Annotated in this window: 50 protein-coding genes and 1 pseudogene (1 of these 51 running past the window's edge); 33 read left to right on the top strand and 18 right to left on the bottom strand. The window is 69.7% G+C overall.

Translation table 11 applies throughout. From position 1 onward, the window contains the following. From ABE957_RS14980 to ABE957_RS14970, 3 genes are all read left to right on the top strand, one after another. Positions 1-401: the 3' portion of a slipin family protein gene (locus ABE957_RS14980; protein WP_349759467.1), read on the top strand. It extends 397 nt beyond the left edge of the window; only the last 401 of its 798 coding nucleotides appear in the window; its start codon lies off the left edge, out of view; the stop codon is at positions 399-401. Positions 402-811: 410 nt separating this feature from the next. Continuing rightward, entirely contained in the window at positions 812-2,299 is a 1,488-nt protein-coding gene (locus ABE957_RS14975) for a SulP family inorganic anion transporter (RefSeq protein ID WP_349759466.1), read from the top strand. A gap of 65 nt (positions 2,300-2,364) precedes the next feature. Beyond that, on the top strand, positions 2,365-3,219 hold the full coding sequence (locus tag ABE957_RS14970) for a universal stress protein (RefSeq protein ID WP_349759465.1): 855 nt from the start codon (positions 2,365-2,367) through the stop codon (positions 3,217-3,219). A gap of 137 nt (positions 3,220-3,356) precedes the next feature. Here ABE957_RS14970 and ABE957_RS14965 read toward each other — a convergent pair whose 3' ends face one another. Then, on the bottom strand, positions 3,357-4,565 hold the full coding sequence (locus ABE957_RS14965; RefSeq protein WP_349759464.1) for an MFS transporter: 1,209 nt from the start codon (positions 4,563-4,565) through the stop codon (positions 3,357-3,359). A 474-nt stretch (positions 4,566-5,039) separates the two neighbouring features. On the opposite strand from ABE957_RS14965, the gene ABE957_RS14960 reads away from it, so the two are divergent. Continuing rightward, a complete protein-coding gene (locus ABE957_RS14960) occupies positions 5,040-5,381 on the top strand; it encodes a TraR/DksA family transcriptional regulator (protein ID WP_349759463.1) in 342 nt (113 codons plus the stop codon). 66 nt (positions 5,382-5,447) lie between these two features. After that, on the top strand, positions 5,448-5,810 hold the full coding sequence (locus ABE957_RS14955) for a RidA family protein (RefSeq protein WP_349759462.1): 363 nt from the start codon (positions 5,448-5,450) through the stop codon (positions 5,808-5,810). 48 nt (positions 5,811-5,858) lie between these two features. On the opposite strand, the gene ABE957_RS14950 is transcribed toward ABE957_RS14955, so the two are convergent. From ABE957_RS14950 to ABE957_RS14935, 4 genes are all read right to left on the bottom strand, one after another. Further along, positions 5,859-7,382 carry a PhnE/PtxC family ABC transporter permease gene (locus ABE957_RS14950; RefSeq protein ID WP_349759461.1) on the bottom strand — a complete coding sequence of 508 codons (1,524 nt, stop codon included), beginning with the start codon at positions 7,380-7,382 and terminating at the stop codon, positions 5,859-5,861. Beyond that, entirely contained in the window at positions 7,379-8,083 is a 705-nt protein-coding gene (locus ABE957_RS14945; RefSeq protein WP_349759460.1) for an ATP-binding cassette domain-containing protein, read from the bottom strand. The genes ABE957_RS14950 and ABE957_RS14945 overlap by 4 nt, the downstream gene beginning before the upstream one ends. Next, on the bottom strand, positions 8,083-8,937 hold the full coding sequence (locus tag ABE957_RS14940; RefSeq protein ID WP_349759459.1) for a putative selenate ABC transporter substrate-binding protein: 855 nt from the start codon (positions 8,935-8,937) through the stop codon (positions 8,083-8,085). Before ABE957_RS14940 ends, ABE957_RS14945 begins: the two co-directional genes overlap by 1 nt. 436 nt (positions 8,938-9,373) lie before the next feature. Next, the gene (locus tag ABE957_RS14935) at positions 9,374-10,246 is read right to left on the bottom strand and encodes a MurR/RpiR family transcriptional regulator (protein ID WP_349759458.1); all 873 of its coding nucleotides are present in this window, start codon (positions 10,244-10,246) and stop codon (positions 9,374-9,376) included. A 219-nt stretch (positions 10,247-10,465) separates the two neighbouring features. On the opposite strand from ABE957_RS14935, the gene zwf reads away from it, so the two are divergent. The 3 genes from zwf to ABE957_RS14920 are packed head-to-tail and all read left to right on the top strand — an operon-like array spanning position 10,466 to position 13,390. Further along, positions 10,466-11,962 carry a glucose-6-phosphate dehydrogenase gene (gene zwf / locus ABE957_RS14930; protein WP_349759457.1) on the top strand — a complete coding sequence of 499 codons (1,497 nt, stop codon included), beginning with the start codon at positions 10,466-10,468 and terminating at the stop codon, positions 11,960-11,962. Between the two features lie 53 nt (positions 11,963-12,015). Further along, the gene (gene pgl, locus ABE957_RS14925; protein WP_349759456.1) at positions 12,016-12,693 is read left to right on the top strand and encodes a 6-phosphogluconolactonase; all 678 of its coding nucleotides are present in this window, start codon (positions 12,016-12,018) and stop codon (positions 12,691-12,693) included. Positions 12,694-12,727: 34 nt separating this feature from the next. Continuing rightward, positions 12,728-13,390, top strand: coding sequence for a bifunctional 4-hydroxy-2-oxoglutarate aldolase/2-dehydro-3-deoxy-phosphogluconate aldolase (locus ABE957_RS14920; RefSeq protein ID WP_349759455.1), 663 nt, complete (start codon positions 12,728-12,730; stop codon positions 13,388-13,390). A gap of 134 nt (positions 13,391-13,524) precedes the next feature. Here the strand turns inward: ABE957_RS14920 and ABE957_RS14915 are convergent, their stop codons facing one another. The 5 genes from ABE957_RS14915 to ABE957_RS14895 all read right to left on the bottom strand — a co-directional run bounded on the left by ABE957_RS14915 (position 13,525) and on the right by ABE957_RS14895 (position 20,112). Beyond that, positions 13,525-14,514 carry a carbohydrate kinase family protein gene (locus tag ABE957_RS14915; RefSeq protein WP_349759454.1) on the bottom strand — a complete coding sequence of 330 codons (990 nt, stop codon included), beginning with the start codon at positions 14,512-14,514 and terminating at the stop codon, positions 13,525-13,527. Between the two features lie 33 nt (positions 14,515-14,547). Then, complete coding sequence (locus ABE957_RS14910; RefSeq protein WP_349759453.1) at positions 14,548-15,519, bottom strand: aldose epimerase family protein; 972 nt, start codon at positions 15,517-15,519, stop codon at positions 14,548-14,550. Between the two features lie 16 nt (positions 15,520-15,535). Then, complete coding sequence (gene glk, locus ABE957_RS14905; RefSeq protein ID WP_349759452.1) at positions 15,536-16,519, bottom strand: glucokinase; 984 nt, start codon at positions 16,517-16,519, stop codon at positions 15,536-15,538. 210 nt (positions 16,520-16,729) lie between these two features. After that, a complete protein-coding gene (gene edd / locus ABE957_RS14900) occupies positions 16,730-18,616 on the bottom strand; it encodes a phosphogluconate dehydratase (protein ID WP_349759451.1) in 1,887 nt (628 codons plus the stop codon). Positions 18,617-18,717: 101 nt separating this feature from the next. Continuing rightward, positions 18,718-20,112, bottom strand: a complete 1,395-nt coding sequence (locus tag ABE957_RS14895; protein WP_349759450.1) for a coniferyl aldehyde dehydrogenase — start codon at positions 20,110-20,112, stop codon at positions 18,718-18,720. A gap of 118 nt (positions 20,113-20,230) precedes the next feature. On the opposite strand from ABE957_RS14895, the gene ABE957_RS14890 reads away from it, so the two are divergent. The 13 genes from ABE957_RS14890 to ABE957_RS14830 all read left to right on the top strand — a co-directional run bounded on the left by ABE957_RS14890 (position 20,231) and on the right by ABE957_RS14830 (position 31,702). Beyond that, a complete protein-coding gene (locus tag ABE957_RS14890; protein WP_349759449.1) occupies positions 20,231-21,367 on the top strand; it encodes a GNAT family N-acetyltransferase in 1,137 nt (378 codons plus the stop codon). 88 nt (positions 21,368-21,455) lie between these two features. Continuing rightward, positions 21,456-21,806, top strand: a complete 351-nt coding sequence (gene ftsB / locus ABE957_RS14885) for a cell division protein FtsB (protein ID WP_349759448.1) — start codon at positions 21,456-21,458, stop codon at positions 21,804-21,806. Continuing rightward, positions 21,803-22,555, top strand: coding sequence for a 2-C-methyl-D-erythritol 4-phosphate cytidylyltransferase (gene ispD / locus ABE957_RS14880; protein ID WP_349759447.1), 753 nt, complete (start codon positions 21,803-21,805; stop codon positions 22,553-22,555). Before ftsB ends, ispD begins: the two co-directional genes overlap by 4 nt. Further along, a complete protein-coding gene (ispF, locus tag ABE957_RS14875) occupies positions 22,555-23,049 on the top strand; it encodes a 2-C-methyl-D-erythritol 2,4-cyclodiphosphate synthase (RefSeq protein WP_349759515.1) in 495 nt (164 codons plus the stop codon). The genes ispD and ispF overlap by 1 nt, the downstream gene beginning before the upstream one ends. Next, entirely contained in the window at positions 23,042-24,157 is a 1,116-nt protein-coding gene (gene truD / locus ABE957_RS14870) for a tRNA pseudouridine(13) synthase TruD (protein WP_349759446.1), read from the top strand. Before ispF ends, truD begins: the two co-directional genes overlap by 8 nt. After that, positions 24,157-24,903, top strand: coding sequence for a 5'/3'-nucleotidase SurE (gene surE, locus ABE957_RS14865; protein ID WP_349759445.1), 747 nt, complete (start codon positions 24,157-24,159; stop codon positions 24,901-24,903). Before truD ends, surE begins: the two co-directional genes overlap by 1 nt. Beyond that, positions 24,890-25,558, top strand: coding sequence for a protein-L-isoaspartate(D-aspartate) O-methyltransferase (locus tag ABE957_RS14860; protein WP_349759444.1), 669 nt, complete (start codon positions 24,890-24,892; stop codon positions 25,556-25,558). The genes surE and ABE957_RS14860 overlap by 14 nt, the downstream gene beginning before the upstream one ends. 31 nt (positions 25,559-25,589) lie before the next feature. After that, on the top strand, positions 25,590-26,600 hold the full coding sequence (locus ABE957_RS14855; protein WP_349759443.1) for a DUF368 domain-containing protein: 1,011 nt from the start codon (positions 25,590-25,592) through the stop codon (positions 26,598-26,600). After that, positions 26,593-27,753, top strand: coding sequence for a peptidoglycan DD-metalloendopeptidase family protein (locus ABE957_RS14850; RefSeq protein WP_349759442.1), 1,161 nt, complete (start codon positions 26,593-26,595; stop codon positions 27,751-27,753). Before ABE957_RS14855 ends, ABE957_RS14850 begins: the two co-directional genes overlap by 8 nt. A 126-nt stretch (positions 27,754-27,879) precedes the next feature. Then, on the top strand, positions 27,880-28,893 hold the full coding sequence (rpoS, locus tag ABE957_RS14845; protein WP_349759441.1) for an RNA polymerase sigma factor RpoS: 1,014 nt from the start codon (positions 27,880-27,882) through the stop codon (positions 28,891-28,893). A gap of 227 nt (positions 28,894-29,120) precedes the next feature. Then, positions 29,121-30,224, top strand: a complete 1,104-nt coding sequence (gene alr, locus ABE957_RS14840) for an alanine racemase (RefSeq protein WP_349759440.1) — start codon at positions 29,121-29,123, stop codon at positions 30,222-30,224. Between the two features lie 22 nt (positions 30,225-30,246). Continuing rightward, positions 30,247-31,164 carry an LpxL/LpxP family Kdo(2)-lipid IV(A) lauroyl/palmitoleoyl acyltransferase gene (lpxL, locus tag ABE957_RS14835; RefSeq protein ID WP_349759438.1) on the top strand — a complete coding sequence of 306 codons (918 nt, stop codon included), beginning with the start codon at positions 30,247-30,249 and terminating at the stop codon, positions 31,162-31,164. Between the two features lie 268 nt (positions 31,165-31,432). Continuing rightward, positions 31,433-31,702, top strand: coding sequence for a hypothetical protein (locus tag ABE957_RS14830; protein ID WP_349759437.1), 270 nt, complete (start codon positions 31,433-31,435; stop codon positions 31,700-31,702). Between the two features lie 105 nt (positions 31,703-31,807). Here ABE957_RS14830 and ABE957_RS14825 read toward each other — a convergent pair whose 3' ends face one another. From ABE957_RS14825 to ABE957_RS14800, 6 genes are all read right to left on the bottom strand, one after another. Further along, on the bottom strand, positions 31,808-33,145 hold the full coding sequence (locus ABE957_RS14825; RefSeq protein ID WP_349759436.1) for a DUF2254 domain-containing protein: 1,338 nt from the start codon (positions 33,143-33,145) through the stop codon (positions 31,808-31,810). Between the two features lie 132 nt (positions 33,146-33,277). Further along, a complete protein-coding gene (gene ettA, locus ABE957_RS14820) occupies positions 33,278-34,939 on the bottom strand; it encodes an energy-dependent translational throttle protein EttA (protein WP_349759435.1) in 1,662 nt (553 codons plus the stop codon). Between the two features lie 361 nt (positions 34,940-35,300). Further along, positions 35,301-35,504 (bottom strand): PA3496 family putative envelope integrity protein, encoded by a 204-nt coding sequence (locus ABE957_RS14815; protein ID WP_349759434.1) that lies wholly within the window; start codon positions 35,502-35,504, stop codon positions 35,301-35,303. 218 nt (positions 35,505-35,722) lie between these two features. Next, a complete protein-coding gene (locus ABE957_RS14810; RefSeq protein WP_349759433.1) occupies positions 35,723-36,157 on the bottom strand; it encodes a PAS domain-containing protein in 435 nt (144 codons plus the stop codon). A gap of 117 nt (positions 36,158-36,274) precedes the next feature. Continuing rightward, entirely contained in the window at positions 36,275-37,588 is a 1,314-nt protein-coding gene (locus ABE957_RS14805; protein WP_349759432.1) for an MFS transporter, read from the bottom strand. 66 nt (positions 37,589-37,654) lie between these two features. Continuing rightward, positions 37,655-38,731 (bottom strand): YkvI family membrane protein, encoded by a 1,077-nt coding sequence (locus tag ABE957_RS14800; RefSeq protein ID WP_349759431.1) that lies wholly within the window; start codon positions 38,729-38,731, stop codon positions 37,655-37,657. A gap of 291 nt (positions 38,732-39,022) precedes the next feature. Between ABE957_RS14800 and ABE957_RS14795 the strand changes: the two genes are divergently transcribed. Continuing rightward, the gene (locus tag ABE957_RS14795) at positions 39,023-39,292 is read left to right on the top strand and encodes an Rdx family protein (RefSeq protein ID WP_349759430.1); all 270 of its coding nucleotides are present in this window, start codon (positions 39,023-39,025) and stop codon (positions 39,290-39,292) included. Positions 39,293-39,303: 11 nt separating this feature from the next. Continuing rightward, complete coding sequence (locus tag ABE957_RS14790; protein WP_349759429.1) at positions 39,304-40,194, top strand: DMT family transporter; 891 nt, start codon at positions 39,304-39,306, stop codon at positions 40,192-40,194. On the opposite strand, the gene ABE957_RS14785 is transcribed toward ABE957_RS14790, so the two are convergent. Next, on the bottom strand, positions 40,185-40,874 hold the full coding sequence (locus ABE957_RS14785; RefSeq protein WP_432765424.1) for an arylesterase: 690 nt from the start codon (positions 40,872-40,874) through the stop codon (positions 40,185-40,187). The genes ABE957_RS14790 and ABE957_RS14785 overlap by 10 nt on opposite strands. Between ABE957_RS14785 and ABE957_RS14780 the strand changes: the two genes are divergently transcribed. From ABE957_RS14780 to ABE957_RS14745, 8 genes are all read left to right on the top strand, one after another. Then, complete coding sequence (locus ABE957_RS14780; protein ID WP_349759428.1) at positions 40,873-41,589, top strand: ABC transporter ATP-binding protein; 717 nt, start codon at positions 40,873-40,875, stop codon at positions 41,587-41,589. The genes ABE957_RS14785 and ABE957_RS14780 overlap by 2 nt on opposite strands. Next, complete coding sequence (locus ABE957_RS14775; protein ID WP_349759427.1) at positions 41,586-44,192, top strand: ABC transporter permease; 2,607 nt, start codon at positions 41,586-41,588, stop codon at positions 44,190-44,192. The genes ABE957_RS14780 and ABE957_RS14775 overlap by 4 nt, the downstream gene beginning before the upstream one ends. Before the next feature lie 7 nt (positions 44,193-44,199). Next, positions 44,200-45,627: a polyphosphate kinase gene (locus tag ABE957_RS14770; protein ID WP_349759426.1), complete on the top strand. Its 1,428-nt coding sequence runs from the start codon at positions 44,200-44,202 to the stop codon at positions 45,625-45,627. Between the two features lie 117 nt (positions 45,628-45,744). After that, a complete protein-coding gene (locus tag ABE957_RS14765) occupies positions 45,745-47,157 on the top strand; it encodes a hypothetical protein (protein WP_349759425.1) in 1,413 nt (470 codons plus the stop codon). Between the two features lie 123 nt (positions 47,158-47,280). After that, positions 47,281-48,549: a serine hydroxymethyltransferase gene (glyA, locus tag ABE957_RS14760; RefSeq protein ID WP_349759424.1), complete on the top strand. Its 1,269-nt coding sequence runs from the start codon at positions 47,281-47,283 to the stop codon at positions 48,547-48,549. Positions 48,550-48,767: 218 nt separating this feature from the next. Next, positions 48,768-49,688: an HAD-IIB family hydrolase gene (locus ABE957_RS14755; protein ID WP_349759422.1), complete on the top strand. Its 921-nt coding sequence runs from the start codon at positions 48,768-48,770 to the stop codon at positions 49,686-49,688. Continuing rightward, a complete protein-coding gene (locus ABE957_RS14750) occupies positions 49,685-50,905 on the top strand; it encodes a glycosyltransferase family protein (protein ID WP_349759421.1) in 1,221 nt (406 codons plus the stop codon). The genes ABE957_RS14755 and ABE957_RS14750 overlap by 4 nt, the downstream gene beginning before the upstream one ends. Positions 50,906-51,009: 104 nt before the next feature. Then, on the top strand, positions 51,010-52,419 hold the full coding sequence (locus ABE957_RS14745; protein WP_349759420.1) for an MBL fold metallo-hydrolase RNA specificity domain-containing protein: 1,410 nt from the start codon (positions 51,010-51,012) through the stop codon (positions 52,417-52,419). 165 nt (positions 52,420-52,584) lie between these two features. Here ABE957_RS14745 and ABE957_RS14740 read toward each other — a convergent pair whose 3' ends face one another. Continuing rightward, complete coding sequence (locus ABE957_RS14740) at positions 52,585-53,328, bottom strand: Crp/Fnr family transcriptional regulator (protein WP_349759419.1); 744 nt, start codon at positions 53,326-53,328, stop codon at positions 52,585-52,587. Between the two features lie 1,593 nt (positions 53,329-54,921). On the opposite strand from ABE957_RS14740, the gene ABE957_RS14735 reads away from it, so the two are divergent. Both ABE957_RS14735 and ABE957_RS14730 read left to right on the top strand, forming a co-directional pair. Continuing rightward, a complete protein-coding gene (locus tag ABE957_RS14735; RefSeq protein ID WP_349759418.1) occupies positions 54,922-55,212 on the top strand; it encodes a hypothetical protein in 291 nt (96 codons plus the stop codon). A gap of 407 nt (positions 55,213-55,619) precedes the next feature. Further along, positions 55,620-56,132 (top strand): annotated as a pseudogene (locus tag ABE957_RS14730) (recombinase family protein); the annotation flags it as partial. Between the last annotated feature and the right edge of the window lie 78 nt (positions 56,133-56,210).

Raw genomic sequence — 56,210 nt, 5'->3', positions numbered from 1 at the left:
AGCTCAACGACGACATCCAGGAAATCATCGACACCTCCGCCGAGGGCTGGGGCATCAAGGTGGCCAACGTGGAGATCAAGCATGTCGACCTCGACGAGAGCATGATCCGCGCCATCGCCCGCCAGGCCGAGGCGGAGCGCGAGCGTCGCGCCAAGGTGATCCATGCCGAGGGCGAGCTGCAGGCCTCCAGGAAGCTGGTCGAGGCGGCCAACGTCATGGCCGAGAACTCCGCTGCGCTGCAGCTGCGCTACCTGCAGACCATGAGCGATATGAGCAACAAGAACGCCTCCACCATCGTCTTCCCGCTACCCATGGACATCATGGAGGCCTTCAAGCACATGAAGGCTTCCCCCGCCGCCCAGGCGCGCACCGGCGGTGCCGCGCCAGACGACGCTTCCTGAGACCCTGCCGGCGCCCCCGCGATGAGCCGCGGGGCGCGCCGATACGCCCCGCTGCTCGGATGCACCCCCGCCCCATCTCTGCTAGACTCCCGCGCTCTCATCGGGTGCCGTCAGCCAGGTTTGCTGCACGCCGCCCCGTTGATGCAGAGCAAGGGAGTCGGCAGACCGTGATGACACCCCCGGCAGGGCCGGCCACGCCGCCCTAGCGCCTCTCTCCCCTCTATCGGCGCTGCCCGTCGTCATCGACGCGGGCCGCGCGCGGCGCCACGCCGATGCCCGTGCGCCTCTTCTTGCGACACTCGTCCTGCTCCGCCCACGGCGCATCGCCGCCCGAGGGGCGGGAGAGGACTATTGCACCCGACACGCCGACTGCCATACGGCCCTTCCACCACCCCTGACTGGATCGCAGCATGTACGAGACACTGAAACTGAGTTGGTTCTCCAACCTCAAGGGCGACACCCTGGCGGGGATCGTCGTGGCCCTGGCCCTGATTCCCGAGGCCATCGCCTTCTCCATCATCGCCGGCGTCGATCCCAAGGTGGGGCTCTACGCCTCCTTCTCGATGGCGGTGATCATCGCCTTCGCCGGCGGCCGGGCGGGCATGATCTCGGCGGCCACCGGCGCCATGGCGCTGCTGATGGTCACCCTGGTCAAGGAGCACGGCCTGCAGTACCTGCTGGCCGCCACCCTGCTCACCGGGGTCTTCCAGATCGTCGCCGGCTACCTGCGCCTCGCCGATCTGATGCGCTTCGTCTCGCGCTCGGTGGTCACCGGCTTCGTCAACGCCCTGGCGATCCTGATCTTCATGGCTCAGCTGCCCGAGCTCACCGGAGTGACCTGGCACGTCTACGCCATGACCGCGGCGGGCCTGGCGATCATCTACGGCTTCCCCTACGTGCCGATGGTGGGCAAGCTGCTGCCTTCGCCGCTGGTCTGCATCCTGGTGCTGACCGCGGTCTACCTGCTCACCGGCATGGAGATCCGAAGCGTCGGCGACATGGGCGAGCTGCCCGACACCCTGCCGGTGTTCCTGTGGCCCGAGGTGCCGCTCACCCTCGAGACGCTGATGATCATCCTGCCCTACTCGGTGATGCTCACCGTGGTGGGCCTGCTGGAATCGATGATGACCGCCACCATCGTCGACGACCTGACCGACACGCCCAGCGACAAGAACCGCGAGTGCAAGGGCCAGGGCCTGGCCAACCTCGGCACCGGTCTGATCGGCGGCATGGCGGGCTGCGCGATGATTGGTCAGTCGGTGATCAACATCAAGTCCGGTGGCCGGACGCGCCTCTCCACCTTGATCGCCGGCGTGGTGCTGCTGCTGATGGTGGTCTTCCTGGCCGACTGGGTGTCGCAGATTCCCATGGCCGCCCTGGTGGCGGTGATGATCATGGTCTCCATCGGCACCTTCAGCTGGAGCTCCATCAAGGACCTCAAGAAGCACCCGATGAGCACCAACATGGTGATGCTCGCCACCGTGGCGGTCACTGTCGGCACCCACAACCTGGCCATCGGCGTCTTCGTCGGCGTGCTGCTCGCCGCCATGAACTTCGCCAACAAGGTCGGCAACATCCTCTATGTGGGCGCCGAGACCCCCGAGGAGGGACACCGGGTCTACCAGGTGGTGGGCCAGGTGTTCTTCGCCTCCTCCGAGCGCTTCGGCGGCGCCTTCGACTTCAAGGAGACCGTGGAGAAGGTCACCATCGACCTGTCCCGCGCCCACTTCTGGGACATCACCGCCGTCCAGACCCTGGACCGGGTGGTGATCAAGTTCCGCCGCGAGGGCACCGAGGTCGAGCTGATCGGCCTCAACGAGGCGAGCGCCACCATCGTCGACCGCTATGCGGTGCATGACGACCCGGAAGCCGTCGAGAAGCTGATGGGCGGCCATTGACCCGCCGGGCGGATGATGTAGAACGTGGAAGAGACGACAACACACGCCAGTTTCAGGACAAGACGATGACAGAACAGGTGATGGCCGCCATCGACGGCTCGCAGTTTTCCGCAGGGGTGTGCGACTACGCGGCCTGGGCCAGCCTGGCGCTCGGCGCGCCGCTGACCTTCCTGCACGTGGTCGACAACCACCCGCAGACCGCCGAGGCCGACCTGTCCGGCAACCTCGGGCTTGGCGCCCGGGAGCACCTGCTCGAGGAGCTTTCGCACCTGGACGAGCAGCGCGCCAAGGTGGCCCAGGAGCAGGGCCGGCTGATGCTGAAGGCGGCCAAGGAGCGGGCCATCGAGGACGGCGTGAGCGATCCCGCCACCCGCCAACGCAACGGCACCCTGGTGGAGACCCTGGCCGAGCTCGAGGCCGACATGCGTCTGCTGGTGATCGGCAAGCGTGGCGAGGGGGCCCACCAGGCGAGCGACCACCTCGGCTCCAACCTGGAGCGGGTGGTGCGCACCCTGCACCGGCCGATCCTGATGGCGCCGGAGACCTTCACGCGCCCCGAGCGCGTGATGATCGCCTTCGACGGCAGCAAGACCACCCGCAAGGGCGTCGAGATGCTGGCCAAGAGCCCGCTGTTCAACGGCATCCCCTGCCACGTGGTGATCGTCGGCGCCGAGACCGGTGACAACCGCTCCCAGCTCGAGTGGGCGCTCTCGACCCTGCGCGAGGCCGGCCATGAGGCCGAGGGGGCGATCCGTGCCGGCGAGGTCGAGGAGACCCTGCGCGGCTACCAGCAGGAGCACGGCATCGACCTGCTGGTGATGGGCGCCTACGGCCACTCGCGTATCCGCCACCTGCTGGTCGGCAGCACCACCACCACCATGCTGCGTCGTACCAGCCTGCCGGTGCTGCTGCTGCGCTGATCGCAAGCCCCCGTGCCCGACGGCGCGTGCCTCAGATCTCGAAAGCAATGCGCCGTCACCGATGACGCCGGCCCCAGAGCCGGCGTCGTCGTGTCAGGGCGCTACATCTCGTCAGATCCTCAGGTCTCGTCGGGCCCTTAGATCTCGTTGGTCCCCGGCCCCTGGGCCTCGGGGCTCGCCAGCACGCCCTGTGCCAGGGCCCAGCCGATGACCAGGAAGGCCAGCATGCCGATCAGCACCAGGCTGAAGGAGGCGCCCAGGTCGAGCGCCACGCCCAGCAGCGCCGGGGCGATGCCGGTGGAGAAGACCATGGCGGCGCTCAGGGTGGCGCGCACCGTGCCCAGGTGCTCGGCACCCCACAGGCGCACCAGCAGGCTGGTGGCGATGGACTCCTGGGCGCCCATGGCAAGCCCGCCGCCGACCATCAGCGCCCAGATGCCGAGGTGGCCGCCGAGGGTGATGGCCACCACCAGGGCCAGGGCGAAGGGCAGCAGGTAGAGCCGGGCCAGGCGCACCGGCCCCAGGCGATCGACCCAGCGTCCGCCGAGCAGGGCGCCGGGCAGCTTGGCGAGTCCCATGCCGGTCAGGGCCAGGGCATAGACGGTGAGCGAGCTGCCCAGGTCCTCGGTCATGCGCGCCTGATAGATGAAGAGCCCGGTCATGGTCACCGGCAGGATCATCAGCAGCGGCAGCAGCTGCCAGAAGCGCGCCTCTCGGAAGGGGCGTGGCCCGCCGCGGCGCTCTCCGCGCACCGGACGCGTGCCGGGCGCCGCCGGCCAGGGGCCGCGCAGCAGCAGCGGCACCCACAGCAGCGCCAGGACCAGCGCGAACAGCCACCACAGCTGCCGCCAGCCCAGCCACACCAGCAGCGCCGCCATCAGCGGCGGCAGCAGCGTCTCGCCCAGCATGATGCCCATGCCGGTGAGGCCCAGGGCGCGGCCGCGCAGGCTCTCGAACTCGCGGCCGGCCAGGGTGTTGCCCAGATGGGTCATCATGCCCTGGCCGCACAGGCGCACCTGGCCCAGCCCCAGCACCCCCAGGAGCCACCAGGGCGAGAGGGTGAGCAGCGCGACCCCGGTGAGCAGGGCGCCGAGCACCGCCAGGGCGAAGCGCCGCGGCGCCACCCAGTCGATCAGCGGGCCGAAGCGCAGCATGGCGAAGCCGGCCGCCAGGGTGACCAGGGCATAGGCGGTGCCGAACTGGCCGGCGCTGAGTCCCAGCCGGGCCGAGATCGGCGCCTGGAAGAGCCCGATGAAGAAGCTCTGACCCAGGCTCGAGGAGAACATCGCCAGAAAGGCGATGCTCAGCAGCCCGCGATGATCCCGCAGCAGGATGCGATAGCCCATGATGACCTCCTGGGTGGCATGGCGTGGGTGGCAGGAGTGAGATGGCGCACCCGAGGTGGCGTAACGGGCACGACGGGAGTGCGATGGCTCGGCCGCAGTGGCAAGATGGGGCCGTCGCGGCCGCGACACCCGAAGCGCCCTAGGGTAGCAGCTGAGCGCTCAGGGTGGCGGGCGTGAGCGACGCGACCCAGCACTATCGCTGAGGTGCGCTGGGGGCAAGCCGACGAGGAGGTCCTACGCCAGGGGTGAGAAGCATCGCTTCGAACGGGCTGGCCAAGGATGGCCAGCACCGGCCCTGCAAGCGGAGCGGGACGCGAGAGCGACGCAGGGCGTCGGTAGCGCCCAAGGAAGGGGTCACAGCGCCTCCGGAGGGCCGGCTCCGCTCAAAGGCTTGCCCCCAGATCAGCCCTGAGCGATGGGAGCTATCTGCGATAGCCCTACGACGCGACCCCGTGCCCTGGAGTGGAGGCGGCGATGAATCACCCGGAACTGGACATGGCGGCCCTGGTGGCGCGGCTCGAGGCGCTGCGCGCCGAGCTGCATGCGCAGAGCGAGGCCGGCCGCGGTGCCCGCGAGACCGTGATGCTGGACCAGACCTCGGTGGGGCGGCTGTCGCGCATGGATGCCCTGCAGGGGCAGGCCATGGCCAAGGCCGAGGAGCAGCGTCGCCAGCTGGCCCAGCAGCGCATCACCGGCGCCCTGGCGCGCATCGACCGGGGCGAGTACGGCGAATGCATCGCCTGCGGTGACTGGATCGACGCCCGGCGCCTGGAGCGCGACCCCCTGGTGCTGAAATGCATCGACTGTGCCGAGTGACGCCACCGCGGCGTGCCTCGGCGACACTATGACTCGACGACACATGACCCGACGGAGAGAAACACGATGAGCATCGAACGACACGACACCAAGGCGCGCATGAGCCGTGCGGTGATCCACAACGGCGTGGCCTGGCTGTGTGGCCAGGTGGCCGGTCCCGAGGCGCGCCATGGCGACATCACCGAGCAGACCCAGAGCATGCTGGAACGCGTCGATGCGCTGCTCACCGAGATCGGCTCCGACCGCGAGCACCTGCTCTCGGCGACGATCTACCTCAAGGACGGCAACGACGTGGCCGCCATGAACGCCGTCTGGGACGACTGGGTGCCCACCGGCCATGCGCCGGCCCGCACCTGCGTCTGCGCGCCCCTGCCCGCCGACGAGCTGAAGGTGGAGATCACCGTCACCGCGCTGGTGCCGAGCAACTAAGGTGGCGAGCCGGGACGCCGCGGCCCATTCGCGTCGCGTCCCGGTCGCCTAGCGCTGGCAGGGGTCGTCGATGACGGCGGCCTCGCGCGGGCGCAGCCGCCGCGAGAGGGCATCCACGGCGATGTTGAGCAGCGCGGTGACCATCAGCAGGAAGAAGGCGACGTCGAACAGCAGGTACTCGAAGTTGGCGTCGATGTAGTAGCCCAGCGTGGCCACCCCCAGCATGCCCAGGATCGCCGTCTCGCGGAGTATCACCTCGGCGCGGTAGTAGAGCAGCGCCAGCATCCCCGGGTAGACCCGCGGCAGCAGCTCGTAGGCGAAGCGCCCGACGCCGCTGGCGTCCGGCATGCCCGGGGTGATCGCATCGGCGTGGCGCGCCACCAGAAAGGCGATCAGCGCGCCGTTGTGCAGCGACAGCGCCAGCCAGGCGGGCAGCAGCGACGGCCCCAGCAGCAGCAGGAACAGGAAGGCCAGCATCAGCTCGGGGGTCGAGCGCAGGAACAGCAGCAGCCCGCGCCCGGCCAGCCGAGTGGCGGGATTGCCGAAGTGGCGGCAGGCCAGCGGCCAGAGCGCCAGGGCCACCAGCAGCGCCCCGACGCTGCCCAGCAGGCCAAGCAGCAGGGTGTTGCCGATGGCCGGCGCCAGGTCGGGCACTCGCGCCAGCCAGTCGATGAGTCCCCCCCAGTCCCTCGTGAGCAGCGCCGGCGGCCAGATGTCCTGGCTGACGAAGCGCCACAGCAGGCTGCCGCTCACCTCCGGCCAGGGCGCCAGCAGGAAGAGCCCGCCGATCGCTAGCAGCGGGATCAGCCGGCGGTGTCCCCACCAGGGCAGGCTCGCGATCAGCAGGTAGAAGAGCCACAGCAGCGCCCCGGCCTCGTGATAGCGCCCCTCGCGAAAGGCGGTCTCCAGCTGGAAGCCCAGCGTCGGCAGGCCGACAAAGCCCAGCAGCACGCTGGCGCGCAGGGCGCATTCGAAGCGGTAGCGGGTGTAGGCGGCGAGCCGCGTCCAGGCCAGCGGCAGCTCAGCATAGACGAAGCGCGACAGCCGCGAGACGCCGGGCGGCAGGGCGTCTCGCGGCGCGCCGGGGATCTGCTCGAGGATCTCCGCAAAGACCTTGGCGAAGATGCCGGCATAGGGGATGGCCAGGGCCATCAGCGCGGTGGCGGCGGAGAGGCCGAACACCTGCAGGAAGAGCAGCGCCCAGAAGAGCTCATGGATCGCCCGCACGAAGGCGCAGCCGGCGCGCACCAGCCGCGACCGGGCGAACAGCAGCGCCAGCGGAAAGCCCAGCAGCAGCCCGCCGAGCGTGCCCCAGAGGGCCACCGCCACGGTCAGGCCCAGGGCCTCGAGGGGCGATTCCACCGTGCCCCAGGCGGGCCAGGCGAGCCCGCGGGCCATCTGCGCGAGTTCGCCCCAGGGATCACGCGTCACCACCGCGAGATCGGCGAAGGGCACCAGCACCACCGCCAGGGCCACCAGCGTCAGGGTGTGGCGGGCCAGCCGCAGCCCGGTGCTCTGGCCGCTCAGCCAGCGGGGGCGGGTGTCGCGTCGCGCAAGCTCGGTGCCGGTCACGCGTCGCCTCCGGCCTCGCCCTCGGCGGAGTCGCCGCCGGCATCCGGGTAGAGGGCGTCCAGGTCGGCCAGGCGCAGCGTGCTCGCCGGGGCGTCGATCACCAGCCGGCCGTCGCGCAGCCCCCAGACCCGGTCGAAGTGGGTGAGCGCCAGCTCACGCTGATGCAGGGCGATCACCGAGGTGGCGTGGCGCGCGTCGATCAGCTCGAGCAGGCGCAGGGCCTGGTGGGGGTCGACGCTGGCCACCGGTTCGTCGCCGAGGAACAGGGCGCGCTGCTGGTAGAGCGCCCGGGCGATGGCCACCCGCTGGCGCTGGCCGCCGGAGAGCTGACCGACGGGCCGGTGCATCAGCCCCGCCAGGCCCAGGGCGTCGCAGAGCTCGGCGACCTGGTGCCAGGGCCCGGCCAGCGGGCGCACCAGGTTCCACAGGTTGGCCAGCGCCGAGTGCTCGGCGAGCCGCCCCATGTAGACGTTGTGGTAGACCGCGAGCCCCGGCACCAGGCCGTGCTGCTGGGGACACCAGGCGGCCGACTCACCCAGCCGGTGTCGCAGCTCGTGAAGCAGGGTCGACTTGCCGGCACCGCTCTGGCCGAGCAGGGCCACGCGCTCGCCGTGGCACAGGCCGAGGCGCAGGCCCGGCAGCACCACCTGGTCGCCGTGACCCAGGTCGACGCCCTCCAGGGCGAGCAGCGACGCGCCCATCAGCGCAGCAGGCCGAGCTCTTCGGCGACGTCTTCGATGGGCGCGTAAAGGGCGTTATCGGCGGGAATGAAGCCCTCCCGCGGGAAGCTCGCCAGGAGCTCCGGGTCGTCCATCTCGAGCAGGGCCGCGCGCACCCGATCGGTGAAGCCCTCGCCGAACCGTGCATCGACGTCGCCGCGCACCGTCCAGTTGTAGTCCGGGTAGGGGGGCGTTTCCCAGATCACCTCGACCTTGTCGGTGTCGACCCGGCCGTCGGCGACCGCGGCGTCCCAGACGCTGAAGTTGACCGCGCCCAGCTCCCAGGTGCCGGCTTCCACCAGGGCGATAGTGCGCGAATGGTCCCCGGAGAAGCCGACCCGTGAGAACAGCTCGTCGGGGGCGGCGTCGAAGCGCTGGCGCAGGAAGTGCTCGGGCATCAGGCGACCGGAGGTGGAGGTGCGCGAGCCGAAGGTCAGGCTCTTATCGCGGATCGCCTCGGGGAGCGTCTCGGCGCGCTCCAGGCCGGTGGAGCGGTGGGCGATGAGGTAGCTCTTGAACTCGGCATCCTCGGTGCCCTGGGCCAGGGCCACGGAGCCCGGCACCAGGCGGCGCGCCTGCACCCCGGAGAGGCCGCCGAACCAGGCCAGCTGGACCTGATCGTTGCGAAAGGCGCTGACCGAGGCACCGTAGGACTTCACCGGCACGTACTCCACCTCGACGTCGAGGCGCGTCTCGAGGTAGTCCGCGACCGCCGAGAAGCGCTCGACCAGCCGCGACTGGTTCTCGTCGGGAATGGCGGTGAAGCGGAAGGTGTCGGCGGCGGCGCCCTGTGCGAACAGGCAGAGGGCGACGGCGGATGTGGCAAGCCAGCGCATGGCGGTCTCCGGAGTGGTCGATGGGCCCGCCATTGTTGTGCCTCCCCGCCAGCCTGGCAAGTTCGGCGGGGCATCCGCCCAGGTCTATCGCAGTTAGCGTTGTCGCTCGGGCTGATCCGTTGACAGGTCCCGGGGTGCCGGACCATCGAGGAGGCGCTGTGGACCCGTCCCTGGGCGCTACTTTTGCCCTGCGGCGCTCTCGCATCCCGCTCCGCTTGCAGGTCCGGTGCTGGCCATCCTTGGCCAGCCCGTTCGGAGGAATCCTCCTCACCCCTGGCAAAAGACCTCCTCTTCGACCTGTCCCCGGCGCTCCTCGCCATATCCAACTGCCATTGTCCTGGGATATCGGTCCGAGTCGTGGGGCCCGGGGCATCAGGCCCGGGTCTCTAGACAGGGTTTCCGCCAGGGTTGTCAGGCTGATGGGGAGACGAGGGTCTCAGGCCGTGTCGTCGCGCCCGTCGACGGGGTAGCGGGTCGGCTTCAGGCTGTCCTTGATCTTCTTCAGGTGCGGCAGGAAGTCCTCGCCCCGGCGCAGGGTCATGCCGGTGGCCAGCACATCGATCAGCGTCAGCTGGATCATCCGCGAGGTCATCGGCATGTAGTAGTCGGTATCCTCGGGGGTCGAGACCTCCAGGGTCTCGGTGCACTCGGCGGCCAGCGGCGAGCCGGGGGCGGTGATGCCGAGCACCACGGCGCCGTTCTCCCGGGCCAGCCGGGCGATATCGACCAGGTCCCGGGTGCGCCCGGTCCAGGAGAGCATCACCACCACATCGCCGGTGTGGCAGGCGGCGGCGACCATGCGCTGCATCAGCACGTCGATATAGGCGCTGACCGGGAGGTTGAAGCGGAAGAACTTGTGCTGGGCGTCCTGGGCCACGGCGCCCGAGGCGCCCAGGCCGAAGAAGTGCAGCTGCCGCGCCTGGATCAGGTAGTCGACGACGCGCTCGATGCGCTCCGGGGCGACCTCGCGGCGGGCCAGGTCCAGGGCGGCGATGGTCGCGCCGAAGATCTTGCCGGTGTACTCGGCCGCGGCGTCGTCCGGTTCCACCGCCTGGCTGACGTAGGGCGTGCCGCCTGCCAGGCTCTGGGCCAACTTGATCTTGAAGTCGGGATAGCCCTTGGCGTCGAAGCTGCGGCAGAAGCGGTTGACCGTGGGCTCGCTGACCGAGGCGAGCTGGGCCAGGGTGGCGATGCTCATGCTGGTGGCCGAGGCCGGGTCGGTCAGGATGACGTCGGCCACCTTGCGTTCGGATCGGTTGAGCTCGTCGAGCTGGCGGCGGATGCGGTCGAGCAGATCGTGTCGGACCATGAGCAGTGCAGTCTCCGGCGAGGCGCCCTCGGCGGCGCGGATGAAACATGGGTGATGTGGTGATTTAACTACATTATGCTGGCTATGCTGAGAGAAGCGCAAAGGTGGCGGGAAGACCGCTCACGTGGCTATCAATCAAGATGTAAGTTTACATAAAATCTTTGCTGCTATTGCCTTTCATGCGCTATTTTTTAAGTAAGTTAACCAGATGGGGCGGACATGACACCACGCAATCGGCCCGCCGAGACCGGCAGCTCGGCCATCGATCTGGCGCTGTTCGGTGCCCTCGGGGACCTGGCCCAGCGCAAGCTCTTGCCGGCGCTCTACCACCTCGATCGCGAGGGGCTCCTCGACGAGAATACCCGGCTGCTGGGCCTGGCGCGCCATGACCTCGACCGGGAGGGCTTCCGGCAACGGGTCGAGGCGTCCCTCGAGGACCACGTCAAGGCCGCCGAGCTGGACCGGGAGGTGCTCACGCGCTTCCTCCAGCGCCTGGACTTCCTGTCACTCGAGTTCCTCGAGTCGGAGGGCTACGGCGCCGTGCGCGAGTGGCGCGAGCCGGGACGGGAGCGCCCGCTGGTCGTCTATCTCTCCGTGGGCGCGAAGATATACGGCGACATCTGTCGTCATCTCAAGGCCAGCGGCAGCCTCGATGAGCAGAGCCGCGTGGTGGTCGAGAAGCCCATCGGCTTCGATCTCGACTCCTCCGCCGAGATCAACGACGCCATCGGCGACGTCTTCCCCGAATCGCGGGTCTACCGCATCGATCATTATCTTGGCAAGGAAACGGTGCAGAACCTGATCGCGCTGCGCTTCGCCAATCCGCTGTTCGGCACCCAGTGGAACCAGAACCATATCTCCCACGTGGAGATCACCGTGGCCGAGAAGGTCGGCATCGAGGGGCGCTGGGGCTACTTCGACGAGGCCGGCCAGCTGCGCGACATGGTGCAGAACCACCTGCTGCAGCTGGTCTGCCTCATCGCCATGGACCCGCCGGCCAACCTCGACGCCGACGCCATCCGCGACGAGAAGGTCAAGGTGTTGAAGGCGCTCACGCCCTTCAGCGACGACATGCTGGGCCGCGACGTGGTGCGCGGCCAGTACATGGCCGGCACCCACGATGGCCAGGCCGTGCCGGGCTACCTCGAGGAGGAAGGCGCCAACGCCGACAGCCATACCGAGACCTTCGTGGCGATCAAGACCGGCGTGGCCAACTGGCGCTGGGCCGGGGTGCCCTTCTATCTGCGTACCGGCAAGCGCATGCCGGAGAAGCTCTCCCAGATCATCATCCACTTCCGCCAGCAGCCGCACTACATCTTCGACCCCGACCAGCGCGGGCTCGCCGCCAACAAGCTGGTGATCCGCCTGCAGCCGGAGGAGGGCATCGCCCTGGAGGTGCTGACCAAGGACAGCGGCCTGGACAAGGGCATGCGTTTGCGCCGTGGCCCGCTGCACCTGGACTTCGGCAGCGCCTTCCCCAAGACGCGGATCCCGGATGCCTACGAGCGCCTGCTGCTGGAGGTGATGAAGGGGCAGCAGTACCTCTTCGTGCGACGCGACGAGGTCGAGCACGCCTGGCAGTGGTGCGATAGTCTGGTGGCCGCCTGGGCCGATCGCGACGAGCCGCCGCGGCGCTATCCCGCCGGCTCCTGGGGGCCGGTGGCCTCCATCGCGATGATCACCCAGGACGGCCGAAGCTGGTACGAGGACTACTGACACCACCGGCAAAAAAGGACCGGCACGACAAGACCGGCACAAGGAGCCCCGAAATGACCGATACGACCCCGTCCCCCCGCGAGCAGCTGGCGACACAGCTGGCCGAGGCCGTGGCCGAGGCCCTGCGCCAGGACCTCGAGCGCCAGGCGCGGGCGCTGCTGATCGTGTCGGGAGGCTCGACGCCGCTGCCCTTCTTCCGGGCCCTGGCCGCCAGGGACCTGCCCTGGGCGCGCATCGAGGTGACGCTCGCCGACGAGCGCTGGGTGGATGATGCGGCCCCCGACAGCAACGCCCGCCTGGTGCGCGAGCACCTGTTGCATGGGCCGGCCGCCGAGGCGACCTTCGTGCCCCTGACCACCGATCACGAGACGCCAGAGCAGGGCGTCGACGAGGTCGCCACGCGACTCGAGGGCCTGGCCTGGCCGGCCAGCGTCGCGGTGCTGGGCATGGGCGGCGACGGCCATACCGCCTCGCTGTTGCCCGACAGCCGCGAGCTCGACCTGGCGCTGACCACCGCCGCACCCGCGGTGGCGGTGCGCTCGCCGAGCCAGCCCCAGCCGCGCCTGACGCTGAGTGCCGAGCGGCTGCATCGCGCCCGGCGCCACTTCCTGCATATCACCGGAGAGGAGAAGCGCGACGTGTTGGCTCGGGCGCTGTGTGGCGACGACGCCCGCGAGCTGCCCATCCGCGCCTTCCTGGCCTGCCCGGTGGCCATCTACTGGGCGCCCTGAGCCCCGTTTCTGCCTGATTTTCTGGAGCCATGACATGACGATCGACAAACAGCTGCCCTCTACCCGCACCACCGAGCTCGACAGCATCTGCCTCAAGGCCGAGGTGATCCCGGTGCTGATGATCCGGCGCGTGGAGGATGCCGTGCCGCTGGCCAGGGCCCTGGTCGAGGGCGGGCTCTCGGTGCTCGAGATCACCCTGCGCACCGACTGCGCCCTGGAGGCAATCAAACGCATCAAGGCGGCGCTGCCCCAGGCCAGCATCGGCGCGGGGACCGTGCTGACCCCGGCCCAGTATCGCCAGGCCGAGCAGGTCGGCGTCGACTTCGTGGTCACCCCCGGCACCACCGAGGCGCTCTATCGCTACGGCGTCGGCAGCGCGGTGCCGATGCTGCCGGGGATCGCCACCGTCTCCGAGCTGATGGTCGGCTGGCAGTATGGCTACCGGCGCTTCAAGTTCTTCCCGGCCGAGGCCAGCGGTGGGACCAAGGCGCTCAAGGCCTTCGCCGGCCCGATCGCCGAGGCGCGCTTCTGCCCCACCGGGGGCATCGGCATCAACAACGCCGAGGAGTACCTGGCGCTGAAGAACGTGATGTGTGTGGGTGGCAGCTGGCTCACGCCCGAGTCGCTGGTCGAGGCCGAGGACTGGGACGCCATCCGCGCCCTGGCCCGCGAGGCGGCCGAGCGCTTCCACCACTGAGGCCGTCCTGCTCCGCCGGGGGGGGGATCCCCGTGCTCTTACGACGACGCCCCGACTCCACGCCCCGGCCACCGGCCGGGGCTTTTGTTTGGCCAGCGATGCCGGCCCGGGGGTAGGGTGAACCACGACCGTGATCAGCGCCCCATGCGCTCCAGGTCGTCGCGATCCGGCAGGGCGGCGAAGGCCCCGGAGCGCGTCACGGCATGGGCGCCGCAGCGGCTGGCGAAGGCCACCGCGCGGCGCAGCAGGGTTGCGTCCCGGTGCCAGGCGCCGTCGCTGGGCACCCCGGCGGCGAGTTCGGCCAGCAGGCCGCCGGTGAAGGCGTCGCCGCCGGCCGTGGTGTCCACGGCCTGCACCTCCGGCGGCGTGGCCCGCTCGTCCAGCTCGACCGTCCTGAGCCAGATATCGCCCGGCCCGTCGGTGATCACCGCGGCCTTCACCCCGGCGGCGAAGCGCTCGGCCAGCCAGCCGTCCCGCGGGTGGTCGGCGCGCAGGTCGTCGAGCTCCTCGGTCGAGAGCCGGATCAGGTCGGCGGCATCGAGCAGGCGGGTGACCAGGCTGATGTCGGCCGTGCCGCCGGCCCAGAGGTCGTGGCGCAGGTTGGCGTCCACGCTGATCAGGCAGCCGGCGCGGCGCGCCATCTCCACCATGGCGAGCGTGGTGTCGGCGATCTCGGGCTCGGTCAGGCTGTTGCTGCCGACGTGCAGGATGGCCGGCTCGGCGAAGACCCCGGCCGGCAGGTGCTCCAGCCGGTAGAGCAGGTCGGCCGCCGGCGGGCGATAGAACTCGAAGAAGCGCTCGCCCGCGGCGTCGCGATGGACGAAGGCGAGCGCCGTGCGCGCCTCATTGGTGCGCACCACGCCCGAGGTGTCGACGCCGTGGGCGGCCAGCTCCCCGGCGACGAGATCGCCGAAATGATCCTCGCCGAGCATGCCGAGAAAGCGGCTGGGCACGCCCAGGCGCGCGCAGGCCACGGCGACGTTGGCCGGGGCGCCGCCGGCATAGGGGGTGAAGACTTCGGGGGTGAAGACGTCCGCGGCGTCTGCCGTGTCGCCGGCGGGCTTGCCGAGGCGGCTGGAGAGCAGGTCGACGAGGGCTTCACCGAAGGTGATGACGGGCAGCATGGTCGAGGCTCCTCACGTTGGATGGGGCGGCGCTCAGGCGTCGTCCGCCCGGGACAGGGTGGTGCCCAGCAGGTGCTGGGCGCCGGGCACCAGCCACACCGGGTCGAGGCGCGTATTGGCCGACTCGACGCACAGGAAGTGGCGGGCGGCCTCGGCCGCGGTATCGGCGGGCGGGGTGTCGCCGGGGTGCCAGATCACCGCCGAGTCGCTGCTCTGGCGGGCGATGCGCAGCCGGCGGCTGCCGTCGTCGAGGACGAGTTCGGCATTGCTGCGGTAGATGCGATCCAGGCCGCCGCGCACGCCGAGCTCGCCCTGCTGATCACGTTCGGCGAAGTCGGCCAGCTTGTCCAGGTAGTGGGCGCCGGCCAGGCCTTCCACGCGGCAGGCGAAGGCATCCTCGACCGCCAGGTAGCTGTGCAGGGCGCCGGTGATCTTCACCGGGGTCTCGCCGACGTGCTCGGTGATCAGCTCCACGTGCAGGCGCCGGGCGTTGGCCTGGATCACTGCGCGGGGCACCAGCTGGCCGTGCAGCCGCTCGAGCGGGGAGAGGTGCAGCTCCACGCCCTCCTCGTGCTCGTCCACGGCATCGAGGCGCCAGTCGGCCTTGCGCGCCGGGCCGTGCATGGGGCCGGAGCGGTCCGGTGACTCGTCGGCGGTGTTCTCGTCGGCGAACCAGGGCCAGCAGAGCGGGATGCCGCCGCGGATCGCGCCGGGCAGCTCCTGGGGCGTCGGGGTGACCCACAGCCAGCCACCGGGCACCAAGGCGTCCTCGCCGTCGGCCGCTTCGCCAGCGCCTCGCGCGGCCTCGGGCGCGTTAGTAAGCGAGCCCTCAGCGGTCGCGTCTTCGGGCGACTTCGGTAAAAAGTGGAGCACCTGGGCGCCCTGCAGCGACACCGCCAGCTGCCCCCAGGCCTCATTGGCCAGCCAGACCTCACGGCCGGCCCAGTCGGCACGGCGTTGACCGCGGGTCTCCTCGACCAGCGCGGCAAGCGATTCGGGAATCATGTGACCTCCTTGATGGTCATTCGACCTCTGGATTGTGCAGGGCCTCGGCGGCGCCCAGCAGGCCCGTCCAGGGGTCGGTCACCACCTGGACGGGGATCCGGCCGGCGTAGGCGGCCATGCGCCCCTTGGCGGCGAAGGCCTCGAGGAAGCGGCTCCGGGGCAGCCACGCGAGCAGGCGGGGCAGGATGCCGCCGCACAGGGTGACGCCCCCGCGGGCCCCCAGGGTCAGTGCGGCATCGCCGCTGACGTCGCCGAGGATCTTCAGAAAACGCAGCAGGGTATCACGGGCCTCGTCGTCGCCGCTGCCGCCCGCCGCGGTGACCTCGGCGGGCGACTGGCAGCGCGGGGCGATGCCCGCCAGGGCGCAGTGGGCGAGATAGAGTTCCAGAAGCCCCGGCCCGGAGAGCAGGCGCTCCACCGAGACGCGGCCGTAGCGCTGGCGGAAGTGGTCCAGCAGCGCCCGCTCGCGGTCATCGGTGGGGGCGAAGGCCGCGTGGCCGCCCTCGGTGGGCAGCGGGATCCAGCGCCGGCGCCCGTCGAGCCGGCATCCGGGCAGGAGCCCTGCCATGCCGAGGCCGGTGCCGGGGCCGATCACCAGCTGGGCGGCGTCGGGTGCGGCCTCGCCGACCTGGAGGGTGAGGCGTTGCGCCTTGGCCACGTGGGGCACGCCCAGCGCCTGGGCGATGAAGTCGTTGATGACCTTGAACCGCTGCAGGCTGAGGGCCTGCTGGACCTCGGCCCGGGTGAAATTCCAGGGGGCGTTGGTCAGGGTGATTCGTTCGCCGTCGACCGGGCCGGCGACGGCCAGGCAGGCCTCATGCGGGGGGGTGTCGCCGACGGCGCCGACCCGCGCCAGGTAGTCGCGGATCGCCTCGACCGGGCCGGGATAGTCGGCACAGGGCAGGCTCTGGATCTCGCGGGGAGCCACGGCGCCCGGCGTCACCAGCGCGAAGCGGGCGTGGGTGCCGCCGATATCACCGATCAGGGCCGGTCGTGTCATGGCGTCGCCTCGAGTATGCATTTGGGGCTGATCCAGCCTTAGGCATCATGCCATGCCTGCCATGGACGCCGGGGGCAAGGCGAAGCGAGGGTCCTTTGCCATGGATGGCAAAGGTAGCGCCCAAGGATGGGTTCACAGCGCCCTCGTGATGGTCCGGCACCCCGGGGCTTGTCGCCGGAAAGCCCTCAAACTTGGGAGTTCACAGCTCCCTCAGGCGTCCTCGTCGTGGATCTGGCCGGCCTGGTGGGCCAGGTCGTCGGCCTCGAAGCCGCCGAACACCGAGGCGCCCTGCTCGCCGCGCATCGCCAGGTGGCGAAAGCCGGCGAACAGCTCGCGACCGAGCCCCACATGATGGGAAGCCAGCTCGCCGACGCGCCGCTCGCGCGCGGCCCACGCCTGAGCGTCGAGCTTGACCTCGAGGCGGCCGCTGTCGGCGTCCAGGCGCACGACGTCGCCGTCTCTGAGCTTCGCCAGCGGGCCGCCGTCCAGCGCCTCGGGGCTCATGTGGATGGCCGCCGGCACCTTGCCGGAGGCGCCCGACATGCGTCCGTCGGTGACGAGAGCCACCCGGTAGCCGCGATCCTGCAACACGCCGAGGTAGGGGGTCAGCTTGTGCAGCTCCGGCATGCCGTTGGCCTTGGGGCCCTGGAAGCGCACCACGGCGATCACGTCGCGATCGAGCTCGCCGGCCTCGAAGGCCGCCTTCAGGTCGTTCTGATCCTCGAAGAGCCGGACCGGGGCCTCGACCAGGCGGTGCTCGGGCGCCACCGCCGAGACCTTGATCACCCCGCGCCCCAGATTGCCGTCGAGCACGGTGAGCCCGCCGGTGGGGGCGAAGGGATCATCGACGCCGCGCAGCACCTCGGTATCGAGGCTCTCGACGGGGCCCTCGCGCCAGGCGAGCCGGCCCTCCTCGAGGAAGGGTTCCCGGGTGTAGGCGGTGAGGTCGGTGCCGAACACCGTGGGGAGATCGGCATGGATCAGGCCGGCGCCGATCAGCTCGCGGAACAGGTAGCTCATGCCGCCGGCGGCCTGGAAGTGGTTGATGTCCGCCTGGCCGTTGGGATAGACCCGCATCAGGCTCGGCGTCACCGCGGAGAGCTCGGTGAAGTCGTCCCAGGTCAGGGTGATACCCGCCGCGGCGGCCATGGCGATCAGATGAAGGGTGTGGTTGGTGGAGCCGCCGGATGCCAGCAGGCCCACCACGGCGTTGACGATGGCGCGCTCGTCGATCTGTCGGTAGAAGGGGCGATAGGTGCCGCCGGGCTCGGTGTTGCGGATCGCCTGCTCGGTGGCGAAGCGAGTCAGCACCTCGCGCATCTCTGTGCCCGGGTTGACGAAGGAAGTGCCGGGCAGGTGGAGCCCCATCATCTCCATCATCAGCTGGTTGGAGTTGGCGGTGCCGTAGAAGGTGCAGGTGCCGGGGCTGTGGTAGGAGGCGGATTCGGCCTCCAGCAGGTCCTCGCGGCTCGCCTTGCCCTCGGCGAAGAGCTGGCGGATGCGCGCCTTCTCCTTGTTGGGCAGGCCGCTCGGCATGGGACCGGCGGGCACGAACATGGCCGGCAGGTGACCGAAGCGCGCCGCGGCGATGAACAGCCCCGGCACGATCTTGTCGCACACGCCGAGATACAGCGCGGCGTCGAACATGTTGTGGGAGAGCCCCACGGCGGTGGCCATGGCGATCACGTCCCGGGAGAACAGCGACAGCTCCATGCCCGGCTGGCCCTGGGTAACGCCGTCGCACATGGCGGGCACGCCGCCGGCGAACTGGGCGGTCCCGCCCATGGCGCGCGCCGCGGCCTTGATGGTCTCGGGGAAGGTCTCGAGCGGCTGGTGGGCCGAGAGCATGTCGTTGTAGGCCGAGATGATGCCCAGGTTGGCCGCGTTCATCAGCTTCAGGGCATCCTTGTCCTCGGCGCCGCAGGCGGCGAAGCCGTGGGCCAGGTTGCCGCAGGAGAGCTCGCCGCGATGCACGCCGCGGCGATGCTGGTCGGCCATGCGCGCCTCGTAGAGCGCCCGGCGCTCGGCGGAGCGTTCGCGGATGCGGCGGGTAACGTCGGCGACGGTGGCGTTGAGGGCGGGGGTTGCGCTGGCCATGGTACACCTCGGCTGTATTGATTTTGGTAAGTTTACCAATGATGGCGGCGATATACTGCCCAGCCTGGCCCCTGTGCCGGCAATATTGTGGTTTTCCTACCTCATAGCCCCAGCAGCCTGAGCAGCCAGCGCCGATGGGGCGGGTTCAGCAGCCCGATGGCGCTATGCCGCGACTGGATGAAGACGCTGCGCTGGTGGCTGAAGCGCAGGAAGCCGGCCTCGCCGTGGTAGGCGCCCATGCCGCTCTCGCCCACGCCGCCGAAGGGCAGGCCTGGCACGGCGCTATGCCACAGGGTGTCGTTGAAGACCACGCCGCCGGAGTGGGTCTCCTCCATCAGTCGTCGGCGCCGCGCCGGATCGTCGGTGAAGGCGTAGAGCGCCAGTGGACGCGGGCCCTCGGCGACCCGGGCCAGGGCGGCATCGAAGTCGCGCAGGCCGATCACCGGCAGCCAGGGGCCGAAGATCTCCTCGCGCATGATCGAAAGGCTCGCGGTGGGGTCGATCACCAGGGTCGGCGGCAGCTTCACGCCGTGGGTGAACTCCAGGCGCTCGCCGAACTCCATCACCCGGCAGCCGTGGTCGCGGGCCTCGGTGAGCATGCCCTCGAGCCGGGCGCGCGCCGCGTCGCCGGGCACCGCCGAATAGTCGTCGCTCGCCGTGCCCTTGGGATAGAACGCCGTGATCGCCTCGCCCAGCGCCTCGATGAAGGCCGGCAGTCGCGCGGCATCGATCAGCACGTGGTCCGGGGCGATGCAGGTCTGGCCGGCGTTGAGCCACTTGCCGAAGGCGATGCGCCGGGCGGCGTGGGTCAGGTCGGCGTCATCGGCAACGATGGCCGGCGTCTTGCCGCCGAGCTCCAGGGTGACCGGCGTCAGGTGGTCGGCGGCGACGCTCGCCACCTGCCGCCCGATCGAGGCGGGGCCGGTGAAGAGCAGGTGGTCGAAGGGCAGGGCGGAGAAGGCGCGACCGACCTCGGCGTCGCCCTCGACCACTGTCAGCTCCTCGGGGTCGAAGTAGCGCGCCGCCAGTCGTGCCATCAGCGCACCGGTGGTGGGGGCGTGCTCGCTGGGCTTGATCATCACCCGGTTGCCGGCGGCCAGGGCGTCCACCGCCGGCAGCAGCGCCAGCTGCCAGGGATAGTTGGCCGGGGCGATGATGCCCACCACGCCCAGCGGCTGGCGGTGCACGCGCGCTCGGGCGGGCGTCAGGCGCCAGGGCACGGCCGTCCTGTCGGGCTTCATCCAGCGCCTGAGGCGGCGGCGGGCATGGCGCACGGCCTGCAGCAGGGTGGCGATCTCCGCCAGGCGCGTCTCGGCCTCGGCGCGATGACCGAAGTCCTGGCGGATCGCGCGAACGATCTCGTCACGATGGTGGCGGGTCATGGTCGAAAGCCGCTGGAGGCGGTCACGTCGAACCGCTGCCGAGGGGTAGGGCTCGGCGGTGAAGGCGTGGCGCTGCTGTTCCAGGCGCGCCTGCGGTGCGCGGGCGTCGGCCATGCGCGTCTCCCTGTCAGTGATGGCGGTGAGTGGTGGCATCGGGGGGTGGGTCTGCGCACAATGTAGGCACAATGCCGGTGGCTTGTCAGCCGTCGGCCCCTCTTTCCCGGGAGGCCTCATGCCGGAACTGGTCCTGAGCGAATCGTCCGCCATCGAGGCGGTGCCGGCGGCGCGCTGGAACGCCCTGGTCGATGACGATCACCCCTTCCTGCGCCACGAGTTCCTGCATGCCCTGGAAGCCAGCGGCGCGGCGAGCCCTGCCACCGGTTGGGTGCCGCGCCACCTGACCCTCTGGCAGGGTGAGGCGCTGGTCGGGATCCTGCCCCATTATCACAAGCTTCACTCCTACGGGGAGTACGTCTTCGACTGGAGCTGGGCCGAGGCCTGGGAGCGCGTCGGCGGCGACTACTACCCCAAGGGGCTCTCGGCGATTCCCTTCACCCCGGCGCCGGGACCGCGCCTGGCCCTGGCGCCCCATGTCGACTCCCTGGCCGCGCGTCGGCTGCTGGCCCGGGCCTGGGAGGCAGGGGATCTCTCGAGCTGGCACCTGCTGTTTGCCGAGTCGGACGAGGTAGCGGCCTGGCGGGAGGCGCGCCCCGACCTGCTGGCCCGCCGGGGAGTGCAGTTCCAGTGGCAGGATGGCGGCTATGGCGACTTCGAGGGCTTTCTCGCCGCGCTGACCGCCAAGCGGCGCAAGACGATCCGGCGCGAGCGGCGCCTGGTGGCCGAGCAGGGCCTCACCCTGCACCGCCTGGAGGGGGAGGCCATCGACGCAGCGGCCATGGCACACTTCTTTCGCTGCTACGAGATCACCTACCTGGAGCGTGGCCGCCACGGCTATCTCGGCCTCGATTTCTTCGAGCGCCTGCGCCGCACCCTGCCCGAGTCGCTGCTGCTTATCCAGGCGCGTCTCGAGGGCCAGCCGGTGGCCGCCGCGCTCTGCCTGCAGGGCACGCGCACCCTTTACGGGCGCTACTGGGGCAGCGAGGTGGCCGCCGACTGCCTGCACTTCGAGGCCTGCTACTACCAAGGCATCGAGCACTGCCTCGCGCGGGGGCTGACTCTCTTCGATCCCGGCACCCAGGGCGAGCACAAGCTCGCCCGGGGCTTCGCGCCGCGTCGGCTCACCTCACTGCACCACATCGCCGACGCGCGTCTGCGCGACGGCGTCGCGCGCTTCTGCGCCGAGGAGCGCCGCCACGTCGAGGCCTACGTCGATGCGGCCGAGGCGGCGCTGCCGTTTCGCCGCGATTGATGCCGCGGCGTCGCGTCCATGGCCCTGCCGATGGACGATGAAACTGGCATAATGCCGCCATCGAATCCCTCGTGACGGAATCCCCTGCATGTTGAAGTGGCTGGCCATCGTGCTCACCCTGCTCATCGCCCTGCTGCAGTTCCGTCTGTGGCTCGGCGAGGGCGGCATCCGCGAGCTTCGCGAGGTGCGCCAGCGCGTCGACGTCCTGGAGGCCGAGAATAAGCCGCTGCGTGATCGCAATGCGCGGCTCGCCGCCGAGGTCGTGGACCTCAAGACCGGGCTGGATGCCATCGAGGAGCGGGCGCGCAGCGATATCGGCATGGTGCGCACCGACGAACAGTTCTTTTGGGTGCCCGGCGTCGCGGTGGACGCCAGCGGCCTCGAGATCAACGCCGGGCTGATCGGCCTGCCGGCCCCGGGCGCGGAGGCGCGCCCATGAGTACCCGGCTGTGGCTGGTGGTGCCCGCGGCGGGGCAGGGGCGCCGGATGGGCGCCGACCGCCCCAAGCAGTATCTGCCGCTGGCCGGCCGCCCGGTGCTGGCCTGCACCCTGGAGCGGCTGCACGCAGCGCTGCCCGCGGCGCGGCTCTGCCTCTGCCTGGATCCGGAGGACCCGTATTTCGACCCCGCCTGGGTGCCCTTCGCCGACTGGCGGCGAGCCCCCGGCGGCGCCGAGCGGGTCGACTCGGTGATCGCCGCCCTGGCGGCCATCGCCCCGGACGCCGCGGACGACGACCTGGTGCTGGTCCACGACGTGGCCCGGCCCTGCGTCACCGTCGACGACCTGTCGCGGCTGGTCACCGCCCTGGCCGATGATCCCGTGGGCGGGCTTCTGGCCGCGCCGGTCGCCGATACCATGAAGCGCGACGACGGCGCCGGGCGGGTGGCCACCACCGAGTCCCGCGAGGGGCTCTGGCACGCCCTCACCCCCCAGGGCTTTCGCTTCGGCCTGCTGCGTCGCGCCCTTCATGAGGCCCTTGCGCGGGACGTTCACGTCACGGACGAGGCCTCGGCGGTGGAGGCCGTCGGGCGGTCGCCGCGGCTGGTGGCCGGGCGTCGCGACAATCTGAAGATCACTCATCCCGAGGACCTGGCCCTGGCCGAGCTGGTGCTGTCCGCCCAGCAGCAGGCCGGCCAGGCTGCCTCCTCGACACCCGAGGCGCCCCCGACGGGGGCGAACAGCGCATGATGCGAATCGGCCATGGCTTCGACGTCCACCGCTTCGGCGAGGGCGATCACCTGATGATCGGCGGCGTCGCCATCCCCTTCGACCACGGCTTCGTGGCGCACTCCGACGGCGACGTGCTGCTGCACGCGATCTGCGATGCCCTGCTCGGCGCCTGCGGCCACGGCGACATCGGTCGCCACTTCCCCGATACCGACCCGGCCTGGGCCGGGGCCGACAGCCGGGCGCTGCTCCGCCATGTCGCTGGGCTGGTCGCCGAGGCCGGCTACCGGGTCGGCAACCTGGACGCCACGGTGCTCGCCCAGGCGCCGAAGCTCGCCCCCCACGTCGCCGGCATGGCCGAGCGCATCGCCGAGGACCTCGGCGTCGCGGTCGCCGCGATCAACGTCAAGGCCACCACCACCGAGCGGCTCGGCTTCACCGGCCGCGGCGAGGGCATCGCCGCCGAGGCGGTGGTGCTGCTGATGCGCCGCGACCGGGAGGCGGTCGATGAGTGAGTCCGCCTCAACACGCCCCGAGGATGCCATCGACTGGCCGCCGGCCTGGCCGCGGGTGCTGGACGACGCCTTCGGCCCGCCGCCGGCCGGCGATTACCGCGCCGCGCCTGAGGACTTCCGGGTCGAGGAGCTCCTCGACTTCGCCCCCGAGGGCGAGGGTGAGCACCTCTGGCTCTACATCGAGAAGCGCGACCTGACCACCGCCATGGTGGCGCGCGAGCTGGCGAGGCTCTGCGAGGTCTCACCCAGGGTGGTCGGCTATGCCGGCATGAAGGATCGCGTGGCCGTGACGCGCCAGTGGCTCTCGGTGCAGCTGCCGGGCCGTGAGGCCCCCGAGGGGCTTGTCGAGCAGCTTGCCGAGCGCGGCATCCGGGTGCTCGAGCAGGCCCGCCATCCTCGCAAGCTCAAGCGCGGCGTGCACCGCGCCAATCGCTTTGCGCTGCGCCTCACCGGGGCGGCGATGACGGATGCCGGGTTCGCGGCGCGTTGGGAGCGGCTGTGCCGCGAGGGGGTCGCCAACTACTTTGGGCCTCAGCGCTTCGGCACTCATGGCCGCAACCTGCAGCGCGCCCGCGCCGTGCTGGCGCGCGGCTGGCGCAAGCGCGACGACCGCGACGGCATGCTGCTCTCGGCGGCGCGCAGCTTCCTGTTCAACGAGCTGCTCGCCGCGCGCATCCGCGACGGCAGCTGGGCGACGCCGCTGCCGGGCGAGGTGGTGATGCTCGACGGCAGCGCCAGCCAGTTCGGCGTTGCGCCGGACGATCCCGAGGCGCTCGCCGAGCTTAGTGAGCGCGCCGCGCGGCTCGACCTGCATCCTGCCGGCGCCCTGTGGGGCGTCGGCGACTCCCGCGCCGCCGGCGAGGCGGGCGCCCACGAGGCCGCCGTGGTCGCGCGCTACCCGGGCCTCTGTGGCGGGCTCGAGCGGGCCGGCGTGCGCCTGGCCCGTCGGGCCCTGCGGCTGCGCCTCGGCGATGCGGAACTGACCCGCGGCGACGACGCCCTGTGGCTCTCGTTCAGCCTGCCCCGCGGCGCCTTCGCCACGGCCGTGCTGCGCGAGCTGATCGCCCATCCCACCCTCGACCCCGCGTCCCCCGACAGGAGTTCCTGATGCGCCGACTGCTGCTTTCCAATGACGACGGCGTCCACGCCCCGGGGCTTCGCGCCCTCTACGACGCCCTGCTGGCCCATGCCAAGCTGCGGGTGGTGGCGCCCGATCGCGACAAGAGCGGGGCGAGCAACTCGCTCACCCTGAGCCGGCCGCTGGCGCTGTCGTCGCTCGACAACGGCTTCTACAGCGTCGATGGCACCCCGGCGGACTGCGTCTACCTGGGCGTCAACGGCGTCTGGGACGAGCGCCCCGACCTCGTGATCTCGGGCATCAATCACGGTGGCAACCTGGGTGACGACGTGCTCTACTCCGGCACCGTGGCGGCCGCCATGGAGGGGCGCAACCTGGGCACGGCGGCCATCGCCATGTCGCTGGTCGGCCGGCACCATTTCGAGACCGCCGGGCGGGTGGCGGCGAGCCTGGTGGGCGCGGCCGACCGGCTCTCGCTGCCGCCGCGCAGCTTGCTCAACGTCAACGTGCCGGACCTGCCCTGGGACGAGCTGCGTGGCTTTCGGGTCACCCGCATGGGCTATCGCGGCCCGGCGGCGCGCCCCCTGGAGGTGCGCGATCCCCGCGGCCGGCTGCGCTACTGGATCGCCGCCGCGGGCGAGAACGCCGACGACGGCCCGGACACCGACTTTGCCGCCGTCGAGGCGGGCTATGTTTCCATCACGCCGCTGCAGACCGATCTGACCCGGCATGCAGCGCGCGACGACGTGCAGGATTGGCTGGATGCCCTCATCTGAACTGCTGCGCGGTGTCGGCATGACATCGCAGCGAACCCGGGACCGCATGGTGCGCCGCCTGGCCGATCAGGGCGTGCACGACCATCGGGTGCTGGAGGTCATGGCGCGCGAGCCGCGCCATCTGTTCCTCGACGAGGCCCTGTCGCATCGCGCCTACGAGGACACCTCGCTGCCCATCGGCCACGGCCAGACCCTCTCCCAGCCCTGGATGGTGGCGCGGATGACGGAGCTGGTGATCCAGGAGGCGCCGTCCCGGGTGCTGGAGGTCGGCACCGGTTCCGGCTACCAGACCCTGGTGCTGTCGCGGCTGGTCAAGGAACTCTGGTCGGTGGAACGGATCAATGCCCTGCACCGGCGCGCCGCCGAGCGGCTGCGTCTGCTCGAGGCGACCAACGCCCGGCTGCGCCTGGCCGATGGCGGCCACGGCTGGTCGGAGAAGGCGCCCTTCGACGTCATCCTGCTGACCGCCTGCGCCAGCGAGCTGCCCGGACCACTGCTCGCCCAGCTCGGCGAGGAGGGAGTGCTGATCACGCCGCTGGCCCAGCCGGACGGCCAGCAGTGGCTGACTCGCGTGCGCCGGCGCGGAGACGGCTTCGCCAGCGAACGGCTGGAGCCGGTGCGCTTCGTGCCCCTGCTGGAAGGCGTCATCCGGTGAACAGGGCGTCATTCGTTGAAAGGAGTCGGCTGTGAAGCGTCATTTCGGTATCTTTTTCAGGGGCGCCGGCATGGGGGCCGCCGATGCCGTCCCCGGCGTCTCCGGCGGCACCATCGCCTTCGTCACCGGCATCTACGAAGAGCTGATCCATACCATCAAGCAGTTCGGGCCCGGCGCCTTCGTGGCGTGGCGGCAGGGGGGGCTCGCGCGTCTGGCGGTGCACCTCAACCTGGCCTTCCTGCTGCCGCTGCTGGCCGGCATCCTGCTGAGCCTGTTCAGCGTGGCGCACCTGGTCGTCTGGCTGATCGACGACTACCCCCTGCTGCTCAACGGCTTCTTCTTCGGCCTGGTGGCCGCCTCCGCCCTGGTGGTCAGCCGCCATCCGGACGACTGGCGCTGGTGGCACCTGCTGCCGCTGGCCGTCGGCCTGCTGCTGGCCCACGGCCTGCCGTCGCTGATGCCGCTGGTCGCCCAGCTCGGCCACCCCGACCTGGTGCTGGTGGTGGGCGGTGCCATCGCCATCAGCGCGCTGCTGCTGCCCGGCGTGTCGGGCAGCTTCCTGCTGCTGACCATGGGGCTCTACGGCACGGTGATGGAGGGCATCCGCGGCTTCGATCTGGGGCTGATGGCGCTGTTTGGCGTGGGCTGTCTGATCGGCCTGTTCGGCTTCTCGCGGCTGCTCTCCTGGCTGCTGCGCCATCACCATACCGCCACCCTGCAGCTGCTGGTCGGCTTCATCATCGGCTCGCTGCCGGTACTCTGGCCGTGGCGCGAGCTGGTACGCTACCAGCTGGGTGCCGAGGGCCAGATGATTCCCCTCGACTATCGCTATCTGACCCCGGCCGACTTCGCCGAGCTGACCGGCGACCCCGCCCGACTGCTGGCGGTGGTCGCGCTGATGCTGGCCGGTGCCGCCCTGGTGCTGCTGCTCGGCTGGGCCAACCGCTCCACCGGCGCCGAGGCCGCGCGCCCGGCAGACCGCCGCGCGGCGGCCGCCGGACCCCGACAAGGTGCTGACAAGGAGGAAGGCTCCGATGCATAAGGTATTTCTGATTTCCGGACTGGCGCTGGCGCTGGCCGGCTGTGCCGCCCAGCAGGGCGAGAACGGGCCGGTCCAGGTCCGCGACCTCTCGGCCGCCCGGGCCGACTCGCGCCCCGCGCAGTACACCGTCGAGGCGGGGGACACGCTCTACGGCATCGCCTGGCGCCATGACATGGACTACCGCGACCTGGCGCGCCTCAACCGCATCGGTCCGCCCTATCGCATCGAGCCCGGCCAGACGCTGGCGCTCGGCGGCGACGGGGAGGGTGCCGCGGCGTCCGGCCAGGCCACCGCGCAGGGCGCTGCCACCGGTGGCGGTGTGGTGGCCACTGGCCTCGGCGGCGAGGCGTCGGGCAGCGGCGAGGATCTGGACTGGCTGATGCCCGACGAGAGCGCCATCGAGCGCAACCGTCGCCTGTCGGCCGAGCGCTCACAGCAGGACGGCGCAAGCGACGGGCCAGCCGATGCGAGCGCTGATGACGCCTCGGGCGCCGACCAGGGGCCGGGGCCGGTTTACAGCTACGACAGCCCCGGCGCGGATGGCGAGCTGAGCGAGCGCGACCTGGCCGAGCGGCGCGAGCGGGATGCCGCGGCGCAGGAGGGTGCCGCCGAGACAGAGGCCGCCGAGACCGCTCAAGGCGCTGGACAGGGTGCCGAGCAGACCGCCCAGGCATCTTCCGAGAACGGCGGCGAGGCCCCGGCGACCGCCGATCAGGGCGCCTCGGTCGCCGGCGAGCCCGCCTCTCCGGCGAGCACCGAGCGTCGCTACACCCCGGTGGAGGAGGTCCCCTGGCAGTGGCCCGCGCCCGGCGAGGTGGTCGGTCGTTTCGGCGAGGGCAGCAGCATCACCGCCGGCATTGATATCGCTGGTCAAAAGGGGCAGTCTGTCAAGGCAGCCGGGCCGGGGATCGTGGTCTACGCGGGCAGCGGCGTCAGGGGCTACGGCAATCTGATCCTGCTCAAGCACAACGACCAGTTCCTCAGCGCTTACGCCCACAATCAATCCCTGAGCGTCGAGGAGAACGATGTGGTCGAGGCCGGCGACGTCATCGCCACCATGGGTGACAGCGATGCCGAGGATGTCAGGCTGCACTTCGAGGTGCGCAAGGACGGCCAGCCTCAGGATCCTCTGGAGTATCTGCCGACGCGCTGACCCCCGATGGTCGGCGGCGGCCCACCCGAAGCAGAAGCTTCGGGGCATTCAACAATAATAATCTCGTGCGTCGATCGTCCGGCCATGGACCCACGACGCCCGGTCGCAACCATGGGGTAGGAATCGATGAGCATGCTTGAACGGGACCTTCAGGATGTGAATCTGGCGTCCGCCGACCCGGCGGACGAAGATACCGTCGAGGCGGAGGACGAACGCGAGGAGGTCGACGAGGAGGAAGAGGAGACGCTGAGTGGCGATGAAGACGCCTTCGAGAAGGCCCTGAGTCGCGAGGACCGCCACCACCGGCAGAGCCTCGATGCTACCCAGATCTATCTCAACGAGATCGGTTTCTCGCCGCTGCTGACGCCCGAGGAGGAGGTCTTCTTCGGGCGACTGGCCCGCAAGGGCGATCCGCTGGGCCGCTCGCGGATGATCGAATCCAACCTGCGCCTGGTGGTGAAGATCGCCCGTCGCTACCTCAATCGCGGCCTCACCCTGCTCGACCTCATCGAGGAGGGCAACCTCGGCCTGATCCGCGCCGTCGAGAAGTTCGACCCCGAGCGCGGCTTTCGCTTCTCGACCTACGCGACCTGGTGGATCCGCCAGACCATCGAGCGGGCGCTGATGAACCAGACCCGCACCATCCGGCTGCCGATCCACGTGGTCAAGGAGCTCAACATCTACCTGCGGGCGGCCCGCGAGCTGACCCAGAAGCTCGATCACGAGGCCACCGCCGAGGAGGTCGCCGAGCATCTCGACAAGCCGGTGGAGACCGTCAAGAAGATGATGGGCCTCAACGAGCGCGTTTCCTCCGTCGACTATCCGATGGGCAGCGAGAGCGACAAGCCGCTGATCGAGACCCTGGCCGACGACAACGACCAAGGCCCCGAGTCGACCCTGGTCGACGGCGACGTTCGCCAGCACGTCGACGAGTGGCTGGCCGAGCTCACCGAGAAGCAGATGGAGGTGGTGGTGCGCCGCTTCGGCCTGCGCGGCCACGAGGCTGCGACCCTCGAGCAGGTCGGCGAGGAGATCGGCCTGACCCGCGAGCGGGTGCGCCAGATCCAGGTGGAGGCCTTGAAGAAGCTGCGCCGCATGCTCGACAAGCAGGGCCTCTCGCTGGATGCCATCTTCGAGTGAGAGCGCAGGCGGCCCGCGCGACGCGGGCCGCCTCACGCCAGCGCCACGAGTCGGTTCGAGCCGTTTTGGGTAAGTCGATTCAACTACCTATAAGCCTTTTGGCGGAGTGAACCCTCTGCCATAACGCCCTATCCAGCGTCTTTTGCCATGAACTCCCCCGCCCGTTGAGGGATAATTGTGGCTTCACCTTTGGTGACCGACTCACTCGACGCGACAGGACTCCGACCATGGCCCGGCCGCTGATTGCCGACATCGACCTCGACGCCCTGCGTCACAACTACCGCCTCGCCCGTGATCGCGCTCCCGAAAGCCGCGCCGTGGCCGTGATCAAGGCCGACGCCTACGGTCACGGCGCACTGGCCTGTGCTCGCGCCCTCGAGGACCTGGCGCCGGCTTTCGCCGTGGCCTGCCTCGAGGAGGCCGAGACGCTGCGCGAGGGCGGTATCACCGCCCCCATCGTGCTGCTCGAGGGCATCTTCGAGGCCGCCGAGCTCGAGCGCGTCGAGGCGCTGGGACTGTGGATGGCGGTGCACGCCGACTGGCAGCTGGAGGCGCTGCTCGCCTATCGTCCCGCCCGCCCCATCCCGGTCTGGGTCAAGGTGGACTCGGGCATGCACCGCCTGGGCTTTCCGCCGGAGCAAGCCGAGGCGGTCTGGGCGCGCCTCGCCGCGGCGCCGCTGCACGTCTGCGACCTGCACCTGATGAGCCACTTCGCCACCGCCGATGCCCGTGAGAGCGGCTACTTCGAGCAGCAGCTCGGGCTGCTGGAGGCCCTGGCGGAGCGTCTCGGTGCCCCCACCTGCCTGGCCAACTCGCCCGCTACCCTGGCCTGGCCCGCCTCGCATGGCGCCTGGAATCGCCCGGGGGTGATGCTCTACGGCAGTGACCCGCTGGAGGCCGCCAACGCGACGAGCCTGCGCCTCGCGCCGGTGATGACCCTGCGCTCGGCGATCATCGCCGTGCGCGAGCTCGCCGCGGGAGAGCCGGTGGGCTATGGCGGCCGCTGGCGGGCGTCACGCCCCTCGCGGATCGGCGTGGTGGCCTGTGGCTACGGCGACGGCTACGACCGCCACGCGGTCGACGGTACCCCGGTGCTGGTGGAGGGAAGACGCACCGCGATCGCCGGCAAGGTCTCCATGGACATGCTGACGGTGGATCTCACCGAGATTCCCGAGGCCGATATCGGCAGCGAGGTGGTGCTCTGGGGCCGGGCGGCGAACGGCGAGGTGCTGTCGGTGGACGAGGTGGCCCGCCACTGCGACACCATCAGCTATACCCTGCTCACCGGGGTGCTGCCGAGGGTGCCCAGGCGCTATCATGGGGCGGACTGATCGCCGCACCACGGGAAGCCGCATGTCCACGGACGACACCACCAAGACCTCCTTCGCCCATCCGCGCTACTGGCCCACCTGGCTCGGCATCGGGGCCATGTACGCCGTGGCCTGGCTGCCCTGGCGGCTGAAGCTTTGGGTGGGCAAGGCCATCGGCCTGGCCGCCTGGCGCCTGGCCGGGCGCCGCCGGCACATCACCGAGACCAATATCCGGCTGTGCTTCCCGGAGCGCGATGCCGACCAGCAGGCCGCGCTCGTCCGGGAGAGCTTCATCGCCAACGGCATCGGCCTGGTCGAGACGGCCACCGGCTGGTGCCGGGATCACGAGCACCTGCGCCACCGGGTGATCTTCCGCGGGCAGGAGCACAGGGCGCGGCTGCAGGCGCAGGGCCGGGGCGCCTTGATCCTGGGGGTGCACTTCTCGACCCTCGACCTGGGGGCCGCCCTGCATGCGCTCTACTTTCGCGCCGACGCCGTGCAGCGCCCCCACGACAACCCGCTCTTCGACCGCTTCATGGCGCGCGCCCGGGCCCCGTATTTCGATGCGATCCTCGATCGTCACGACCTGCGCGGCGTGGTGCGTCGGATCAAGGCCGGCCATGCGGTCTGGTACTCGCCGGACCAGGACTTCGGCCGCGATGCCAGCGTCTTCGCGCCCTTCTTTGGCATCGAGGCGGCCACAGTGCGCATGACCGCCCGCATCGCGCGCATGACCGGAGCGCCGGTGATACCGCTGATCTTCCATCGCAATCCGGACGATCGCACCTACACCCTGGAGTACCTGCCGCCCCTCGAGGACTTCCCCAGCGGTGACGAGGTGGCCGATGCCGCCCGCGTCAACGCGGTGATCGAGGCGGCGATCCGCCGCCACCCGGAGCAGTACCTGTGGCTGCACCGGCGCTTCAAGACCCGCCCGCGCGGGGAGCCGAAGCTCTACTGAGGCGACGGTTGGCGGGGTGTCGGGCCGATAAGGGACTATACTGAATCGGCCAACGCCACCTCCGCCGACACCGGCCGACAGGCAGCGCGCCCGGAACCTCGGCCGCGGTGTAACCGGGCCACTTTTCGCACGCGATACCTCTCCCCCGACGCCAGACGATCATGGCCGTTCGCACGGTGCTTGTCCTTTTCTGCACCCCGGCTGCTGATCTGGCGCCCCTCACATGAGACGCCACGGGCTCGGGTGCTCTCTCGAGGAGTGTCTCGTCATGCCACGCTCAACCCTGATCGGTGTTTGCCTCGCGTCATCCCTGCTCGCATCCCCCGCCTGGGCCGCGCCCCAGGCCGATCGTGAGCCCGATGTCGCGTCCGCCCCCCAGGACATCACCTGCAGCGGGCCGGGATTCGACGACTCGGACGGCCTTGCGTTCCTGTCCGACCCGGCGGCCACCGCCGCTCAGCGCCGCAGCGCGATCCGGCTGCTCTTCACGACGACAGCGCACTATCGGATGAGAGACGGCCTGACCGACTACGAGTGATCCGAGCGCCGAACGACCCGAGGCGCCGGATCATGCGCTGCCTTGCGACCGGGCGAGTTGCCTGGCCACGAAGGCGGCCACCCGGGGCGTGCGGCCCGACGTGGCTCAGCCGCCCTGCCGTCCGGGCAGGGCGGCCGGCAGCCGGAGCCGGTGCAGGCCGTCGTCCAGGCGCGCCGCGACGAAGCGGCGGTCCAGCGGATGGCGCGCCGCCTGTGAGAGCGTCTCCACCACCCGATCGGCATGGGCTTGGAGGATCGCCAGATCCTCCGGCTCGGCGAACAGCGACAGGGTCTTCAGGGCCTTGAGCACGCCCAGGCCGATGCTCAGCTCCTGCCTGCCGTGCTGCAGGATGGGCTGGAAGAGTCGATAGAGCAGGCTCTCGAAGTCCTCCACCCGCCAGGTCACCCGGCAGGTGCCATCGCGATCGAAGAGCGCATCGCAGGGTTGCCACGCCAGGCGCCGGCGAAGCAGGTCGGTCAGGCGATGCAGGCAGAGCCGGGCTGTCCCGGGGTCGTTGATGCCCGGCGAGAGCGCCTTCAGGGCGACCTCCATCAGCTGTGTCATGCCGAAGACGTGATGCTCGGTGATCGCCTCGCCCTCCATGTAGACCAGGGTGTCACGCACTTCGTCGCACCAGGCGGCCGTTGGGGCTGTCGCGGCCTCCAGCGAGAGGATCGGCAGCCCTTCGACCACGTAGTCCCCGAAGCGGAAGTGCAGGTGCACCACGCCGTCGGCGCGCCGTGCCAGCTCGGCCAGCGCGGTGAGATCAGCATTCTGCAGGTAGCCGGCGCGGCGGGCGGCCACGGGATAGCGATCATGGCCCGACGCCGGGGCGACGGCGAGGATGCGCCACTCCTGGCCCTGCTGGCGGCGCTGCAGGGCATGCATGGAGGCAAGCGTAGTGCGGTGGAGGTCGGTGGCCACGGCGTCGATCTGGATCGACTGCGAGGCGTTGTGGATGAAGTAGACGAACAGCGCCAGGCAGTGGATGACCATGGCGCAGGCCAGGTAGATCGCCAGCGAGCGCCAGGTCGTCTCGCCCTCGGCGACGTCCGGCACCATCAGCAGCATCAGGATGAACAGGATGGTGCCCAGGTAGTGGCCCAGCACCCACTGGTGCGGGCGCTCCGAGACCAGTCCGAACACCAGCTTGTGGGAGAACTGCCCGCCGGCCTGGGAGAGCACCGACATCACCATGGAGAAGCTGAAGACCATCAGCGAGACCATGCCGCCGAGCAGGGCGGCGAGCAGCGCCTGGGTCTTCTCCGGCGCCTCGAGGCCGAGCAGCGTGAGCAGGGTCGGCAGCCGCTCGTCGGAGATCGGCAGCAGCAGGGCGGCGAGGCTCGCGAGGGCGTAGGTCACGGCCAGCAGGGTGGGCAGGTAGGCGATGCTCTGCCGGAAGGCCTTGAACAGGCGGATGGGCCAGGACAACGAGCGCTTCATGGGCGGCTCCTCGCGGGACGAGTCCCCTTATGGCCCGCCAGGGCGCCTGCGGCAACCCCTCCATCGCTCCCCACAATGCAAACCGCCCCCTGCCGGTGGGCGAGGGGGCGGTGAGTTCGCTTCGCGCGTCGATCAGGCGTCGATGCGCTTGTACTTCATGCGGTGCGGCGTGTCGTTGCCGACGCGCTTCTTGTGATCCGCCTCGTACTCGGTGTAGTTGCCCTCGAAGAACTCCACGTGGGACTCGCCCTCGAAGGCGAGGATGTGCGTGGCGATGCGGTCGAGGAACCAGCGGTCGTGGGAGATCACCAGGGCGCAGCCGGGGAAGGCCAGCAGCGCCTCCTCGAGGGCGCGCAGGGTCTCGATGTCCAGGTCGTTGGAGGGCTCATCGAGGAGCAGCACGTTGGCGCCCTGCTTCAGGGTCTGGGCCAGCTGCAGGCGACCGCGCTCGCCGCCGGAGAGCTCGTTCAGGCGCTTCTGCTGGTCGTTGCCCTTGAAGTTGAAGCGACCCACGTAGGCCCGCGAGGAGACCTCGTAGCCGTTGATGTTGAGGATGTCCTGGCCGTCGGAGACCGACTCCCACACCGTCTGCTTGTCATCGAGGGCGTCGCGCAGCTGCTCAACGTAGGCGATGTCGACGGTCTCGCCGATCACCACCTCGCCGCTATCGGGCTGTTCCTGGCCGGTGATCAGCTTGAACAGCGTCGACTTGCCGGCGCCGTTGCCGCCGACGATGCCGACGATGCCTCCCTTGGGGATGCTGAACGACAGGTTCTCGTAGAGCAGCTTTCCGTCGAAGGCCTTGGCCACGTCGTGGAACTCGATGACCTTGTCACCCAGGCGCGGTCCGGGCGGAATGTAGATCTCGTTGGTCTCGTTGCGCTTCTGGAAGTCGCCGGACTGCATCTCCTCGAAGCGGTTGAGGCGCGCCTTGCTCTTGGCCTGGCGGCCCTTGGCGTTGCTGCGCACCCACTCCAGCTCATGTTTGATGGCCTTGTTCTTGGAGGCCTCCTGCTTGGCCTCCTGCTCGAGGCGCTTCTCCTTGGCTTCCAGCCAGCCCGAGTAGTTGCCCTCGAAGGGGATGCCCTGGCCGCGGTCGAGCTCGAGGATCCAGCCCGCCACGTTGTCGAGGAAGTAGCGGTCGTGGGTGATGGCCACCACGGTGCCGCTGTAGTCGTGCAGGAAGCGCTCCAGCCAGGCCACCGATTCGGCGTCCAGGTGGTTGGTCGGCTCGTCGAGCAGCAGCATGTCGGGACCGGAGAGCAGCAGGCGGCACAGCGCCACGCGGCGACGCTCGCCCCCGGAGAGGTGACCCACGCGAGCCTCCCAGGCGGGCAGGCGCAGGGCCTCGGCCGCGACCTCGAGCTTGCGGTCGAGGTTGTGGGCGTCGGAGGCCTCGATGATGTTCTCCAGGCGCGCCTGCTCGGCGGCCAGGGCGTCGAAGTCGGCGTCCGGCTCGGCGTAGGCGGCGTAGACGGCGTCGAGCTGCTCCTGGGCGGCCTTGATCTCGCCCAGGGCCTCCTCCACGGTCTCGCGGACGTTCTTGTCGTCGTCGAGCTGGGGTTCCTGGGGCAGATAGCCGACGTTGATGCCCGGCATGGGGCGCGCCTCACCCTCGAACTCGGTGTCGACGCCGGCCATGATGCGCAGCAGGGTCGACTTGCCGGCGCCGTTGAGGCCCAGCACGCCGATCTTGGCGCCCGGGAAGAACGACAGCGAGATATCCTTGAGGATCTGCTTCTTGGGGGGCACGACCTTGCCCACCCGGTTCATGGTGTAGACGTATTGCGCCATGTAGAGCCACTTGGTTGGGGGATTTCGGTGGCCACGATGATAGAGCCCGGGGGCGGCAAAGGCCAGTCTCCCTGGGCCGCGGCGAGGGCTATCGACGTTAGCAGTGTCGCTCGGAGCTGATCCGTCGACAGGTCCCGGGGTGCCGGACCATCGAGGAGGCGCTGTGGACCCGTCCCTGGGCGCTACTTTTGCCCTGCGGCGCTCTCGCATCCTGCTTCGCTTGCAGGACCGGTGCTGGCCATCCATGGCCAGCCCGTTCGGAGGAATCCTCCTCACCCCTGGCAAAAGACCTTCTCTTCGACCTGCCCCCGACGCTCCTCGTCAAATGCAACTGCAATTGCCCCGGGCCGTGGCGAGGGCGTTACTCTTCCTCTTCCTCAAGGGCCCAGTCGTCCTCGATGGCGCGACGCAGGCGACGCTCCTCGATCAGCGCCTCCACGCGGCGGCGGGCCTGCAGGATCTCGGCGCGACTCGCGGGGCGCGCGTGAACGGCGTCGTCGTTGACCGCGCTCAGGTAGTCCTGGTCGTCGTCGAAGGGGGTATCGAGAAGGGGTTCATGGCTCATGCGAAGTCCTCCCATGGCCCGGGCCGAGGGCGAGAGCCGTCGGCACAGCGATCGATCGCTTCGCGTCCCCGAGATGGAACCTGAAGCGCCAGCGGCAATGCTCATTGCCTGCTGGCTATATATCGTCACGGCGGGAGGAGGGCAAGCCCCGGGCGGGATTTTTTCGCCGGCGCCTGGTGGCCCGTGGGGCGGCCCGAGGGAGCGGACCGCGGGGCGGCTCAGGAGAGGCCGTGCTCGGCCTTGAGCCGCTCGAGCTCCAGCTGAGCCTCGACGCGCTCGGTCACGTCCTTCTGCACGCCGATGTAGTAGTTGAGGTTGTCGTCCTCGTCGTGCACCGGCGTGATGGAGAGCTCGTTGTAGAAGAGCGTGCCGTCCTTCCTGTAGTTGCGCAGCACCTCGCGGCAGGGGCGTCCCTCCTGGATGGCGCGGCGAATGGCGTCGAGCCCGGGCTGGTCGCGATCCTCGTTCTGCAGGAAGCGGCAGTCCTGGTAGAGGATCTCGTCGGCGCTGTAGCCGGTGAGGCGCTCGAAGCCCTGGTTGACGTAGATCAGGATGTTCTCGTCGCCCTCCTGCTCGGCGACCACGATGCCATCCTCAGAGGCATCGACGATGCGTTCCAGCAGTTCCGGGCTGATCAGCGGGGATCGTTTCATGCAGGGGCTTCCTGTCGCGGTGCCCCGGCGCGCATCCAGGCGTCGGCAGGGGCGGGGATATTAGCAGTATCATGGCCAGCCGGCGGCCGGATTTCAACGCGCCTCTCGGCGCGACGATCACTCCACCTCGGGCAGGCGCTGCGCGCTGGCGGCGGCGGCCAGGCCCATCAGGGCCAGCACGGCCAGCAGGCCGGCGCTGCCGAGCCACTGGGCCAGCAGGCCGACGAGGCCACCCACGGCCAGCATCAGCACGCCGGTGAGCGTATTGGAGAGTGCCACATAGAGGGCCCGATTGTCGGCCCCGGCCATGTCGACGACATAGGTCTTGCGCCCCAGCCGCACGCCAGAGTGGACGATCACCAGCAGCGCATAGACCAGCGCATAGGGCCAGACGGTCTCGCTCCAGGCCCCGGGCAGCCAGGCGAAGGCCGCGCCGAGCAGGCAGCCGGCGGCGGTGCCGAGGCCGCCGTCGCGCATCACGCGTCGGCTCGAGGCGTCGGCGCGCTTGCCCCACACCGGGCTTGCCAGCATGCCAGCCAGCCCCGAGACCACGATCAGGATGCCCAGGCCACCGAGTTCGGCGCCGCTCTGCTGCTGGCCCAGCAGCGCCACGTAGGGCAGCGCCAGGGCGCTGGCCAGCAGCAGGGCGCGGGCGACATTGAAGTGCAGGAAGTCGCGATCGTCGCGCAGCAGGTGCAGGCCCGTCTTGACGCTGTCCCAGGCGTTCTCGCCGCCCTCCACGGTGCCCGGCACTTCCTCGATGCGCGCCGCGCAGAACGCATTGACGGCCCAGCCCAGCGCCGCGACGCCGAGCAGGGCGGCCAGCGCCAGCTCGCCGGGGCGGTCGCCGAGCAGGATCAGCACGCCGCCGGCGGCCAGAGTGACGCCCCCCGCCACGCTGCCGCTCCAGCCCATCAGGGTGCCGCGACGCTGCTTGGCGATGGTCTTGCCCAGCACGTCCTTGGTGGCGATCGACGAGATCCCCCGGGCCAGCGACAGTACCACCAGCGCCGCCAGCACCAGCGCCCCGCCGACGCTGCCCTGGCCGAACAGGGCCAGCAGCGCCAGCAGGCCGGCGGCGATCGCCTGGAGCACCCCGCCGAGCACCCAGGCCCACTTGCGTTCGGGCTGCAAGCGAATGAAGCCCGCGATGAATACCTGCGGGAGCAGCGCCCCGGCCTCGCGGATCGGTACCAGCAGGCCGACCATCCATAGCGGCGCGCCGATCATCCCCAGCAGCCAGGGCAGCACCAGCCGGGCGCTGGCGAGCTCATCGGCCAGCTTGTTGCCCAGCGAGGCGGCGAGGTGCAGGAAGAAGTTGCGCGGCTGCTCCCGGCAGGCCTCGTCGGGGATGTCCCGGCACATCCGGCTGTCCTCGTCGCCGGTGAGCCTCTCGTAGAGGCGGGTCTGGCTGATCTCGGGGGCCGCCATGCTCGCTCCTTTCGCCGTCGGTAATATACGACATTGTTGCGGCATCGCCGGCGCTTGTCACTCCGGCTAGCCGCGCACGCCGGCGGGACTCGCGGCCAGTTGCGCCTCGCGGCGCTCGCCGCGCGCCTGGGTGATCGGCGCCAGCAGCAGGGCGCCGACCAGGAACAGCCCCAGATAGCCGATCAGCGGATAGAAGAACGCCACCAGTTCGGTGAAGCCGACGAAGCTCGCCACGAAGCCCACCGCCAGCGTCGCCAGGCCGAAGCGCCGGGCGGCCGGGGTGCGCAGCGCCACGAAGCGGGCGATGAAGGCGTAGAACATGCTGGTGGCGGTGCTGAAGATCATGCCGAAGAGGATGAAGGACATCACCGTCGACAGCCACGGCGAGATGCCATCGATGATCGAGAGCATCGGCATGGCGTAGCCCGCGACCGCCTCGACCTGGGAGAACAGCGCCAGGTGGCTGGCCAGGATCAGTACCCCGATGCCCGCGCCGCCGAGCAGTCCGCCCCAGCTGGCGATGCGCTCATCCTCTTCGGCACCGCCCATCACCAGTGCCATGGCGGCGCCCACGGCGACATTGAACGACACGTAGTTGACCGCCGAGACCAGCCAGTGGGGCAGCGAGGAGGGCAGCGCCTCGGCCACCGGCGCCAGCTCGTCGAAGCCGCGCTCCATGGTGAACAGGCTATAGCCGCAGGCTGCCACCAGCGCCAGCACCAGCAAGGGGGTGATGCTGCCGATCATCGCCACCACCCGCTCGACGTCGAGCATGACCGTGAGGGCCACCAGCACCGTCATCAGCAGGCCACCCACGGCGGGGGGCAGGCCGAACTGCTGGTCGAGGATCGAGCCGGCACCGGCGAGCATCACCACGCCCACGCCGAACAGCGTGAAGATGATCACGTAGTCCACGATGCGCCCGATGTGGCGACCGCTGATCCGGTAGATCACGTCCCGATGGGAGCCGGTGCGGTGACGGCTGCCCAGCCGGGTCAGCATCATCCCCAGGTAGGCGAACAGCGCCGTGGCGACCGCCGCGGCGGCCGTTCCCCAATGGCCAAAGCTGGTGAAGTACTGCAGTACCTCCTGGCCCGAGGCGAAGCCCGCCCCCACGATGACGCCGATGAAAGCACTGGCCATCTTGAGTATTTTCCACATGATTCGCCGGATTCCTTGCTGAAGTAAGTCGATGGGTTGGTTTTTTCTTATAGGAAACGAGGTTTATTTTAAGACACGAGGTTTCGCCGAGTATCTTCGCCAAAGGTGGTAGATGCCGCGGTCGGTGCAGGGCCCGGCTGCCGACCCGGGTCGGCAGCCGCTCGGCGGACAGGCGAGGAAGGGCGGGGCCCCCGGGGGGAGGCGGCGCAGACAGTGCCGCACGGTTGGCTTAGGATGGGGTGTCCACACTCAGCGTTGCGACAGGGAAGGATCGTGTCACGTATCAGAATTCACTACTGTACTCAGTGCCAGTGGCTGCTGCGCAGCGCCTGGTACGCCCAGGAGCTGCTGTCGACCTTCGGTGAGGAGCTGGCCGGCGTCGAGCTGGTGCCTTCTCACGGCGGCTACTTCGAGATCTTCCTCGACGAGGACTCTCTCTGGGAGCGCAAGCGCGACGGCGGCTTCCCCGACGTCAAGGCGCTCAAGCAGGCGGTCCGTGATCGCCTTGATCCGGGTCGCGATCTCGGACACATCGACCGATGAGTCTGTCGATCATGGCTCAAGACCGCCAGGCGATGCTCTTCGGCCTGGGCGCGGTGGCGCTCTGGTCCACCGTGGCCACCGCCTTCAAGGTCGCGCTCGCCTACATGTCGCCGCTGGAGCTGATGTGGCTCGCCTCGCTGGTCTCCTGGGCGCTGATGGGCGTGCTGGTGGCACGCCAGGGGTTGATGCGCCAGGCGCTCCGGCGCGGCTGGCGCACCGCGGCCTGGGCGGGGCTGATGAACCCGGTGGCCTACTACCTGGTGCTGTTCGCCGCCTACGACCGCCTGCCGGGTCAGGAGGCGATGGCGCTCAACTACACCTGGGCGCTGGCCATGGCCTTCCTGGCCGTGCCGCTGCTGGGTCAGCGCCTCACCCGCATGGACGTGATCGCCGGCCTGATCGCTTACGCGGGCGTATGGGTCATCGCCACCCGCGGGGCGGTCTTCGATGTGGCCTTCGCCGATCCGCTGGGGGTCGGCCTGGCGCTCGCCTCGACGCTGTTCTGGGCGCTCTACTGGCTGCTCAACGCCCGCGATCGCCGCCCGGCGCTGGTCGGCCAGTGGCAGAACTTCAGCGTCGGGGTGCCGGTGCTGACGCTTCTGCTGCTGCTCGGGCCGGGCTTCGAGTGGCACGGCTGGGCGGGGCTCGGCGCCGGCGTCTATGTGGGGCTGTTCGAGATGGGCATTGCCTTCGTGCTCTGGCAGCTGGCGGTGCACAAGGTGTCGCGGACGGCGAAGGTCTCGAACCTGATCTTCCTGTCGCCGCCGGTCTCGCTGCTGCTGCTCTATCTGGTGGTCGGCGAGCCGATCTTGCCCTCCACCCTGGTGGGCCTGGTGCTGATCCTGGGCGGCCTGGGGCTGCAGCAGTGGCAGAAGAGTCCCGCGGCCGCGACTCAGTCCTGAGCAAGCGCGGCCAGTGCCACGCCGCTCTCTTCGAGCAGCGGCGCGAGCGCGGGCCAGACGTTCTCCAGGATGCGGGGCTGGGCGGCAGCGGTGGGGTGGATGCCGTCGTCCTGCATCAGCTCCTCGTCGAGGGCCACGCCCTCAAGCAGGAAGGGCACCAGCGGCAGGTCGTGCCGATCGGCGAGCCGCGTGAAGACCCCGGTGAAGGCGTCGCGGTAGGCCCGCCCGTAGTTGGGCGGGATGTCGATGCCGAGCAGCAGCACCTCGGCGTCCGCCGCCTGGCTGGCCTCGATCATATCTGCCAGGTTGGCGCGCATCTGCCCCGGCGGCAGGCCGCGCAGGCCGTCATTGCCGCCGAGCTCGAGGACAACGATCTCGGGGCGATGCTGTCCGAGAAGGTCGGGAAGCCGGGCGGCGGCGCCGCTCGAGGTCTCGCCGCTGATGCTGGCGTTGACGACGTGCGCCTTTCCGTCCAGGCGGGCCTGCAGCAGACTGACCCAGCCGGCCCGCTGCTCGATGCCGTAGGCCGCGCTCAGGCTGTCGCCCATCACCAGCACCACCGGGCGCGATGCCGCCAGCGCCGTGGCACCTGCCAGCATCAGCACCAGCGCCAGCCATAGTGCGGAGAGTGTCAGCGCCGCCTGCCGGCCCAACGCATTCACAGGGAAGCCCTTCGCCATGTCCATCTCCTCTCGCCCGGGTATCGATCCGATTCTACACGCCGACGCGCTCTCCAAGCAGGTCGAGAGCGGCGAGCGGCGACTGACCATTCTGAGTGGTCTCTGCCTCTCGGTGTTCCCCGGCGAGAGCGTGGCGATCCTCGGCCAGAGCGGCGCCGGCAAGTCGACCCTGCTCGGGCTGCTGGCGGGGCTGGATACGCCGAGCGGCGGGGAGCTTGAGCTGTTCGGCCAGTCGCTGCGTGCCCTCGACGAGGATGGTCGGGCCTCGCTGCGCGCCGGGCGGGTGGGCTTCGTGTTCCAGAACTTCCAGCTGCTGCCCACCCTGACGGCGCTGGAGAACGTGCTGCTGCCGCTGGAACTCTCGCCGAGCCCCGGCGCCGAGGCGCGGGCCCGGGAGTGGCTCGAGCGCGTCGGCCTCGGTGAGCGCCTGGATCATCTGCCCAAGCAGCTCTCCGGCGGCGAGCAGCAGCGCGTGGCCCTGGCCCGGGCCTTCGTCACCGGGGCCGACCTGGTGTTCGCCGACGAGCCCACCGGCAACCTGGACCCGGTTACCGGCGAGCGCATCATCGAGGCGCTCTTCTCCCTCAATCGCGAGGCCGGCACCACCCTGGTGCTGGTGACCCATGACCACGCCCTGGCGCGGCGCTGCGATCGCTGCCTGCGCCTGGAGGGCGGCCGGCTGGTCGAGATGGCCCCCGAGGAGGTAATGGCATGAGTCGCACCGCTTGGCCGACCCTGCTGCGCCTCTCGGCGCGCGGCCTGATCCGCGACCTGCGCGCCTCCGACGTACGCGCCCTGGCGCTGGCGCTGGCGCTGGCCGTGGCGGCCTCCACCATGATCGGCTTCTTCCTCGATCGCCTCGACCGCGGCCTGACCCGTCAGGCCGGCCAGCTCTCCGGCGGCGACGTGGTGCTGGAGCAGGGGCGTCCCTTCGGCGCCGAGATCCGCGAGGCCCTCGAGGCGGCCGGCCTGACGCTCTCCGACCAGATCGACATGGTCTCCATGGTCAGCCGCGGCGACGCCTTCCAGCCGGCCAGCCTCAAGGTCGTCGATAGCGTCTATCCCCACTACGGCACGGCCCAGGTGGATCGCGGCGACGGCGTCGAGGCGCTGCCCCGCGGCCCGGCGCCGGGCGAGGCCTGGGTGGCGCCGCGCCTGGCGCTGTTGATGGAGCTCGAGGTGGGCGATCGGGTCCGCCTGGGGCAGACCGAGCTTGCGGTCGGCGGGATCATCGAGCGCGAGCCCGACCAGTCGGCCGGCTTCGGCAGCTTCAATCCGCGGCTGATGATGCATGTCGACGACCTGGACGCCACCGGCCTCGTCCAGGAGGGCTCTCGAGTGGAGTTCGAGCTGCTGGCCGCCGGCAGCGCCGAGGCGGTGGCGCGGGTCGAGCCGCTGCTCGAGCGGCTGCGCCGCGAGGGCGTGGAGGTGCGTGACGTGCGTCGCGACCGTCCTTCGCTCGGCAATGCCCTGGCGCGGGCCGAGAAGTACCTGGGCCTGGCGGGGCTCGCCGCCGTGCTGCTGGCCGGGGTGGCCGTGGCCATGTCGACCCGCCGCTACGTCGATCGCCACCTGGATACCGCGGCGCTCTTGCGCTGCTTCGGTGCCACCCAGCGCGAACTGCTGCGGCTCTTCGTGCTGCAGCTGGCGTGGCTGGCGCTGGCGGCCTCGGCGCTGGGCGCCCTGCTGGGCTTGGCCGGTCAGGCGCTGCTGGTGCGGCTGCTCGCGACCTTCCTGCCGTTCAGCCTGCCCGCCCCGGGGATGCTGCCGCTGTGGCTCGGGGTCTTCACCGCCCTGGCGGTGCTGGCCGGCTTCGCCGGACCCACCCTCTTGCGCCTGAAGCGGGTCAGTGCCCTCAAGGTGCTGCGCCGCGAGCTCGACCCGCTCCCGCCCTCGGCCTGGCTGGTGGTGGGCGTGGCGGCGCTGGTCTTCGGCGGCCTGCTGTGGCTCTACTCCGGCGATCCGGGGCTCGCGGCCGGCCTGCTGCTCGGCGGCCTGGTGATGCTGGCGGTGCTCTGGGGGCTCGGCGGGATGCTCTTGGCCCTGGTGCTGCGCGCCACCGCGCGCCTGCCCCGGGAGGGCGGCAAGGCGGAGGGGCTGATCACGGCCGTGCGCCTGGGCGGCCAGCAGCTGGCGCGGCGACGCCGGGCGAGCCTCGGCCAGCTGCTGGCCTTCTCGGTGACCTTCTTCGCCGTGGCGATGATCGCCCTGGTGCGCGGCGACCTGCTCAGCACCTGGCAGGCCCAGCTGCCGGAGGATACGCCTAACCACTTCGCCATCAACATCCAGCCCCAGGAGAGGAACGCCTTCGAGGCGGCCCTGGCCGGCGCCGCGGACGCGCGCAGCGCCCTTTACCCCATGGTCCGTGGGCGCATCAGCGCCATCGACGGCGAGGTCCCCCAGGAGGCCGTGCCGGCCGAATCGCGCGGCGACAACGCCCTGCGCCGCGAGCTCAACCTGACCTGGCGCGAGACCCTGCCCGAGGGCAACCGGGTGGTGGCCGGGCAGTGGTTCGCCGACGGCGAGCCGGCGGGATGGCTCGACGAGATGGCCGCCGAACCGCGCCCGGCGGCGGAGGATTCGGCGGCCGACGGCTCGGCGGTGCCGATCTCGGTGGAGGACGGCCTGGCCGCGCGTCTCGGCCTCGCCCTCGGCGATCAGGTGACCTTCACCATCGGCAGCGACGAAGTGGTCGGCGAGGTGACGAGCCTGCGCAGCCTCGACTGGGAGAGCTTCCGGCCCAACTTCTACGTGATCTTCCCGCCCGGGGTGCTGGAGCGTTTCGGTCACAGCTTCATCACCGCCTTCCACCTCGGCGACGACGATCGCGACCTGCTGCGCGAGCTGGTGCGCGCGTTCCCGGGGGTCACCCTGCTCGACGTGGAGGCCATCCTCGGCCAGGTGCGCGAGGTGCTGACCCAGGTCACCCGGGCGGTGGAGCTGGTGCTCGGCTTCGTGCTGCTGGCGGGTATCAGCGTGCTCTATGCCTCGCTGACGGCGAGCCTGCCGGTGCGGGCCCACGAGAGCGGCCTGCTGCGGGTGTTCGGCGCCGGCAATCGTCTGCTCTCGCGGATGCAGGCGGCCGAGTTCGCCGTGCTCGGCTTCGCCAGCGGCCTGATGGGCGCCCTGCTGGCGGAGCTCGCCGCCGCCGGGATCTATCTCGCCTGGTTCGACCTGGCGCCGCGCTTCCACTGGGGGCTGTGGCTGACCCTGCCGCTGGCGGGGGCCGTGCTGATCGGCGTCATCGGCCACCTGCTCTCCCGGGGCCTGCGTCGCCAGGCCCCGGCGGCGAGCCTCGGCCTGCTCGGCGAGGCCTGAGGTGACGATGACGACTCACACCCTGCGCGCCCGCCTGCTCGAGGCGCAGCTAGACCTCGCCGACCGCCGCGAGCGGGCGGTGGTCGTGCTGCTGACCGGGCACGCCGTCACCCACAAGGGGCGGCTGGTCAACGAGCTCGATCACTGGCTGGATAATCGCCACACCGAGGTGCACGCCTTGGCGCCCAGCAGCGAGGAGCAGGAGCGCCCCTACTGGTGGCGCTTCTGGCGCCGCCTGCCCGATCGCGGACGCATCGGCATCTTCATCCACGGCTGGTACGGCGATGCCCTCTTCGCCCGGGCCGAGCGACGCCTCTCGCCGGGCGCCTTCCGGGACCGGCTGGCGGAGATCCGCGCCTTCGAGGCGGAGCTCGCCGCCGAGGGCGTGGTGCTGCTCAAGCTGTGGATGGACATCGAGCGGCCCGTCCAGCGCCGCCAGTTGCAGGCGCTGCAGGCCGACCCGGCGCGCGCCTGGCAGCTCGGAGCCAGCGACTGGCAGCGCCATCAGCAGCATGGCGTCATCGACGCCCTGGGGCGCGAGATGCGCGAGGCCACCGCCGCCGAGCACGCGCCCTGGCGCCGGCTCGCCTTCCGCGACCCGGCGGCGCAGCTCGAGCAGCTGGCGGGCCTGTTGCACGAGACCCTGACCGCGGCGCCGGCCCCGCCCCGCGTCGTGAAGCAGGCGCCGGTCGACGAGGCCCTCGAGGCCCCCTCGATCCGCTGCGCCGAGCCCCGGGTTTCGGCGCCCATGAAGAAGGCGAGCTACGCCGCCGCGCTGGTCGAGGCGCAGGGCCGGCTGGCCCGTAACGCCCGGGAGCTGGCCCGTCGGCGCATCCCGGTGGTGCTCGCCTTCGAGGGGCTCGATGCGGCGGGGAAGGGCGGCGGCATTCATCGCCTCACCGCGGCGCTGGACGCCCGCCAGTACCGGGTTCACCGCATCGCCGCCCCCAGCGATGAGGAACTCGCGAAGCCCTGGGCCTGGCGCTTCTGGCGTCGCCTGCCGGCCGACGGGCGCATCGCCATCTTCGATCGCAGCTGGTACGGCCGGGTGCTGGTGGAGCGGGTCGAGGGGCTAGCCTCCGAGGCGGCGTGGCGGCGCGCCTATGCAGAGATCCGCGAGTTCGAGCGCCAGCTGCTGGGTCACGGGGCCGTGCTCGGCAAGCTGTTCCTCTCCATCAGCCAGGAGGAGCAGCTGCGCCGCTTCGAGGCCCGGGCCGCCACGCCCCATAAGCGTCATAAGCTCACCGATGAGGACTGGCGTAACCGCGAGCGCTGGGAGGACTACCGGGTGGCCATCGACGAGATGTTCGCCCGCACCCAGGCGCCGGGCGCCGAGTGGTCGCTGATCGCCTGCGACGACAAGCGCGCCTCGCGTCTCGCCCTGTTCGAGCTCATCAATCAGCGGCTGGAAGCGCGCCTGGCCGCGCCGTGCTGAGCCTGGCCCGGGCCGGCGCGAGGCGGCTAGACTGCCAGCGCACGCCATTCCCCACCCACCGTATTACACGCCCTATTTCCCCAACGTCTATTTCCCCCAGGTTCGAGAGGTGTTGCCATGCTTTCGATGTCCCGCCAGGCCCTGCTGGCCGCGCTGTCGCTGTCGATCTTCCTGCCGGCGCTGGCCGATGAACACGGCCCGACCGAACGCGGCCCGACCGAGCGGCTGGAGGCCGATCTTCGGGCGCTGTTCGCCGATGAGGGCACGCTTACGATCGGCGAGGTCGAGGAGGCGCTGATTCGCGATCGCGTCACCGCCCACGATCTGCATTTCGCCGGCCCCGATGGCCAGCAGCTGTGGCTCGATCGCTACGTGGTCAGCGGCGACTACGACCGCCCCGACGAGGTGCGCATCGAGGGCATTCGCCTGGAGACACCCGGTCGCGAGCAGTCGCGGCTCGCCGCCGAGACGCTGCTGCTTGACGCGCCGTCCCGGGCGGTCCTGCCCCTGCACGAGGAGACCTGGCCGGCGGACGTCACGGTCGAGGGGCTCACCGTCGAGGCGCTTGTCGCCGAGTTCGCCGGGCAGGAGCTGGGCAAGGAGTTCGGCGAGGGCCGCGGGCGGATCGCCATCGAGCGCCTGCAGGCCGCGGGAGTGAGCCGCGACGCCCTCGACGCCCTGGAGGTCAGCGGGGTGAAGGGCAAGGCCGCGGGCGACGACGAGTTCGGCAGCGGCACCTTCTCCCTGGCCTTCGCCCGGGTGGAGGGACTGCGCGGCCTCGAGGGCGCGGAAGAGGATCGCGAGCTCGATCGCCTCGAGGTGCGCGACCTGGCCATCGATTTCGATCGGCTCGTGGCGTCCCTGTCGTCGCTCGAGGCCGATGGCGACATGACCGATGGCGAGGGCGGCTTCCGGCTCGAGGCGCTGGATCTCGATCTGGCACGGATGATCGCCCTGGCCCCGGAGGCGGAGCGCACGCGGCTGCGCATGCTCAGCAACGTGCTGACCGACGGCAGCGGGCGGCTGCGCATCGACGCCGACTCCTCCGGGCGCTGGGAGTCGGGCGAGACGGCCAGCCGGCTGCTGGGCGAGCTGACGCTCACCGCCGACGAGGCCTTCGGCTGGGCGCTGGACGCCGACCTGCCGGTGCGTCTGCCCGAGGGCGTGACGCCCGCCGCGTTCCTGGCCCGCATGGAGAGCCTGGAGGGGCTGACCCTGCTCGGCGGGCAGATCGACGCCACGCTCACCGATCTGGGACTCTTCGGGCGGCTGCCGACGATCATGGCGGCCAGCCAGGGCGTCAGCGAGGCGGAGTTCCTGGCGCAGGCGCGCACCCAGGCCCAGGGGTTCGGCATGATGCTCGGCCCGGAGATCGAGGCGCTCTTCACCGGCCTGGTGGCGATGATGGAGGGCGAGGCCAGCGAGCTTGCCATCGCCCTGACCCTGCCCGCCGAGAGCGAGCTCGAGGCGCTCTCCGCCGACCCCCTGGCGCTGCCGGAGCGCCTGGAGATGCGCGTGGAAAGCCGCTGAGCCGAGGGCCGGGCGCTTGAACGATTCGACGGTGGCCCGTGATCGGCTTTCATGTGAAAGCCGCCGGGGCCTGGGGTATCATGGGCGCCCCCAGATTCTCCCGTGATGCGAGGTTTCCCGCCGATGTTCAGCCGTGACATGCAGATTGCCGGTTTCGATGATGTCCTCTTCGATGCGATGCAGAAGGAAGTCGCTCGTCAGGAGGCGCACATCGAACTGATCGCCTCCGAGAACTACGCGAGCCCGCGGGTCATGGAGGCCCAGGGCAGCCAGCTGACCAACAAGTACGCGGAAGGCTATCCCGGCAAGCGCTACTACGGCGGCTGCGAGTACGTGGACATCGTCGAGCAGCTGGCCATCGACTACGCCAAGGAGCTGTTCGGGGCGAGCTACGCCAACGTCCAGCCGCACTCCGGCTCCCAGGCCAACGGCGCGGTCTTCCAGGCGCTGGTCAAGCCGGGCGACACCATCCTCGGCATGAGCCTCGACGCCGGCGGTCACCTGACCCACGGCGCGCGCCCGAACTTCTCCGGCAAGCACTACGAGGCGATCCAGTACGGCCTCAACGACAGCGGCCTGATCGATTACGACGAGGTGGCGCGTCTGGCCCGCGAGCATCGGCCGAAGATGATCATCGCCGGCTTCTCCGCCTACTCCCAGATCATCGACTGGGCCAAGTTCCGCGAGATCGCCGACGAGGTGGGCGCCTACCTGCTGGTCGACATGGCGCACGTCGCCGGCCTGGTGGCCGCCGGGGTCTACCCGACGCCGCTGCCCCACGCCCACGTGGTCACCACCACCACCCACAAGACCCTGCGCGGCCCGCGCGGCGGCCTGATCCTCTCCGCCGAGGGCGACGAGGCGATCGAGAAGAAGCTTCAGTCCGCGGTCTTCCCGGGCGGCCAGGGCGGCCCGCTGGAGCACGTCATCGCCGCCAAGGCGATCTGCTTCAAGGAGGCCATGGCGCCCGAGTTCAAGACCTACCAGCAGCAGGTAGTCAAGAATGCCCAGGTCATGGCCGGGGTGTTCATCGAGCGCGGCTTCGACATCGTCTCCGGCGGCACCGAGGATCACCTCTTCCTGCTCTCGCTGATCAAGCAGGGCCTGACCGGCAAGGACGCGGACGCCGCCCTGGGCCGCGCCCACATCACCGTCAACAAGAACGCCGTGCCCGGCGATCCGCAGAGCCCCTTCGTGACCTCCGGCCTGCGCATCGGCACCCCGGCGGTGACCACCCGCGGCTTCGGCGAGACCGAGTGTCGTGAGCTCGCCGGCTGGATCTGCGACATCCTCGACGTCATGGCCGAGGGTGCCGACACCGCCGCCATCGAGGCCGAGGTGAAGGCCAAGGTCGAGGCGGTCTGCGCCCGCCTGCCGGTCTATCGTGGCTGACACCCGCCGCCACTGAGTCGGACGCGGGCACGCCGCGCCGCCTCCACGCCCCGTCAGGATGCACCCTGGCGGGGCGTTTTCATGTTCGCTTCTGGTGCATCGATGCGGCTGCGCCCCGCCCTTGGGGCCCATGCGCCCGCGGCGGGGTGCGTCGGCCGCGCCCTGGCACGCCCCCTGCATGGGCATGACGCGTCCACCATCCTGGAGCCGGACCCGCCATGACCCCATCAGCCGCTTCGCCCTCCGCGTGCCCGCCCCGCCTGGTCTTCACCGACCTGGACGGCTCGCTGCTCGATCACCACAGCTACGACTGGGAGCCGGCCCGGCCCTGGCTCGCCCGGCTGAAGGCCGAGGGCGTGCCGGTGATCCCGGTGACCAGCAAGACCCGCAGCGAGATCCTGCCGCTGCGCCGCGAGCTCGGCCTCGAGGACGCCCCCTTCATCGCCGAGAACGGCGCCCTGGCGGGCCTGCCTCTCGCCTGGAGTCATGCCCGGCTCGATCGGGGGCCCGGCCCCGATGGCCTGGCGATCAGGACCCTGGGGGTCGATATCGGCCTCATCCGCCAGCGCCTCGCGGTCTGGCGCGAGCGGCTGGGGGTGCGCTTCACCACCATGAGCGAGATGTCCCTGGAGGCGCTGGTCGACTTCACCGGGCTGGCGGAACCACAGGCCCGCCTGGCCCGGCTACGCGAGGGCAGTGAGCCGCTGATCTGGGAGGAGGGGGATGAGCCCCTCGCGGCCTTCTGCGAGGGGCTTGAGGGCGATGGCCTGCGTCTGGTGCGAGGCGGTCGCTTCTGGCACGTCACCGGCGACTGCCACAAGGGCAGCGCCGTCGCCTGGCTGATCGAGCGCTTCGAGGCGCTGCGCGGCCACCGGCCCCGGACCCTGGCGCTGGGCGACGGCCCCAACGACATCGCCATGCTCGAGGTCGTCGACCAGGCGGTGGTGATTCGCGGCTGTCATGACCTGGAGGTGTCACCGGACCAGGCATCGCTCTATCGCAGCCTGGCCACCGGCCCCGATGGCTGGGTCGAGGGGATGGAGCACTGGTGGGGGCGAGACGAGCGCCGACCGAGCTCGGTGGAGGAGGGCAGGCCACCGACCGAGCCCGGGCCGCGAGAGGACGGGGTGCCGGCATGAGCGACTTCCACCAGAACGGCATCATCACCGACTTCCACAACCTGACCCGCCGACCGGTAGAGGCCCTGGAGGCGGAGCTGGTCGCGTTCTCCGCCCGCCGGCCGATGAGCCTGATCTTGCCGTCGCTGTTCGCCGAGCTCGAGGGACCGGCGCTCGACCACATCGTCGAGGAGATCGCCCGGGTGCCCTACCTCGCGGAGGTGGTGATCGGCCTGGATCGCGCCGACCGGGAGCAGTTCCTGCGCGCCCGCGATTTCTTCGCCCGACTCCCCCAGCGCCACCGCATCCTCTGGCACGACGGCCCGCGGCTGCAGGCGCTGGACGCCGAGCTCGAGGCCCAGAGCCTGGCGCCCCAGCAGCCCGGCAAGGGGCGTAACGTCTGGTACTGCGGGGGCTATGTGCAAGCCTCGAACCGGGGGCGGGTGGTCGCGCTGCACGACTGCGACATCCTCACCTACGACCGGGGGTTACTGGCGCGGCTCTTCTATCCCGTGGTCCATCCCCAGTTCAACTACGAGTTCTGCAAGGGCTACTACCCGCGCATCGCCGAGGGGCGCCTCAACGGCCGGGTCTCGCGGCTGATGGTCACCCCGCTGCTGCGGGCCCTCAAGACGATCCACGGGCCACTGCCCTACCTGGAGTACCTGGACAGCTTCCGCTATGCGCTCTCCGGCGAGTTCGCCATGCGCACCGAGGTGCTCGAGGGCATTCGCATCCCCGCCGACTGGGGACTGGAGATCGGCGTGCTCTCCGAGGTGCACCGCAACTATTCCACCAAGCGCCTCTGCCAGGTGGACCTGGCCGACGCCTACGACCATAAGCACCAGCCGGTGTCCGCCGACGACGCCACGGGCGGGCTCAACCGCATGAGCCTCGACATCGCCAAGTCGCTCTATCGCAAGCTGGCGACCCAGGGCGTGACCTTCAGCGCCGAGGGCTTCCGGACCATCAAGGCGACCTACTACCGCCTGGCGCTGGACCTGATCGAGGCCTACGACCACGATGCCGTGATGAACGGCCTGAGCCTGGATCGCCATGGCGAGGAGCAGGCCGTGGAGCTCTTTGCCGCCAACCTGCTCGAGGCCGGCAGCGCCTTCCTGGACAACCCCGGCGAGCGACCCTTCATCCCCAGCTGGAACCGGGTCAAGGCGGCCATCCCCGACCTGCCGGAGCGCATGTTCCAGGCGGTGGAGCACGACCATGCCGGGGAGGTCTAGCCGCGTCGACGCCGATGTATCGCGCATCCGTTATGCTGAGGGCAGGGGAGAGGTGCCGCCAAGGCGGTGACTCTTCCGCCACGCCAGCCACCGGGAGCGAGAGCATGTCGACACTGACCTTTCAGGGCGCGGTCAAGGAAGTCACCGGTTCCCGCTACCTCCTCGAGGTAGACGGCGATCGTCGTACCCACCGGCTGCTGCTGGAGTGCGGCCTGCACCAGGGCGGCGGCGATGCCGATGAGGCCAACGCCCGCTCCTTCGGTCGCCTGCCCGGCGAGCTCGAGGCGGTGGTGCTCTCCCACGGCCACCTCGACCACTCGGGGCTGCTGCCGAAGCTCGTCCGCGAGGGCTATGACGGGCCGATCCACTGCACCCGCGGCACCCGCGACCTGCTGGAGATCATGCTGCAGGACGCCGCCTTCATCATGGCCAAGGACGTCGAGTGGGAGAACAAGTGGCGCAAGCGCAACGGCAAGCCGCTGATCGAGCCGCTCTACGAGCTGAAGGACGTCGAGCGCACCCTGTCGCTCTGCACCTCCCATGGCTACGGCCAGCCCGTGACGCTTCCGGGCGGCGTCACCCTGGTGTTCCACGATGCCGGGCACATCCTGGGCTCGGCCATCGTCGAGCTGGCCGTGCCCTCGGGCGGCCAGACGCGGCGCCTGGTCTTCTCGGGGGACCTGGGCAACTCAAGCTCGGTGCTGATGAAGGATCCCGAGAAGCTCTTTGAAGCGGACCTGGTGCTGATGGAGAGCACCTACGGCGACCGCGACCACCGGCCCCTGGACGAGACCCTCGAGGAGTTTGCCCAGGTGCTGGAGGAGGCCCATGCGGCGGGCGGCAACGTGCTGATTCCCGCCTTCGCCGTGGGGCGCACCCAGGAGATCCTCTACCACCTGAGCGTGCTCTACCACGAGGGTCGGCTGCGCCAGCAGCTGGTGTTCCTCGACAGCCCCATGGCGATCAAGGTCACCGAGCTCTACCACCGCGCCCGCAAGTCCCTGGATCCCGACGACCTCAAGGTGCTCAACGTGGCCGCCAGCGGCGATACCAGCCGCTATCTGCCGATCCTGCGCATGACGCGCACGGTGGAGGAGTCGATGGCCATCAACCGCATCCACGGCGGGGCGATCATCATCGCCGGCGCCGGAATGTGCAACGGCGGACGCATCCTCCACCACTTCCGCTACAACCTCGAGAAGCCCAGCACCCGGCTGGTGATCGTCGGCTTCCAGGCGGGGGGCACGCTGGGGCGCCAGATCGTCGACGGCGCCGAGCGGATCCGCGTGATGGGGCAGGACCTGGCGGTCAAGGCCCGGGTGCATACCATCGGCGGCTTCTCGGCCCATGCCGGCCAGACCCAGCTACTGGGCTGGGTCGGGGCCTTCCGCCATCGGCCTCGCGTCTACCTGGTGCACGGCGAACCCGGCGCCCAGCAGGCGCTGCAGACGCTGCTCGAACAGAGCGGCATCGAGGCCGAGATCCCTGTCTTCGGTGAGCGCCTCGAGCTCTAGGTGTATAACCTCACCGGCCTGTTCGACTTCTGTCCGGCCTGGAAACGCCTGGGCCTCCATGGCCATTTTCAGAAGACGACGGCACCCGGTGATGGAGTGGCGCACCAGGTGTGAAGGCGTTTCCTCGTGGGGGCGTTTTTTGTGGTGGGTATCGGCCAAGCAAATCTAGTGCCGGAGCAGCACCAGCCGCTCCTTCAAGCCGTTCACTTCATCGCTCAGGTAGTCGCCGTCGAGCTCGGCTTCTGCGATCAGCCGCGTCGGGTTATAGACCTCGACGTGGTGACGATGCTTCTTCAGTACGCGATCCAGCTCCAGCGTTTTGAGGATGCGATTGATATGCACCGGGGTCAGGCCCAGGATGTTGCCCAGCAGCCGCTGGGAAATGGGAAACTCGAATGATGCTAGCTCGACGTGTTGTACCTTCTTGAGGCGATAGAAGGTCTCGAGCATGAAATGCAAGACCCGTGCGCGCGCACTGTGATGGAAGGTGATCAGCATCCGTTCGGTGAGGAGAGCTTCCTGACGGCTGATATAGGCAAACAGCGCGATGGCCAGGGGCGTGGAGGCCGCGATGATATCGACGATATTCTCGTGAGGGAATGGTTGGATCCTGCCTGGAGTGATCATGCTAGCCTCGGTCGCGTGCCGCATGAAGGTGAATTCCCTCAGTCCGATGATATCTCCGGGCAGCTGCAACTCGATCACCTGTTGCTCGCCGTCCGGGGTGGGGCGGATGGTGCAGGCCCAGCCCTCCTGCAGGATGAATAGCTCGCCGACCTTGGCGCGAGCGCGCCACAGCCGCTCATGCTTCTTCACGTCGGCCGGGATCTGCTCGAAGCTGGCCAGCAGCCGTGTCTCCGATTCCTGCAGGTCGACATAGCGACCCATGGTGGTCAGGAAGAGGCTCATTCCATCTCCTTCCGGCTCGTTGACGGCGGTGTGCGAACGCACCCCTGCCGCCAGCATGATTGACGGCGTCAGGATGGCGGCGTCTATTTTCCAGTCTAATGGTCGCCCCAGGAAACTGCGCTGAGGCATCGTGCCAGGGCAATCGCAGTTGGAATGACGAGGAGCGCCGGGGCAGGTCGAAGAGGAGGTCTTTTGCCAGGGGTGAGGAGGATTCCTCCGAACGGGCTGGCCATGGATGGCCAGCACCGGTCCTGCAAGCGAAGCAGGATGCGAGAGCGCCGCAGGGCAACAGTAGCGCCCAGGGACGGGGCCACAGCGCCTCCTCGCAGACCTGTCGACGCATCAGCTTTGAGCGACAATGCTAACTGCGAGAGCCCTGGGCATCGTGCCGGGGACAGGACTGGCGAAGCGCTGGGCGCCTGAGGTGGTGGCGCGGGGGCGATCCGGCGGCTCCTTGGAAGGCCGGCGTCGTCGTCATTCCCGACGAGACGCCTTATCGTATGATCCCGCGAGGCGGGCCGGGCCGCGTTGGCAGCTGATCCTCGGCTTCCTGCAGAATCTGGAGCTGTACCTGGGCCTGACCGATGCAGGCATTCAACAGGGCATCCAGGGCGGGGATGGCCTTGTATGCCTGCAGTCGCTCATAGAAGCGGCGCGACCGCCACTCCTCGAGCACTGCCCGACTGAGCTCCCGGGCCGCCTGTTCTTCGTCGTGGATGAAGAAGCTGGCCCGTTGCAGAGAGGGGGGGGCCAGGCCTGCGTGGCCGGATCTCGAAGCACGGGGTCTCGCACCGGCAACGCTGCCGATACCACGATCAGGGCCTGGATCCGTTGCTGACTCTCGACCGACAGGGCCGCCAAGAGCCGACTGATGCCGGTGTGGAAGGCCAGAAAGCGTAGGGATAGCCAGCGATAACGATGGAATTCGTGGTGTTCATGGTCATTGGCCAGCCTCAGGAGCTCTTCGACCGAGGTGATAACGCCTGACGGTTGGCGTTTCTTCATGGGCGAATGATCGCTTCGGCTGCTGACCATTGCAGTGTTCATGATGCGCCTCGTTCTGGTGTGCTGCGTTGATGGCCAGAAGGATTCTGCGTTGCATGCCATGGCACTGGCTCAGGCTAGCCGCCGAGGCCGGCAGCGTCTGCTAACGTAGGTTAATTTTTCCCGGTTTTTTTCCGGCTCAGCGCGGCGCAGCGGACCGCCAGCGCGAGTGGCGGTCAGAAGGACGGTTCGATAGCGTTTGAACAGGCTTGTTGAGTGGTGGCGCGGCACCCGCACTCCCCCTCCCACCGCGGGTATCGCGCGGTCGAGGTAATGCAAGACAAAGATATCCTCGTGCTCAAATTGTCTGACTGTTTCGGGCGGCCACCGCTACACTCAAGGACGAACCAACCCCCCTCCGTTCATGAGAGTGTGAAGATGTCAACCGTTAAACAAGTGTCCCTGGATCACTCAACGTCCGAAGTCACTCCGGAAGCGAGCGTGGCTCTCCAAGTGAAACCCCAAGTGACACCGACGGCGTCTCCCCTTGCCGTCACAGCCTTGCCGGCGAGTGTCGCCCAGGCCTCTCAGCCGGTGTTCGACTGGTGGATGCATCACTGGATGGACGCCTCGCATCCGCTGGCCAGGCTGCAGCGTGCCTGGATGGAATCGGTACTCGAGGCCGTGGAGGTCGAGACCGAGTTCCTGAATGCCTGCACGCTCTCGAATGCCAAGGTATGGAGCTGTCTTGCCGGTGCCAGGTCTCTTGCGGATTCTGCTTCCCTGCACAGCTGTTACCACGAGGTCGCCAAGGACATGACCGACGCTCACATGGCGCGCTTGGGCAAGGTGGTGGAACTTCCCGAGGACTTCAAGCAACGGCTCTGGGAAGAGATCTGATAGCGACAGAGCGCCAGCAGCCTGGCCAGGGGGCCTGGCGATCACGATCATCGATACGTGGCGGGCGGAGAAGGCGGTACCTTCTTCGCCCGCTTTCTTGTGAGCCGCGTATTTCCGTGGGTGACGCTTATTCGATTCCGCTCCATGTCCTCTATCAGAAGACGATTGCACCAATGCATCGGGCAAACTGCCCGTTGTGTAGCGGATTCGTGAATGAGTCGTGTCAGCCGCCCTATGCACGATCTTCCCGTGCACAATGCCGCCTTGTTCGGAAAATGATCGTTAGCCGGTCATTCTGGACAATGTCCGCGAATACGCTCGTTTGACGGTTTTTCGGACAACAAGATAGACGCACGGAATAACGGACCAAAGGGGCGGTCTATGGCGCTGATCGGTACACACGGGTCTCGACAGCGGAGCAGGACACTTCCTTGCAGACATGTGCGGCGCAAGGCCGGGGGCGAGCGGGTCTTCGACGACACCGTCTCCGGGGCCAAGGCGGACCGACCGGGCCTGCAGCTGCCCTGGAGCTCCTACGCGACGGGGATGTGTTGATCGTGTGGCGACTGGGTCGGCCGGGACGTTCGCCGCCACCTCGGATCGAGGTGATCAGTGCCCTGGAGGCCCGTGGTGTCGAGTTTCGTTCGCTGACCGAAAGCATCGATACCACCACGCCCGGTGGGCGTCTTCTCTTCCATGTATTCGGCGCCGTGGGGCAGTTCGAGCGCGCCCCGTTTGGTAATCGCGCCAAGGCGGGACAGGCCGCTGTCGCCGCACGCCTCAAGGTTGGCAAGACGGCCATCTATGCCGCTTTGAAGGCCAGCCAGCCCGATACCCCTGATGATCTTGCAACCGACTCCTGGCAGTCCGTGCAGCCGCCTTCTGAAAATGACATCAATGCCCGCAGGCCGAACAAGTAGCCAGTCTGGCGTTGGTCGCGAACCTCCCCTGCAGCGCTTGCCGTCGGCCTCGGGCACCTGCCGGCGCCCGAGGCCGAC

Origin of the sequence: Halomonas pelophila (assembly GCF_040196315.1) — a bacterium.
Lineage (GTDB): Bacteria > Pseudomonadota > Gammaproteobacteria > Pseudomonadales > Halomonadaceae > Halomonas > Halomonas pelophila.
This window is presented reverse-complemented; position numbering and strand designations above follow the sequence as displayed.

Excerpts from the sequence above, each read along its gene's own strand:
- ABE957_RS14975 (WP_349759466.1), top strand. The coding sequence starts at position 812 with ATGTACGAGACACTGAAACTGAGTTGGTTCTCCAACCTCAAGGGCGAC.
- ABE957_RS14970 (WP_349759465.1), top strand. The coding sequence starts at position 2,365 with ATGACAGAACAGGTGATGGCCGCCATCGACGGCTCGCAGTTTTCCGCA.
- ABE957_RS14965 (WP_349759464.1), bottom strand. The coding sequence starts at position 4,565 with ATGGGCTATCGCATCCTGCTGCGGGATCATCGCGGGCTGCTGAGCATC.
- ABE957_RS14960 (WP_349759463.1), top strand. The coding sequence starts at position 5,040 with ATGAATCACCCGGAACTGGACATGGCGGCCCTGGTGGCGCGGCTCGAG.
- ABE957_RS14955 (WP_349759462.1), top strand. The coding sequence starts at position 5,448 with ATGAGCATCGAACGACACGACACCAAGGCGCGCATGAGCCGTGCGGTG.
- ABE957_RS14945 (WP_349759460.1), bottom strand. The coding sequence starts at position 8,083 with ATGGGCGCGTCGCTGCTCGCCCTGGAGGGCGTCGACCTGGGTCACGGC.
- ABE957_RS14940 (WP_349759459.1), bottom strand. The coding sequence starts at position 8,937 with ATGCGCTGGCTTGCCACATCCGCCGTCGCCCTCTGCCTGTTCGCACAG.
- ABE957_RS14935 (WP_349759458.1), bottom strand. The coding sequence starts at position 10,246 with ATGGTCCGACACGATCTGCTCGACCGCATCCGCCGCCAGCTCGACGAG.
- zwf (WP_349759457.1), top strand. The coding sequence starts at position 10,466 with ATGACACCACGCAATCGGCCCGCCGAGACCGGCAGCTCGGCCATCGAT.
- pgl (WP_349759456.1), top strand. The coding sequence starts at position 12,016 with ATGACCGATACGACCCCGTCCCCCCGCGAGCAGCTGGCGACACAGCTG.
- ABE957_RS14920 (WP_349759455.1), top strand. The coding sequence starts at position 12,728 with ATGACGATCGACAAACAGCTGCCCTCTACCCGCACCACCGAGCTCGAC.
- ABE957_RS14915 (WP_349759454.1), bottom strand. The coding sequence starts at position 14,514 with ATGCTGCCCGTCATCACCTTCGGTGAAGCCCTCGTCGACCTGCTCTCC.
- ABE957_RS14910 (WP_349759453.1), bottom strand. The coding sequence starts at position 15,519 with ATGATTCCCGAATCGCTTGCCGCGCTGGTCGAGGAGACCCGCGGTCAA.
- glk (WP_349759452.1), bottom strand. The coding sequence starts at position 16,519 with ATGACACGACCGGCCCTGATCGGTGATATCGGCGGCACCCACGCCCGC.
- edd (WP_349759451.1), bottom strand. The coding sequence starts at position 18,616 with ATGGCCAGCGCAACCCCCGCCCTCAACGCCACCGTCGCCGACGTTACC.
- ABE957_RS14895 (WP_349759450.1), bottom strand. The coding sequence starts at position 20,112 with ATGGCCGACGCCCGCGCACCGCAGGCGCGCCTGGAACAGCAGCGCCAC.
- ABE957_RS14890 (WP_349759449.1), top strand. The coding sequence starts at position 20,231 with ATGCCGGAACTGGTCCTGAGCGAATCGTCCGCCATCGAGGCGGTGCCG.
- ftsB (WP_349759448.1), top strand. The coding sequence starts at position 21,456 with ATGTTGAAGTGGCTGGCCATCGTGCTCACCCTGCTCATCGCCCTGCTG.
- ispD (WP_349759447.1), top strand. The coding sequence starts at position 21,803 with ATGAGTACCCGGCTGTGGCTGGTGGTGCCCGCGGCGGGGCAGGGGCGC.
- ispF (WP_349759515.1), top strand. The coding sequence starts at position 22,555 with ATGCGAATCGGCCATGGCTTCGACGTCCACCGCTTCGGCGAGGGCGAT.
- truD (WP_349759446.1), top strand. The coding sequence starts at position 23,042 with ATGAGTGAGTCCGCCTCAACACGCCCCGAGGATGCCATCGACTGGCCG.
- surE (WP_349759445.1), top strand. The coding sequence starts at position 24,157 with ATGCGCCGACTGCTGCTTTCCAATGACGACGGCGTCCACGCCCCGGGG.
- ABE957_RS14860 (WP_349759444.1), top strand. The coding sequence starts at position 24,890 with ATGCCCTCATCTGAACTGCTGCGCGGTGTCGGCATGACATCGCAGCGA.
- ABE957_RS14850 (WP_349759442.1), top strand. The coding sequence starts at position 26,593 with ATGCATAAGGTATTTCTGATTTCCGGACTGGCGCTGGCGCTGGCCGGC.
- rpoS (WP_349759441.1), top strand. The coding sequence starts at position 27,880 with ATGAGCATGCTTGAACGGGACCTTCAGGATGTGAATCTGGCGTCCGCC.
- alr (WP_349759440.1), top strand. The coding sequence starts at position 29,121 with ATGGCCCGGCCGCTGATTGCCGACATCGACCTCGACGCCCTGCGTCAC.
- lpxL (WP_349759438.1), top strand. The coding sequence starts at position 30,247 with ATGTCCACGGACGACACCACCAAGACCTCCTTCGCCCATCCGCGCTAC.
- ABE957_RS14830 (WP_349759437.1), top strand. The coding sequence starts at position 31,433 with ATGCCACGCTCAACCCTGATCGGTGTTTGCCTCGCGTCATCCCTGCTC.
- ABE957_RS14825 (WP_349759436.1), bottom strand. The coding sequence starts at position 33,145 with ATGAAGCGCTCGTTGTCCTGGCCCATCCGCCTGTTCAAGGCCTTCCGG.
- ettA (WP_349759435.1), bottom strand. The coding sequence starts at position 34,939 with ATGGCGCAATACGTCTACACCATGAACCGGGTGGGCAAGGTCGTGCCC.
- ABE957_RS14815 (WP_349759434.1), bottom strand. The coding sequence starts at position 35,504 with ATGAGCCATGAACCCCTTCTCGATACCCCCTTCGACGACGACCAGGAC.
- ABE957_RS14810 (WP_349759433.1), bottom strand. The coding sequence starts at position 36,157 with ATGAAACGATCCCCGCTGATCAGCCCGGAACTGCTGGAACGCATCGTC.
- ABE957_RS14805 (WP_349759432.1), bottom strand. The coding sequence starts at position 37,588 with ATGGCGGCCCCCGAGATCAGCCAGACCCGCCTCTACGAGAGGCTCACC.
- ABE957_RS14800 (WP_349759431.1), bottom strand. The coding sequence starts at position 38,731 with ATGGCCAGTGCTTTCATCGGCGTCATCGTGGGGGCGGGCTTCGCCTCG.
- ABE957_RS14790 (WP_349759429.1), top strand. The coding sequence starts at position 39,304 with ATGGCTCAAGACCGCCAGGCGATGCTCTTCGGCCTGGGCGCGGTGGCG.
- ABE957_RS14780 (WP_349759428.1), top strand. The coding sequence starts at position 40,873 with ATGTCCATCTCCTCTCGCCCGGGTATCGATCCGATTCTACACGCCGAC.
- ABE957_RS14785 (WP_432765424.1), bottom strand. The coding sequence starts at position 40,874 with ATGGCGAAGGGCTTCCCTGTGAATGCGTTGGGCCGGCAGGCGGCGCTG.
- ABE957_RS14775 (WP_349759427.1), top strand. The coding sequence starts at position 41,586 with ATGAGTCGCACCGCTTGGCCGACCCTGCTGCGCCTCTCGGCGCGCGGC.
- ABE957_RS14770 (WP_349759426.1), top strand. The coding sequence starts at position 44,200 with ATGACGACTCACACCCTGCGCGCCCGCCTGCTCGAGGCGCAGCTAGAC.
- ABE957_RS14765 (WP_349759425.1), top strand. The coding sequence starts at position 45,745 with ATGCTTTCGATGTCCCGCCAGGCCCTGCTGGCCGCGCTGTCGCTGTCG.
- glyA (WP_349759424.1), top strand. The coding sequence starts at position 47,281 with ATGTTCAGCCGTGACATGCAGATTGCCGGTTTCGATGATGTCCTCTTC.
- ABE957_RS14755 (WP_349759422.1), top strand. The coding sequence starts at position 48,768 with ATGACCCCATCAGCCGCTTCGCCCTCCGCGTGCCCGCCCCGCCTGGTC.
- ABE957_RS14750 (WP_349759421.1), top strand. The coding sequence starts at position 49,685 with ATGAGCGACTTCCACCAGAACGGCATCATCACCGACTTCCACAACCTG.
- ABE957_RS14745 (WP_349759420.1), top strand. The coding sequence starts at position 51,010 with ATGTCGACACTGACCTTTCAGGGCGCGGTCAAGGAAGTCACCGGTTCC.
- ABE957_RS14740 (WP_349759419.1), bottom strand. The coding sequence starts at position 53,328 with ATGAGCCTCTTCCTGACCACCATGGGTCGCTATGTCGACCTGCAGGAA.
- ABE957_RS14735 (WP_349759418.1), top strand. The coding sequence starts at position 54,922 with ATGCATCACTGGATGGACGCCTCGCATCCGCTGGCCAGGCTGCAGCGT.